The 57671-nt window shown below is 64.7% G+C and carries 50 protein-coding genes (2 of these 50 cut by a window edge); 32 read left to right on the top strand and 18 right to left on the bottom strand.

Annotated elements, in window-relative coordinates:
- From IVA81_RS29630 to IVA81_RS29605, 6 genes are all read left to right on the top strand, one after another.
- Positions 1-163, top strand: partial view of a sigma-70 family RNA polymerase sigma factor gene (locus IVA81_RS29630; RefSeq protein ID WP_247324523.1) — the final stretch only. It extends 449 nt beyond the left edge of the window; the window shows 163 of its 612 coding nt (coding positions 450-612); the start codon falls outside the window, past its left edge; its stop codon occupies positions 161-163.
- A 489-nt stretch (positions 164-652) separates the two neighbouring features.
- Positions 653-1351: a cytochrome c biogenesis CcdA family protein gene (locus tag IVA81_RS29625; RefSeq protein ID WP_247324522.1), complete on the top strand. Its 699-nt coding sequence runs from the start codon at positions 653-655 to the stop codon at positions 1349-1351.
- A gap of 31 nt (positions 1352-1382) precedes the next feature.
- A complete protein-coding gene (locus IVA81_RS29620) occupies positions 1383-1946 on the top strand; it encodes a thioredoxin family protein (protein WP_247324519.1) in 564 nt (187 codons plus the stop codon).
- Between the two features lie 101 nt (positions 1947-2047).
- Entirely contained in the window at positions 2048-3022 is a 975-nt protein-coding gene (locus IVA81_RS29615; RefSeq protein ID WP_247324518.1) for a hypothetical protein, read from the top strand.
- 366 nt (positions 3023-3388) lie between these two features.
- Positions 3389-3982 carry a L,D-transpeptidase gene (locus IVA81_RS29610; protein ID WP_247324517.1) on the top strand — a complete coding sequence of 198 codons (594 nt, stop codon included), beginning with the start codon at positions 3389-3391 and terminating at the stop codon, positions 3980-3982.
- 53 nt (positions 3983-4035) lie between these two features.
- The gene (locus IVA81_RS29605) at positions 4036-5073 is read left to right on the top strand and encodes an amino acid ABC transporter substrate-binding protein (protein ID WP_247324669.1); all 1038 of its coding nucleotides are present in this window, start codon (positions 4036-4038) and stop codon (positions 5071-5073) included.
- Between the two features lie 256 nt (positions 5074-5329).
- Here the strand turns inward: IVA81_RS29605 and IVA81_RS29600 are convergent, their stop codons facing one another.
- Positions 5330-6469: an acyl-CoA dehydrogenase family protein gene (locus tag IVA81_RS29600; RefSeq protein WP_247324516.1), complete on the bottom strand. Its 1140-nt coding sequence runs from the start codon at positions 6467-6469 to the stop codon at positions 5330-5332.
- Positions 6470-6621: 152 nt separating this feature from the next.
- Positions 6622-7836 (bottom strand): acyl-CoA dehydrogenase family protein, encoded by a 1215-nt coding sequence (locus IVA81_RS29595; RefSeq protein WP_247324515.1) that lies wholly within the window; start codon positions 7834-7836, stop codon positions 6622-6624.
- A gap of 138 nt (positions 7837-7974) precedes the next feature.
- Here IVA81_RS29595 and IVA81_RS29590 point away from each other — a divergent pair, with 138 nt between their 5' ends.
- Together IVA81_RS29590 and IVA81_RS29585 are read left to right on the top strand one after the other, a co-directional pair.
- A complete protein-coding gene (locus tag IVA81_RS29590) occupies positions 7975-8520 on the top strand; it encodes a carboxymuconolactone decarboxylase family protein (RefSeq protein WP_247324514.1) in 546 nt (181 codons plus the stop codon).
- Positions 8521-8629: 109 nt separating this feature from the next.
- On the top strand, positions 8630-9124 hold the full coding sequence (locus IVA81_RS29585) for a VOC family protein (RefSeq protein WP_247324512.1): 495 nt from the start codon (positions 8630-8632) through the stop codon (positions 9122-9124).
- A gap of 229 nt (positions 9125-9353) precedes the next feature.
- Here the strand turns inward: IVA81_RS29585 and IVA81_RS29580 are convergent, their stop codons facing one another.
- Positions 9354-10580: an MFS transporter gene (locus tag IVA81_RS29580; RefSeq protein WP_247324510.1), complete on the bottom strand. Its 1227-nt coding sequence runs from the start codon at positions 10578-10580 to the stop codon at positions 9354-9356.
- 173 nt (positions 10581-10753) lie between these two features.
- Positions 10754-12001: an MFS transporter gene (locus IVA81_RS29575; RefSeq protein WP_247324508.1), complete on the bottom strand. Its 1248-nt coding sequence runs from the start codon at positions 11999-12001 to the stop codon at positions 10754-10756.
- Between the two features lie 206 nt (positions 12002-12207).
- Between IVA81_RS29575 and IVA81_RS29570 the strand changes: the two genes are divergently transcribed.
- Complete coding sequence (locus IVA81_RS29570; RefSeq protein ID WP_247324506.1) at positions 12208-14277, top strand: prolyl oligopeptidase family serine peptidase; 2070 nt, start codon at positions 12208-12210, stop codon at positions 14275-14277.
- Positions 14278-14447: 170 nt separating this feature from the next.
- On the opposite strand, the gene IVA81_RS29565 is transcribed toward IVA81_RS29570, so the two are convergent.
- Positions 14448-15119, bottom strand: a complete 672-nt coding sequence (locus IVA81_RS29565; protein ID WP_247324504.1) for a DUF938 domain-containing protein — start codon at positions 15117-15119, stop codon at positions 14448-14450.
- Between the two features lie 262 nt (positions 15120-15381).
- Between IVA81_RS29565 and soxX the strand changes: the two genes are divergently transcribed.
- The 10 genes from soxX to IVA81_RS29515 all read left to right on the top strand — a co-directional run bounded on the left by soxX (position 15382) and on the right by IVA81_RS29515 (position 23052).
- On the top strand, positions 15382-15735 hold the full coding sequence (gene soxX, locus IVA81_RS29560; protein WP_247324502.1) for a sulfur oxidation c-type cytochrome SoxX: 354 nt from the start codon (positions 15382-15384) through the stop codon (positions 15733-15735).
- Positions 15736-15760: 25 nt separating this feature from the next.
- Positions 15761-16252 carry a thiosulfate oxidation carrier protein SoxY gene (soxY, locus tag IVA81_RS29555; RefSeq protein WP_247324495.1) on the top strand — a complete coding sequence of 164 codons (492 nt, stop codon included), beginning with the start codon at positions 15761-15763 and terminating at the stop codon, positions 16250-16252.
- A gap of 15 nt (positions 16253-16267) precedes the next feature.
- Entirely contained in the window at positions 16268-16579 is a 312-nt protein-coding gene (gene soxZ / locus IVA81_RS29550; RefSeq protein WP_247324490.1) for a thiosulfate oxidation carrier complex protein SoxZ, read from the top strand.
- Positions 16579-17442: a sulfur oxidation c-type cytochrome SoxA gene (gene soxA, locus IVA81_RS29545; protein WP_247324488.1), complete on the top strand. Its 864-nt coding sequence runs from the start codon at positions 16579-16581 to the stop codon at positions 17440-17442. Before soxZ ends, soxA begins: the two co-directional genes overlap by 1 nt.
- Entirely contained in the window at positions 17439-17744 is a 306-nt protein-coding gene (locus tag IVA81_RS29540; RefSeq protein WP_247324487.1) for a hypothetical protein, read from the top strand. The genes soxA and IVA81_RS29540 overlap by 4 nt, the downstream gene beginning before the upstream one ends.
- A gap of 54 nt (positions 17745-17798) precedes the next feature.
- Entirely contained in the window at positions 17799-19550 is a 1752-nt protein-coding gene (gene soxB / locus IVA81_RS29535; RefSeq protein ID WP_247324486.1) for a thiosulfohydrolase SoxB, read from the top strand.
- Complete coding sequence (locus IVA81_RS29530) at positions 19547-20005, top strand: hypothetical protein (protein ID WP_247324485.1); 459 nt, start codon at positions 19547-19549, stop codon at positions 20003-20005. Before soxB ends, IVA81_RS29530 begins: the two co-directional genes overlap by 4 nt.
- A 379-nt stretch (positions 20006-20384) precedes the next feature.
- Complete coding sequence (locus IVA81_RS29525; protein ID WP_247324484.1) at positions 20385-21422, top strand: MBL fold metallo-hydrolase; 1038 nt, start codon at positions 20385-20387, stop codon at positions 21420-21422.
- Between the two features lie 87 nt (positions 21423-21509).
- Positions 21510-21677, top strand: coding sequence for a hypothetical protein (locus IVA81_RS29520; RefSeq protein ID WP_247324483.1), 168 nt, complete (start codon positions 21510-21512; stop codon positions 21675-21677).
- Between the two features lie 163 nt (positions 21678-21840).
- A complete protein-coding gene (locus IVA81_RS29515; protein WP_247324482.1) occupies positions 21841-23052 on the top strand; it encodes an MFS transporter in 1212 nt (403 codons plus the stop codon).
- A 67-nt stretch (positions 23053-23119) separates the two neighbouring features.
- Here IVA81_RS29515 and IVA81_RS29510 read toward each other — a convergent pair whose 3' ends face one another.
- A complete protein-coding gene (locus IVA81_RS29510) occupies positions 23120-24457 on the bottom strand; it encodes an MFS transporter (protein WP_247324481.1) in 1338 nt (445 codons plus the stop codon).
- Positions 24458-24603: 146 nt separating this feature from the next.
- On the opposite strand from IVA81_RS29510, the gene IVA81_RS29505 reads away from it, so the two are divergent.
- The 4 genes from IVA81_RS29505 to IVA81_RS29490 are packed head-to-tail and all read left to right on the top strand — an operon-like array spanning position 24604 to position 29203.
- Positions 24604-25257 (top strand): ABC transporter ATP-binding protein, encoded by a 654-nt coding sequence (locus IVA81_RS29505; RefSeq protein WP_247324480.1) that lies wholly within the window; start codon positions 24604-24606, stop codon positions 25255-25257.
- Positions 25254-27716 carry an ABC transporter permease gene (locus tag IVA81_RS29500; protein ID WP_247324479.1) on the top strand — a complete coding sequence of 821 codons (2463 nt, stop codon included), beginning with the start codon at positions 25254-25256 and terminating at the stop codon, positions 27714-27716. Before IVA81_RS29505 ends, IVA81_RS29500 begins: the two co-directional genes overlap by 4 nt.
- Positions 27706-28788 carry a lipocalin-like domain-containing protein gene (locus tag IVA81_RS29495; protein WP_247324478.1) on the top strand — a complete coding sequence of 361 codons (1083 nt, stop codon included), beginning with the start codon at positions 27706-27708 and terminating at the stop codon, positions 28786-28788. The genes IVA81_RS29500 and IVA81_RS29495 overlap by 11 nt, the downstream gene beginning before the upstream one ends.
- Positions 28789-28816: 28 nt before the next feature.
- On the top strand, positions 28817-29203 hold the full coding sequence (locus tag IVA81_RS29490) for an MAPEG family protein (protein ID WP_247324477.1): 387 nt from the start codon (positions 28817-28819) through the stop codon (positions 29201-29203).
- A 159-nt stretch (positions 29204-29362) separates the two neighbouring features.
- On the opposite strand, the gene IVA81_RS29485 is transcribed toward IVA81_RS29490, so the two are convergent.
- From IVA81_RS29485 to IVA81_RS29475, 3 genes are all read right to left on the bottom strand, one after another.
- Positions 29363-30556 (bottom strand): ABC transporter substrate-binding protein, encoded by a 1194-nt coding sequence (locus IVA81_RS29485; protein WP_247324476.1) that lies wholly within the window; start codon positions 30554-30556, stop codon positions 29363-29365.
- Between the two features lie 290 nt (positions 30557-30846).
- On the bottom strand, positions 30847-34014 hold the full coding sequence (locus IVA81_RS29480) for a multidrug efflux RND transporter permease subunit (RefSeq protein ID WP_247324474.1): 3168 nt from the start codon (positions 34012-34014) through the stop codon (positions 30847-30849).
- Positions 34011-35213 (bottom strand): efflux RND transporter periplasmic adaptor subunit, encoded by a 1203-nt coding sequence (locus tag IVA81_RS29475; RefSeq protein ID WP_247324472.1) that lies wholly within the window; start codon positions 35211-35213, stop codon positions 34011-34013. The genes IVA81_RS29480 and IVA81_RS29475 overlap by 4 nt, the downstream gene beginning before the upstream one ends.
- A gap of 291 nt (positions 35214-35504) precedes the next feature.
- Here IVA81_RS29475 and IVA81_RS29470 point away from each other — a divergent pair, with 291 nt between their 5' ends.
- From IVA81_RS29470 to IVA81_RS29440, 7 genes are all read left to right on the top strand, one after another.
- Complete coding sequence (locus IVA81_RS29470; RefSeq protein WP_247324469.1) at positions 35505-36659, top strand: iron-containing alcohol dehydrogenase; 1155 nt, start codon at positions 35505-35507, stop codon at positions 36657-36659.
- 18 nt (positions 36660-36677) lie between these two features.
- Complete coding sequence (locus IVA81_RS29465) at positions 36678-38228, top strand: AMP-binding protein (protein WP_247324467.1); 1551 nt, start codon at positions 36678-36680, stop codon at positions 38226-38228.
- A gap of 227 nt (positions 38229-38455) precedes the next feature.
- A complete protein-coding gene (locus IVA81_RS29460; RefSeq protein WP_247324465.1) occupies positions 38456-40054 on the top strand; it encodes an ABC transporter substrate-binding protein in 1599 nt (532 codons plus the stop codon).
- Between the two features lie 99 nt (positions 40055-40153).
- Positions 40154-41101: an ABC transporter permease gene (locus IVA81_RS29455; protein WP_247324463.1), complete on the top strand. Its 948-nt coding sequence runs from the start codon at positions 40154-40156 to the stop codon at positions 41099-41101.
- 9 nt (positions 41102-41110) lie between these two features.
- Positions 41111-42004 carry an ABC transporter permease gene (locus tag IVA81_RS29450; RefSeq protein WP_247324461.1) on the top strand — a complete coding sequence of 298 codons (894 nt, stop codon included), beginning with the start codon at positions 41111-41113 and terminating at the stop codon, positions 42002-42004.
- Positions 42004-43011, top strand: a complete 1008-nt coding sequence (locus IVA81_RS29445) for an ABC transporter ATP-binding protein (protein ID WP_247324459.1) — start codon at positions 42004-42006, stop codon at positions 43009-43011. Before IVA81_RS29450 ends, IVA81_RS29445 begins: the two co-directional genes overlap by 1 nt.
- Complete coding sequence (locus IVA81_RS29440) at positions 43008-43994, top strand: dipeptide ABC transporter ATP-binding protein (protein ID WP_247324458.1); 987 nt, start codon at positions 43008-43010, stop codon at positions 43992-43994. Before IVA81_RS29445 ends, IVA81_RS29440 begins: the two co-directional genes overlap by 4 nt.
- Here the strand turns inward: IVA81_RS29440 and IVA81_RS29435 are convergent.
- The 8 genes from IVA81_RS29435 to IVA81_RS29400 form a co-directional block, all read right to left on the bottom strand.
- On the bottom strand, positions 43966-44778 hold the full coding sequence (locus tag IVA81_RS29435) for a hypothetical protein (protein ID WP_247324456.1): 813 nt from the start codon (positions 44776-44778) through the stop codon (positions 43966-43968). The two genes, IVA81_RS29440 and IVA81_RS29435, sit on opposite strands and share 29 nt — an antisense overlap.
- 236 nt (positions 44779-45014) lie before the next feature.
- Positions 45015-46991, bottom strand: a complete 1977-nt coding sequence (locus IVA81_RS29430; protein ID WP_247324454.1) for an acetyl-CoA carboxylase biotin carboxylase subunit — start codon at positions 46989-46991, stop codon at positions 45015-45017.
- Positions 46988-48604, bottom strand: coding sequence for an acyl-CoA carboxylase subunit beta (locus tag IVA81_RS29425; protein ID WP_247324452.1), 1617 nt, complete (start codon positions 48602-48604; stop codon positions 46988-46990). Before IVA81_RS29425 ends, IVA81_RS29430 begins: the two co-directional genes overlap by 4 nt.
- Positions 48605-48715: 111 nt before the next feature.
- Positions 48716-49582, bottom strand: a complete 867-nt coding sequence (locus IVA81_RS29420) for a 3-keto-5-aminohexanoate cleavage protein (RefSeq protein WP_247324450.1) — start codon at positions 49580-49582, stop codon at positions 48716-48718.
- Positions 49583-49782: 200 nt separating this feature from the next.
- On the bottom strand, positions 49783-50583 hold the full coding sequence (locus IVA81_RS29415) for an AraC family transcriptional regulator (RefSeq protein WP_247324448.1): 801 nt from the start codon (positions 50581-50583) through the stop codon (positions 49783-49785).
- 169 nt (positions 50584-50752) lie between these two features.
- Positions 50753-51409 carry a glutathione S-transferase family protein gene (locus tag IVA81_RS29410; RefSeq protein WP_247324441.1) on the bottom strand — a complete coding sequence of 219 codons (657 nt, stop codon included), beginning with the start codon at positions 51407-51409 and terminating at the stop codon, positions 50753-50755.
- Positions 51409-52572, bottom strand: coding sequence for an acyl-CoA dehydrogenase family protein (locus tag IVA81_RS29405; protein ID WP_247324440.1), 1164 nt, complete (start codon positions 52570-52572; stop codon positions 51409-51411). Before IVA81_RS29405 ends, IVA81_RS29410 begins: the two co-directional genes overlap by 1 nt.
- A gap of 131 nt (positions 52573-52703) precedes the next feature.
- The gene (locus IVA81_RS29400; protein WP_247324439.1) at positions 52704-53840 is read right to left on the bottom strand and encodes an acyl-CoA dehydrogenase family protein; all 1137 of its coding nucleotides are present in this window, start codon (positions 53838-53840) and stop codon (positions 52704-52706) included.
- Positions 53841-54106: 266 nt separating this feature from the next.
- Here IVA81_RS29400 and IVA81_RS29395 point away from each other — a divergent pair, with 266 nt between their 5' ends.
- Complete coding sequence (locus IVA81_RS29395) at positions 54107-55657, top strand: long-chain fatty acid--CoA ligase (RefSeq protein WP_247324438.1); 1551 nt, start codon at positions 54107-54109, stop codon at positions 55655-55657.
- A gap of 76 nt (positions 55658-55733) precedes the next feature.
- Positions 55734-56957: an ABC transporter substrate-binding protein gene (locus IVA81_RS29390; protein ID WP_247324437.1), complete on the top strand. Its 1224-nt coding sequence runs from the start codon at positions 55734-55736 to the stop codon at positions 56955-56957.
- Positions 56958-57012: 55 nt separating this feature from the next.
- On the opposite strand, the gene IVA81_RS29385 is transcribed toward IVA81_RS29390, so the two are convergent.
- Positions 57013-57671: the 3' end of a hypothetical protein gene (locus IVA81_RS29385; RefSeq protein ID WP_247324435.1), read on the bottom strand. Its footprint extends 826 nt past the window's final position; only the last 659 of its 1485 coding nucleotides appear in the window; its start codon lies beyond the right edge, outside the window; its stop codon occupies positions 57013-57015.

Raw genomic sequence — 57671 nt, 5'->3', positions numbered from 1 at the left:
TCGCGAGATCATCAACCTCGTCTACTATCACGAGAAGTCGGTGGAGGAGGTCGGCCAGATCATCGGCATCCCCCAGAGCACCGTGAAGACGCGAATGTTCTATGCCCGCAAGCAGCTGGCCGAATTGCTTAAGGGCTGTGGCGTCGAGCGTTTCGCCGCCTGAGCTAACGATTTCAAAGGGATAGGGCCCGATGTCGGGCCCTTCCTGGGGACACGGAAGTGTTACCGCCCACGAAACAATTGAAACAAAGCACAACATCAGGCGGAAAAACTTCCCCCCTATAAAGCGGACATACGGTTTAGTTAAACCTCCCAAGACTTCCAGCGACCCGGACGGGATGCCCCCCTCCGGGTCGTTTTGTGTTTGGGCCTGCGTGGTTGCCGCGGGCTCCCGCCTCTCCCGCGCGCGGGAGAGGCCGACGCGCCCAGGGCGATGCGAAGCATCGGCCCGCGCGCGGCGGGTGAGGGTTCTTTCCTCTGGGGCAGTGTCCCGTTGTGGAGATACCCTCTCCCCAACCCTCCTCCGCAGGCGGGGGGGAGCGTACCTCCCGTGCCGCTCGCAACTACCGCACCCGTCACGAAGGCGTGACGCCGTGTAACGCGCCCTGCATCCGTTCCGAACTGCCCTCGTGACCTCCTTCACGAGTGCGCCATGCTCGAACTTGTCTTCGCTCTCCTCGCCGGCATTCTCACCATCGCCGCGCCCTGCACGCTGCCGATGCTGCCGATCCTGCTTGGCGCCTCGATCGGGCGCGCGGGGCATCTGCGCCCTGCGATGATCGCGCTCGGCTTCGTCATCTCGTTCTCGGCGACCGCGCTGCTGCTCGGAGCGATCGCGCGGCTGTTCGATTTCGATCCGAACGTGCTGCGCGAGGCGGCCTCGATCCTGCTGCTCGGCTTCGGCCTGTTGATGCTGTGGCCGGCGCCGTTCGAATGGCTGTCGATCCGGCTCAATGGCTGGGTCGATCTCGGCAATTCCAGCGCCTCCCAACGCGAGGGCGCGCTTGGCGGGCTCATCCTCGGTACCACGCTCGGCCTGGTCTGGACGCCCTGCGCCGGCCCGGTGCTCGGCTCGATCCTGACGCTGGTTGCGACCTCGAAGAACCTGACCTGGGCCGGCACGCTGCTGATCGCTTATGCGATCGGCGCGGCGATCCCGATGCTGGCGATCGCCTATGGCGGCCAGGCCGCGACCACGCGGGTGCGCAGCCTTTCGCGGATCTCGCCGCGGCTGCAGCAGGGCTTTGGCATCGTCGTGATCGGCTTCGCGCTCGCCGCGTATTTCCAATACGACACGCTGATCGTGGCGTGGCTCACCGGCTTCTACCCCACCGGCCAGATCGGCCTGTGATCATCCCTCATCTTCACCGGAGGACGCTTCCATGACTCTCAAATTGCTCGCCGTTTCGGCTGCCCTGATCTGCTTCACCATCACCGGCGCCGTCATCCCCGGCATCTGCGACGAGGCCGCCCGCGCGGCGCCCGTCGTCACCGCTGCCGCGAGCCAGCAGACCGCACCTGATTTCACCGGCATCAACAATTGGTTCAATTCGAAGCCGCTTGGTATCGCCGACCTCCGCGGCAAGGTCGTGCTGGTCGATTTCTGGACCTATGGCTGCGTCAACTGCGTCAACACGCTGCCGCACGTCACCGACCTCTACGCCAAATACAAAGACAAGGGCCTCGTCGTGGTCGGCGTGCACACCCCGGAATTCCCGTTCGAGCGCTCGGCCTCCAACGTCCAGGCCGCGCTGAAGCGTCACGGCATCACCTATCCGGTGGCACAGGACAATGAGTCCAAGACCTGGAACGCCTACCGCAACCAGTATTGGCCGGCGCAGTACATCATCGACCAGACCGGCAAGATCGTGTTCCAGCACGCCGGCGAAGGCAGCTACGACGAGATCGACCGCACCGTGGCGAAGCTGTTGAACGTCAACAGCTGACGCCGCACCGGCATCGCGCGGCTTGTTCAGTTGTCGCCCTTGTTGCTTGACTCCACGGACCCGTCCGTGGACTTTCGCGCTGACGCAATCAGCCGCCCGCAATGGACGACACGACCATCAATAACGACATCCGCCTTCGTGAAGGCTCCTCGATCGCGCAGCGGCTGATCGTGGCCAGCTGCGCGGCCGCGGTTGCGCTGTGCTTTACGCCGGGCCTGTTCACGCATGACACCCTGGAAATCATCATCTCGGTGGTGGCGCTGCTCGTGGGGGCAGGATTCGTCGTCGGCATCATGGTGGCGCCGGCGGTGGTATGGATCATCACACCGAACGAGATCCTGATCGGGCGGCAAAGTCCATTCGGGAAGCTCCGTACGCGGATCGTCGTAAGAGACGACATCACGGCGTTGCAGGTTCCCGGCAGCAAGCGGGTGAAGGCGCGCTTTCAGCTTGTCTTCACGCTGGCCTCGGGGGAGCGCCTGACGTCGCCGCCGATCTCCGATGTCACCCATGTTCGCGACACCGTGGCCCGGATCGCCGCGCAGTTCGACGTTCCCAATGTCGAGGATCCCGCCAATCCGCTCGATGCCAGCAATCCCGAGATGCATCTCGGCGATCCCCTCGAGCCGTTTCCCGCTCGCGACATCCGGATCGTGTCGCTGATCGCGGTCGCGCTGTGCGCCGTGCCTTACGCCTACAAGCTCTGGCGTGGGCTGTCGCCGAGCCATGTCGACATCATGCTGCTGCCGGTCGGCGCGCTCGCCGCGTTTGCCGTACACCGATACGCCAACCTCGTGACCGGCGCCTTCTGGATCATCCGCGAGAGCGATATCCGCGTCGAACGCCTGTGGGGCGACGGCAGCCTGCGCGCCGACCACATCGCGGGACCTGACGTGAAGACGATCACGGTCGAGCGCCGCGGCCGGTCCGAGGACGAGCACTGCATCGTCGTGATCCGATTGCACTCGGGGCGGAGGTTTCGCAGCCCGCGCATCGGCTCAAGGCTCGAGGCCCGCGCCGTGGGGACGGAGATCTTCCGGCGGCTGGGGATCGCGGCGGAGAGCAACAAGATCTGACTGGCATCTATTGCCCGTTGTCGAGGTTGATCTCACCACGAACTCGATCTGCGCCTCTCCCGCTTGCGGGAGAGGTCGCGCCGGAGGCGCGGGTGAGGGTTTTTCCTCTGGGGGAGTATCCCAATGCGGAGACACCCTCTCCCCGACCCTCCCCCGCAGGCGGGGGAGGGAGCGCACCTAGCCCAGCCGCCACAGCCCTATGCTTTTCGCGCCATCCCCTGTTTGTGGCATTGCCCGGCTCCGTCAAAAAACCATAGGCATTCTCGTGACATACCAGGGCGGCGCGCCATCAACTTGCCATGAACATGCCCCTCAGGTTTGATGCCTTTGGAATGATTTGCGCTGTGGCAGCGGGGAGAACTTGAGATGACGGATTTTCGTCGCCTGACCGGGATGTTCATGGCTGCCGTGGGGCTTATTCTGTCCGCTCCGCAAGCATCCGCCCAGCAGCCCGACCGCGGCGACGAGCCGGGCCTGGTCGCCGACGAGGCCTACCAGCTCGAGCCGGAATGGCAGAAGCAGGTCGTCTATTTCCGCACCACCGAACCGCCGGGCACGATTATCGTCTCGACCGCCGAGCGGCACCTCTATCTGGTTCAGCCGGGCGGGCGCGCAATCCGCTACGGCATCGGCGTCGGCCGCGACGGCTTCCAGTGGCAGGGGCTGGTGACCATCACCAACAAGAAGGAATGGCCGGACTGGACGCCGCCGTCGGAGATGATCCAGCGCCAGCCCTATCTGCCGCGCTTCATGGCCGGCGGCCCCGGCAATCCGCTCGGCGCCCGGGCCATGTATCTCGGCACCACGGTCTACCGCATCCACGGCACCAACCGTCCCGACACGATCGGCACCAAGGTGTCTTCGGGCTGCTTCCGTCTCGTCAACAATGACGTCGCCGACCTCTACGACCGCGTCCCTGTTGGCACCAAGGTGGTCATCCGGCAGAAGCCTGAACTCTAAATATCCCCTTTCTTCGTCCCCACTCCTTTTCCCGATTTTTCGAGAGCAACATGATGCGCAGTTTTCGAGGCGGCCTGCTGATCGGGCTCGCGGTCGCCGTGCTGGTCGCCGTTCTGGCCATCATCTACGAATTCTACGACACCCGTACGCTGAAGCGCACCGTGCGCCGCGGCGAGGTGCTGTGCGGCGTCAACAAGGGCCTGCCGGGCTTCTCCTACTCCGAAGACAACAAGAACTGGGCCGGCTTCGACGTCGATTTCTGCCGCGCGGTGGCCGCGGCGATCTTCAACGACCCGGGCAAGGCGAAGTTCATCCCGCTCGATGCCAGCGAGCGCTTCAAGGAATTGCAGAGCCGCAAGGTGGACATCCTCTCGCGCAACTCGACCTGGAGCATGGCGCGCGAGCTCGACTACGACCTCTATTTCCCCGCGGTCGCCTATTACGACGGCGCAGGCTTCATGCTGCCGCGTTCGCGCAACAAGGAGACCTCGCTGGACCTGACCGGCAGCAAGGTCTGCGTGCAGGCCGGCACCACCACGGCGCTCAACGTCGCCGACTACTTCCGCGCCAACAACATGAAGTATGACGAGGTGAAGTTCGAAAACCTCAACGACGTCGTGAAGGCCTACGACACCGGCAAGTGCGACACGCTAAGCGCCGACGTCTCGCAGCTCTACGCGCTGCGGATAAACCTGTCGAAGCCCGGCGACAACATGATCCTGCCGGACATGATCTCCAAGGAGCCGCTCGCCCCGGTGGTGCGCCAGCGCGACGACGACTGGATGATGATCGTGAAGTGGACGTTGTACGCGATGATCAACGCCGAAGAGCTCGGCGTCACCTCGGAGAACATCGACGAGGCCCTGAAGTCGAAGAAGCCCGAAGTGATGCGCCTCGTCGGCACCGAAGGCAGTTACGGCGAGCAGCTCGGCCTCACCAAGGACTGGGCGGCCCGCATCATCCGCCACGTCGGCAATTACGGCGAGATGTACGAGCGCAACATCGGTGAGAAGTCGAAGCTGAAGATCCCGCGCGGCATGAACCAGCTGTGGAACGCCGGTGGCGTGCAGTATGCACCACCGATGAGGTAGATGGCGGTCTATCAGCCGTCATTGCGAGTTTGGTTCAAGGCTCGCACATCGCTCTCAATCGTCATGCCCGGGCTTGTCCCGGGCATCCACGTTTTAGGGACGCGTTAAGAACGTGGATGGCCGGGACAAGCCCGGCCATGACGAACGAACTGATTGTGCGGCCGTAGCCCGGATGGAGCGAAGCGCAATCCGGGACGGTGCCGCCGCGGAGCGACCCCGGATTACGCTACGCTCCATCCGGGCTACAGGTCCCCGTTCAATACCCCCGCGCGCGCGCCAGCTGCTCGGTGTGGTAGTTGGCGTCGCCGAACAATTCCTCGCACACCCGTGCGCGCTTCATGAAGAAGCCGATGTCGAACTGGTCGGTCATGCCCATGCCGCCATGCATCTGCACGCCCTCCTGCACCGCGCGCGTCGCGGTGGTGCCGGCGCGGGCCTTTGCCACGGCGACGGCTGAGGCGGCCTTGGCGACATCGGCATCCAGTGCCTGCAGCGCCTTCATGGTGGCGGCGCGGGTGATCTCGATGTCGACATAGAGCTCGGCGGCGCGGTGCTGCAGCGCCTGGAATTCGCCGATCAGCTTGCCGAATTGCTTTCTGTTCTTGAGGTACTCGACGGTGCGGCCAAAGACTTCTTCGCTGAGACCGACCATTTCAGCGGCGACCGCGCCGCGGCCGATGTCGAGCACGCCGTCGAGCAGAGCGGCACCCTGATCGACTTCTCCGAGCACGCTGTCCGCATTGACTTCCACATTGGCGAGCTCGATCCGCGCCGCATTGTGCGCGTCGACCATGATGGTGCGTTCGATCGCGACGCCCTTGGCCTTGGGGTTGACCAGGAACAGCGTCAGGCCGTCACGCTCTCCCGCGGAGCCTGCGGTGCGCGCGGCAACGATCAGGAGATCGGCGACGTGGCCGTCGACCACCAGGGCCTTGGCGCCCGAGAGCTTGAAGCCGTTGCCGGCGCGCACAGCCTGCAAGCTTGTCTGCAGCGGGCGATGTTTCGCGCCCTCGTCGATCGCCAGCGTCGCGAGCAGCGAGCCGCTCGCGATCTTCGGCAGATAGTCCGACTTCTGCGCGGCATTGCCGCCACGGTTCAGCGCTGAGGCTGCAACCACGCTGGTGGCGAGGAACGGCGACGGCATCAAGGTGCGGCCGATCTCCTCCATCACGATTCCGGCCTCAACATAGCCGAGCCCGCTGCCGCCGAATTCTTCCGGCACGAGCAGGCCGGCAAAGCCCATCTCGGCGAAGGAGTGCCAAAACTCCTTGGAGAAGCCGGTGGGGTCTTTGCTGTCGCGCAAATGGCGCAGGTGCGACACCGGCGCCTTGTCGCTGACCAGCCCGCGCGCGCTATCGCGGAGCATCGATTGTTCTTCGGTGAGGACGAGGGCCATGTGCGTGTTTCCGATTCGAAATCTATCTTGGTTCGTCGTTCCGGGATGCGCCGCAGGCGCAGGCCCGGAATCCATACTCCCGACTGGTGGTTATGGATTCCGGGCTCGCCGCTATCGCGACGCCCCGGAATGACGGGTGGTGAGAGCGTGGCTCACGCCCCCGGCAGATTCAGGATGCGCTTGGCGACGATGCCGAGCATCACCTCCGTGGTGCCGCCCTCGATCGAGTTGGCCTTGGTGCGCAGCCAGGCGCGCGGGCGGGCGCCCTGCCTGGAGCGCTCGCTTTCCCATTCCAGCGCATCGACGCCGCCCGCGGACATCAGGATCTCGTAGCGACGCTTGTTGAGCTCGGTGCCGTAATATTTCATCGCGGACGAAAACGCCGGATGCGCCTGCCCGGCCTTGGCGAGATCGACCGCACGCTCGGCGCAGGCCGCGAGCGCGGCCTCATCGACGTCGAAGCTGGCGATCTTGCCGCGGAGCATCGCATCGTCCAGCCGCCCCAGCGCGTCGGTGCCGACGGAATCGGCAGCGATCTGGCCGAGCGGACGGCCGACGCCGCGCTCGCCCATGCCCGAGATCATTGCCCGCTCGTGCTGGAGCAGATATTTCGCGACGTCCCAGCCGCGGTTGACGGTGCCGACCACGTGCGATTTCGGCACGCGGACGCCGTCGAAGAAGGTCTCGCAGAATGGCGAATAGCCGGAGATCAAGAGGATCGGCTTGGTCGTCACGCCCTTCGAGGTCATGTCGAACAGGATGAAGCTGATGCCGTCGTGCTTCTTCGCCGCGGGATCGGTGCGCACCAGGCAGAAGATCCAGTCGGCGTAATTGGCATAGGACGTCCAGATCTTCTGGCCGGTGATGACGAAGTCGTCGCCATCGCTTTCGGCCCGGGTCTGGAGCGAGGCGAGATCGGAGCCGGCATTCGGCTCCGAATAGCCCTGGCACCAGCGGATCTCGCCCGCGGCGATTTTTGGCAGATGCTCCTTCTTCTGCGCATCGTTGCCGTATTTCAGCAGCGCCGGTCCGAGCATCCAGATGCCGAAGCTCGACAGCGGCGGACGCGCGCCGATTCTTCCCATCTCGGCGCGCAGCACCTTGTGCTCGGCCGCGCTCAATCCGCCGCCGCCATATTCCTTCGGCCAATCAGGCACGGTCCAGCCCTTGTCGCGCATGCGCTCGAACCAGGTGCGCTGAGGCTCGGACGAGAATTTGGCGTTGCGCCCGCCCCAGAACACGTCGGCATCCGACGTCGCGGGCTTGCGCATCTCCGGCGGGCAGTTGGCTTCCAGCCAGGCGCGCATCTCGTTGCGGAATTGTTCGAGATCGGCGGTTTCAGTGTCGCTGGTTTTGGATTCAGACATTGGTCGTTTCCATCAATCAAAATCGACTTGTTGGGCGCGACTCTGAGCCATTGCCCCGTGGAATTCAACCACTTCCGCGAGCCCGCATTCGGCTATAGTCGGCGCCATGGCGAGCTTGAAAACAAAGAGGAAACGACAATGCGCCTGAAACTTCTTTCGCCTGGCGAAATGAACGAGAGCCAGCGCCAGACCTATGACGAGTCGATTGCCGGCAAGCGCGGCAAGCCGCCGGCGCCGATGATGGCCTGGCTCAATAGCCCCGACATGGCCCGTCACGCCACGCGGCTCGGCGAGGTGCTGCGCTACGACACGATATTCCCAGCAAAGCTTTCGGAGATCGCGATCCTGGTGACCGCGCGGCACTGGACCGCGCATTACGAATGGTACGCGCATAAGCGCCTCGCGCTTGCCGGCGGCATGGACCCGAAAATCATCGACGCGATCCGCGACCGCCGCACGCCTGAGTTCGACGATCCCAAGGGCAAGATGATTTACGATCTCGCCAAGTCGCTGCATGAGGGCCACGGCGTCGAGAAGGGCCTCTATGACGAAGCGGTGATGCTGCTCGGCGAGCGCGGCGTCGTCGAGGTGATCGGGCTCTGCGGCTATTACACGATGGTATCGATGACGCTGAACACGTTTGAGTTCGAGCTGCCCGACGGCGAGGTGCGGGAGCTGGCTTAGTTTCCCATCCTGATGCGCAATTGCGCATCAGGAAACGCTGGGTTTCGGAATGGGCAATAGCACTGTCCCGAGGCCCGCCCTAGGTGGAGTTCATCAACGGAGCAGCCACATGTCGCAAAGCCCAGCCGTCGCCGCCGGCACCCGGATCGGCCACGTTCACCTCAAGGTCGCCGATCTCGATCGCGCGCTCGGCTTTTATTGCGGCGTGCTCGGCTTCGAGCTGATGCAGAAGATGGGCTCGGGGGCGGCCTTCATCTCGGCCGGCGGCTATCATCACCACATCGGGCTCAACACCTGGGAAAGCAAGGGCGGCTCACCGCCGCCGCCTGATGCGACCGGGCTCTATCACACCGCGATCCTCTATCCGACGCGCGCGGCGCTGGCCGATGCGCTGCACCGCGTGCTCACGGCCGGCATTACGCTGGATGGCGCCAGCGATCACGGTGTCAGCGAGGCGCTGTATTTGCGCGATCCGGACCAGAATGGCGTGGAGCTGTATTGGGACAAGCCGCGGGAGCAATGGCCATTCGGGCCGGACGGCAAGCTGGCGATGTTCACCAAGCGGCTGGACGTGGAAGCGTTGTTGAAGCAGCGCGAGGCGTGAACTCCGCTCTTACCCCTCGTCATTGCGAGCACAGCGAAGCAATCCAGACTCTTTCCGTGGAGGCAGCCTGGATTGCTTCGTCGCAAGGGCTCCTCGCAATGACGGAGTTTGTGGAGGCGTTGTCGCGCCTTCGCACAGGTGCCGTAGGGTGGGCAAAGCGAAGCGTGCCCACGAACTCCTGTTGACTCATCGAGAAATCGTGGGCACGGCGCTGCGCGCCTTTGCCCACCTACGAAACCTTTTTCCCCCGCACCATGATCAGTGCTGCCGCGATCACCTCCAGCGCGATGCAGAGATAGAACGGCAGCGAATAGCCGCCGGACCAATCGCGCAAGGCCCCGACGACGCCGGGACCGAAGGCGTAGGTGACCTGGTTGATCGCGGTGTTGAGGCTGATCAGCACGCCGAACGAGGCGCTGTCGAACTCCTGCTGCACGATCAGCGAGGGCAGCGTGATGAGATTGCCGACAGAGAAGCCGAACACTGCGCAGGCCGCGATCAGCACATGGTCGTTGTGCAGATTGATGACCACCAGAAGCGCCGCGGCCTGGCTCAGGAACGACAGCGCCGAGGCGAGCCGCTGGTTGAGGCGGTCGATCACCAGCGAGAACAGCACGCGGCCGACCACAGCCATCGCGGTCAGCACCGCGACCGCAACCGCGGCGCGCTCGCGGCCGATCACGGGATCGAGGAACGAGATCAGATGCACGATGAAGCCGACCTGCGCGAACAGCACCAGCGCAAAGGCGATCGTCACCGTGAGGAAGCCGACATCGCGCAGCGCAGCTGTTCGGATCTCCGCCGATGATTGCGGCTTCGCCTTCGTCGCCACGTGCCAGCCGTGGTGATCCGGCGGCCGGCCGACGAGAAGCAGGATCACGGGCAGGAGCAGCACCAGCATGGCACCGGCAGCGGCGTACATCGCGCTGGCAAAGCCGACATGATCGATCAGCGTGACCAGCAGCGGGACGCCGACGATGCCGCCAAAGCTGGCGCCGTTGAGCGCCAGGCTGATCGCCATGCCGCGCTTGTGGTCGAACCACAGGCTGATCGTGTTGGTGATCATGGCGAGGCTGGTGCCGGCCCAGCCGAAGGCCAGCACGGCATTGGCGAGATAAAGCTGCCAAGGCTCGCGCACCGCGCCGATCGCGACCGCCGCGGCTGCCATCGCCAGCGTGCCCGCGATCAGGCAGAGCCGCGGACCATACTTGCGGACGGCTTCGCCGACGAAGACGACGAGCAGTGCGCCGAACAGATAGAAGAACGTGGTCCCTGCGGAGATCAGCCAGGCCGGCCAGCCCCGCGCGCGCTGGAGCTCGGCGACATAGACGCTCTGGCCGTAGAAGCCGAGCCCCCAGCCGAAGGTCGCAAGCAGGAAGCAGACCGCGACGATGCGCCAGCCTTCGTAGCGGAGGGAGGATTCGTCGATCGGAGCATGTTGAGGATTGTCGAGCATCGCCGCTTACTCCGTCATGCCCGGGCTTGTCCCGGCATCCACGTTCTTTCTTCAGCGTCCTAAGACGTGGATGGCCGGGACAAGCCCGGCCATGACGACATCTAACTAGCCCTCATCAGAAAATCACTTCGACAGCGATCGAAGCATCAACGTTGCTGACAGCCTCCTGCCAGTCAGATGGCGTCCGGGAACTCGCCCATCGCCGCCTCCAGCCGCGCCTTGCGGCGGCGGGCCCAGGAGACCAGCGAGAGCACGGCAAGGCCCAGCACCACCGGCGGGAACACCACCAGGTTCACCGCCGACCAGCCGTAATTGGCGAGCAACTGGCCCGAGGAGAACGAGCCGATCGCCATCATGCCGAACACCAGGAAATCGTTGAAGGCCTGAACCTTGTTGCGCTCCTGCGGCCGGTGCGTCTCCAGCACCAGCGCGGAGGCGCCGATGAAGGAGAAATTCCAGCCGATACCCAGCACGACTAGCGTGGCCCAGAAATGCATCGCCGTGAGGCCGGAGAGGCCGATGCCGGCGGCCCCGGCTTCCAGCAGCAGGCCGGCCGCCACGATCTTCGGCGCACCGAAGCGGGCGATCAGCGCGCCCGTGAAGAAGCTCGGCCCGTACATCGCGACGATGTGCCATTGAATGCCGAAATTGGAATCGGACACGCTGAGACCGCACATCTTCATGGCGAGCGGCGCCGAGGTCATCACCAGATTCATCATGGGATAGGAGATGATGCCGCACAGCGCCGCGGCGATGAAGCGCGGCTGCGTCACGATGGTGAGCAACGGCCGGCCGCCGTGGAGATCGGCCGGCGCGGGCTTCGGCATATCGACGCCGGCAATGATGCCCATGGCGACCAGCGCCACTGCGGCCTGGACCAGGAAGCTGAAGGCGAACAGATAGGGCTGCCAGACGTCCATGGTCCATTGCACGAGCTGCGGACCGAGCACGCCGGCGAACACGCCGCCCGCCATCACCCAGGACACCGCCTTGGGCCGGTAGGAAGCGCTGGCGCCGTCGGCGGCAGCGAAGCGATAGGACTGCGCCACGGAGCCGTAGAGGCCGCCGAGGAAGGTCGCGATGCAGAACAGCGCGAACGAGGCGTGCAGGATCGCGAACGAGCCGAGCACGCCGGTGAGGACACCGCAGCCGGTGCCGATGACGAAAGCCCAGCGGCGGCCGAACCGACGCGAGATCGCGCCGGTCGGCAGCGTGCCGGCGGCGAGCCCGACGACGTACATCGACAGCGGCACCGTCGCGAGCGACATGTCGGGCGCGAGCGTCGCGCCGACGATCGAGCCGGTGGCGAAAATCACCGCGGAGTTGGCGCCGGTCAGCGCCTGCGCCGCCGCAAGGCGCACCACATTGGCACGCGCGCGCGCGTCGTCGGCGATCTCATGGGCTGAAGTCACGTCAAGCATCGGCATTTCCGTCCCCAAGGGACTTAAGGGGCCCACGAGGGTTTGTTGATTCCCGGCACTATGGAGAGGTGCGGGAGGGCGGGCAACCGGCGCAAACGGGCGCGGGCCATGCCCCTGACGCAATCGGAGGGATGATAGCGGACCGCGCTCTTGACGGCTTGCGCTCGATCAAATCCTATCCGCCGCGATTTGAAGGAGTTTCGTTCATGACCGTCGACGACAGGCCCACGCTGAGCGCTCCCGACGACGATCCCTGGCTGTGGCTGGAGGAGATCGAGGGCACGCAAGCGCTCGATTTCGTCGAGCGGCAGAATGAACTGACGCTGCAAGCGTTCGGCGGGAAAGCCTTCGTGCACGACCGCGACATCCTAGCTGCGATCTACGACCGCCCGGACAACATTCCCTATGTCAGCCGGCGCGGCACCGATCTGCATAATCTCTGGAAGGATGCCACCAACCCGCGCGGCCTGTGGCGGCGGACCACACTGGCGGAGTTTCGCAAAGCGAGGCCCGCGTGGGAGACCCTGCTGGATATCGACAAGCTGGCAGCGAGCGAAGGCGAGGATTGGCTGCTCAGCGGGATTGCCACGATGCCGGGAAGCTCGCGCGCCATGCTGAGCCTGTCGCGCGGCGGCAGCGACGCCGTCACCTTGCGCGAGTTCGACCTCGCTACGAAGAGTTTTGTGGCGGATGGTTTTACGCTGCCGGAGGCCAAGGGCGGCGCGGACTGGATCGATGCTGACACGTTGCTGCTGTCGAGCGCCCATGGCGAGGGCATGGCGACCACGTCAGGCTACGCACGGACGGTTCGGCTGTGGCGGCGCGGCCAACCTGTCGGTCAGACCGAGGTCATCGCCGAGACCAAGGCCGATCACATGGTGATCTATGGCGGCACCGACGACACCGGCGCGGAGCCGCGGATCTGGATCGTCGACCAGATCGACTTCTTCAATCACGCCATCTGGCTGCGCGATGCAGCCGGCACGACGACGAAGCTCGATCTGCCGACCGGCATCTGGATGCAGGCCCATGGCGACTGGTTCGCGATGAAGCTGCGCAAGGACTGGCCCGTGCAGGGGCGGACCTACGTCACCGACACCGTGCTCGGCATCTCGCTGTCGGCGTTCCTTGGCGGCGGCCGCGATTTCACCGTCCTGTTCGAGCCGGCGCCGCGGCGCGCGCTGCAAGGCCTGTTCTGGGCCGCCGGCAAGCTCGTGCTGTCGATCCTCGACGAGCTCAGGCCGCGCTTTGAGGTCTGCACGCCATCCGCCGCGGGCTGGAGCCGCGAGACTCTTCCCGGCCTGCCTGAGATCGGCGTCGTCGACGTCTGGCCGCTCGATCGTCATCCTTCGGAGAGCAATGGCGATCTGCTCGCCAATGTGCAGGACCCGCTCACGCCGCCCTCGATGCTGCTGCTCGAACGCGGCGTCGCAAGCCCGGTCGTGCTGAAGCAGGCACCGAAGACGTTCACCGCCGACGGCCTGGTGGTGACGCAGCACGAGGCGGTCTCGATCGACGGCGAACGCATTCCCTATGTCCAGACCGGCCCCGCGAACGAGACCGGCGACGCGCCGGTCTATATGAGCGCCTATGGCGGCTTCGCTCTTGCGATGAAGCCGTATTACAATTCCTCGCTCGGCAAGCTCTGGCTGGAGCGCGGCGGCACCACGGTGCAGGCGAATTTGCGCGGCGGCGGCGAGTTCGGCACGCGCTGGCACGACGCCGGACGGCTCGCCGGCAAGAAGCTCTCGCATGACGACTTCGCCGCGGTCGCGGCCGATCTCGTGCGCCGCGGCGTGACGAGCGCAAAACGGATCGCGGCCCAGGGCGGATCGAACGGCGGCATCCTCATCACCAACATGCTGGTGCGCTACCCCGAGCGCTTCGGCGCGCTGTTCTGCACCATCCCGCTGATCGACATGCGCCGCTACACCAAGCTGCTGGCGGGCGCGAGCTGGATTGCCGAATATGGCGACCCCGACAAGCCCGATGAATGGGAATGGCTGAAGACCTACTCGGCCTATCACAACGTAAAGGCTGGCCAGACCTATCCGCCGATCCTGATCGCCACCACGCGGCGCGACGACCGCGTCCATCCCGGCCACGCACGCAAGATGGCGGCCAAGCTGCAGGCGATGGGCCATGAGGCCTGGTTCTACGAGCCGGCCGCCGGCGGTCACGGCTACGGCAAGGACAACAAGGAACGCGCCGGCTTCGAGGTGCTCGGCTTCCGGTTCTTGAAGGAGAAGATCGGGTGGCGGGATGAAGGGGCGTGACGGCCTCTTGATCCAACGCGAGCCCTGCACCTCTCCCGCTTGCGGGAGAGGTCGACGTGCGAAGCACGGCGGGTGAGGGTTCTCTCCCCTAGGGGAGTATCCCGTTGTGGAAACACCCTCTCCCCGACCCTCCCCCGCAGGCGGGGGAGGGAGCGCACCGCCATCGCGGCTTAGCGCGCAAACACCAGCGTCAGGTTGTTCGCGGGCATGTCGATCGTATCGACCAACCGAAGACCCGCAGCCTTCGCAAGTGTCTCGACGTCGCCGATATCGCGCACGCCCCAATCGGGATTGCCTTCGCGCAAGGAGGTGTCGAACACGGCGTTGCTGAGCGCGGTGTGCTTGCCGCCGCGCTTGAACGGGCCGTAGAGGAACAGCTTGCCGTCGGGGCGCAAATATCGGCCGGCGCCGGCGAACAGACCCTCGGCCACGGCCCACGGCGCGATGTGAATGACATTGGCGCAGAACACGGCTGCAAGACTCGTCGGCCCCTGCCCGCTTTTCATCTCCGGACACCAGTCGGGATCGGTGAGGTCGATCCGCAATGGGGAGCGGATGTTTGGCAGGCCCGCATGCACGCGCCAGGCCTCGATGCTCCTGAGGTGGCGTTGATTGAGGTCGCTCGGCCACCAGATCAGGCCGGGCGTGTGGCGGGCGAAATGGACCACGTGCTGGCCGGTTCCGCTGCCGAGCTCGACCACGTTGCCGGTCAGCCCAGCGAGATGCTTTTCCAGCGCCGCCCAGAGCGGCGCGTGATTGCGATGGAAGGCCGGTGCATCGAGCCGCCCGTCCGGCTCGACCCGTCCGCCGTCCCTGCCAAATTCGACGACATATTCAGCCAAATGAGGTCCCCTTGAAAAAACGAGAACACGATGAAAACAGGATGAGCGCCCAAACGCCCTGGAAACAGCCGGCCCGCGCCAAACGGCCCTTACTCATCGGGCCAAATCAGCCGAATAAATAGTCTCATGCGTTGCAATGCGGAAGATATTAACTCCATTTTGGCGCGTACATAGTCCTGATTGTCAGGCGATGCCCTTTGTGCTTTGGAACGCTCCTATTTCCGCGATCGCGACCATCGCCACAACGCCTCGGAATGACGCCTTGACCGCCTTGTTTCGGATACCCGTCCTGTTCCTGCTGCTGGCCATCGCCGCCGGCCTCGCCAGCCCGGCACGGGCGCAATCTGCCGTCGCCGACGGCCAAAAGCTCGCTTTCGACCGCGGCAAGGGCAATTGCCTGACCTGCCACGTCATCAAAGGCGGCGACCTGCCGGGAACGATCGGGCCGGAACTGAAGGATCTCAAGGCCAAATACCCCGATCGCAATGAGCTCACCGCGATCATCTTCGACGAGACCAAGCGCAATCCGCAGACCATGATGCCGCCGTTCGGCCGGAACCGGATTTTGACCGAACAGGAGATCAGCGCGATCGTTGATTTCCTGCAAACGCTGTAACGGCCGGCACGCCAGGAGACTCGAGATGACCACGACCACCGGCCCCCTTGCGACAAGGCGCCTGATCCTTCAGGGCGCGGCCTCGGTCGCGCTGATCGGCCTTGGCAATTTGCCGTTCGCAGCCAGCCCAGCGCGTGCGGCGGCCAACGACAAATATCCGGAAGATGCCTTCAAGCAGAAGAGCGAGGCCGACGCGATCAAGGCGCTCTATGGCAAGTCCGCCGAGCCCTCCGACAAGGTCAAGCTGGATGCGCCGGAGATTGCCGAGAACGGCGGCGTCGTGCCGGTTTCGGTGACGACGACGCTCGACAAGGTGACCTCGATCTCGTTCCTCGTGGCCGAGAACCCGTTCGCGCTCGCGGCGTCCTACAAGTTCGCCGACGGCACCATTCCGGGCGTCGCCAACCGGCTGAAGATGGCCAAGACCACCAAATTGGTCGCCATCGTCGAAGCCGACGGCAAGCTCTACAGCGCGACCAAGGAAGTGAAGGTCACCGTCGGCGGCTGCGGCGGTTAAGCGAGGAAGATCGACATGGCATCCAGCATTCGCGTCCGCGCCAACGCCAACGGCGACATCACCGAGGTGCAAGCGCTGATCCAGCACCCCATGGATACGGGCCTCGTCAAGGATTCCAAGGGCGAGCTGATCCCGGCGCATTTCATCCAGGAGCTGAAGTTCGAATGTAACGGCAAGGACGTCTTCGTCGCCAATTGGGGCACCGCGGTCTCCAAGGATCCCTACGTGAAGTTCAGCTTCAAGGGCGCCAAGAAGGGCGACGAGCTCAAGATCTCCTGGACCGACAACAAGGGTGCGTCGGATACCACCACGGCGAAGATCGCGTGATGAAGGCCCGCTTCTCCCTCCTGCTCGGCGCAGTGAGCGCCGCACTCGTCGCGTTCGCCCTCACCTCTCCGCACGTCGTCGCGGCCGACAAGGCCGATCCTGTTGCCGACGCCAAGGCATTCCAGAACTTCTTCTTCCAGAAGTTTCCGAACGTGAAGCACGAGGACTTCGTCAACGGTCCCTATTCCATGAATGACGACATGAAGCGGCAATGGCAGGAGAAGGAAGAATTCCCGCCTTATGAGTTCGCGCTCGATGCCGGCAAGGAGATGTTTGCGACCCCGTTCAAGAACGGCAAGACCTATGCCGACTGCTTCCCGAACGGCGGCATCGGGATCCGCCAGAACTATCCCTATTTCGACGAGAAGGAAGGCAAGGTCGTCACGCTGGAGCTCGCGCTCAACCGCTGCCGCGAGGCCAATGGCGAGGCGCCCTATTCCTACGTCAAGGACGAGATGGCCTCGCTCACCGCCTACATGGCGTTCACCTCGCGCGGCAAACCGATGGACATCAAGATTCCCGATGATCCGCGTGCACTCGCGGCGTTCGAAAACGGCAAGCGCTATTTCTACACCCGGCGCGGCCAGATGAACTTCTCCTGCGCCGGCTGTCATGTGCAGAGCCCGGGCGAGCGCATCCGCGCCGAAACCCTGGCGCCGGCGCTCGGTATCCTGAACGCGATGCCGATCTACCGCTCCGAATGGAGCGGCATGGGCACGACCAGCCGCCGCTTCGTCACCTGCAACAGCCAGACCCGCGCGGTTCCGCTGGAGCCGCAGGCGGACGAATATCGCGACGTCGAATATTTCCTGTCCTACGTTGCCAACGGCCTGCCGATATCAGGCCCGGGAGCGCGGCCATGAAGCGGACACTTCCTCTCGCCATGCTGCTCGCACTCGGCCTCGCGCCCACGGCGCGCGCGGCAAATGAAGCGGACTACAAGGCGGCCTACGCTGCCGCGGAAGCCGCGGCCAAGGAGGCGGCCAGCCTGCGTCATCAATGGACCACCACCGTCTCCACGCTGGCAACGGCGAAGAAGGCGGCGGATGGCGGCGATTTCGACCGCGCCACCGCCGCAGCCAAGGAGGCCGAGGCGTTGGCGAAGGCGTCGATCTTCCAGGCAACGTCTGAAAAAGAAGCCTGGAAGGCGATGGAAATCCGCTAGACTGTTTCTGGGTGGATCAGTTTTGCGATCATGAGAGGGCGCGGAGAATCTAGGATGGCTATCCGCCGCCGCGATTTCCTGAAGTCTGCAAGCCTTGCCGCCGCATCGCTGAGCCTGCCGCGGCTTGCGCGGGGCACTGACACCGCGAGCATTTACGACCTCGAGCGGTTCGGCAACGCGCGAATCCTGCACATCACCGACACCCATGCGCAGCTTAACCCGGTTTATTTCCGCGAGCCCAGCATCAACATCGGCATCGGCGAGATGGCAGGACGGCCGCCGCACCTGGTCGGCCGCGCCTTCCTCGAACACTTCGGGATCCGTTCCGACAGCGCCGATGCCTATGCCTTCACCTGCGTCGAGTTCGAGAAGTCCGCCGGACGCTTCGGCAAGCTCGGCGGGTTTGCCCATCTGAAGACGCTAGTCGACCGCTTGCGTGGCGATGTCGGCGAGAAACGTTCGCTGCTCCTCGACGGCGGCGATCTCTGGCAGGGCACCGGGCTTGCCCATGTCATGCAGGGCCGCGACATGGTCGAGGTCGCCAATCTGCTCGGCATCGAGGCGATGACCGGGCATTGGGAATTCACCTATGGCGAGCAGACGCTGCGCGACAATCTCGAGCGCTTCAAGGGCGAGTTCCTGGCGCAGAACGTTTTCCTGACCGAGGAAGCCGCGTTCAACGATGCACTCGCATTCGACAAGGCCACGGGACGCGTGTTCAAGCCCTCGATGATCAAGGAGATCGGCGGCCATCGGGTCGCGATCATCGGCCAGGCCTTCCCTTACGTGCCGATCGCGCATCCCAAGCGGTTCACGCCGAACTGGACCTTCGGTATCCGCGAGGAGGAATTGCAGAAGCATGTCGATGCCTTGCGCGGCACCGACAAGGTCGATGCGGTCATCCTGCTGTCGCACAACGGCATGGATGTCGACCTCAAGCTCGCAAGCCGCGTCACCGGCATCGACGTCATTCTCGGCGGGCATACCCATGACGCCGTGCCGCAGCCGATTCCCGTGAAGAACGCCGGCGGGACCACGCTGGTCACCAATGCGGGCTCCAACGGAAAATTCCTTGCCGTGCTCGATCTCGCGATCGACAAGGGCAAGGTCAGCGACGTTCATTATCATCTGCTACCTGTTTATTCCGAGCTGCTGAAACCCGACCCTGCTATGGCCGAGCTGATCGGCCGGCTGCGCGCGCCGCATGTGACCGACTGGTCGGCGAAGATCGCAACGCCCGACCGCCTGCTCTATCGCCGCGGCAATTTCTCCGGGCCCGTCGACGAGCTGATCTGCACCGCGCTCCGCACCGAGCTCAATGCCGAGATCGCGCTGTCGCCGGGCTTCCGCTGGGGCGTCACCGCGCTGTCGGGCCAGGCGCTGACCATGGAGGATCTGCTCGCGGAGACCGCGATCACCTATCCCGAGACCTATGTCCAGGAGATGTCGGGAGCCCAGATCAAGGACGTGCTGGAAGACATCTGCGACAACCTCTTCAACGCGGATCCCTATTACCAGCAGGGCGGCGACATGGTGCGCGCCGGCGGGCTCAGCTACACCTGCACGCCGACCGCCGCGATCGGCAGCCGCATTTCGGAGCTGAAGCTCAACAGCGGCAAGGCGCTCAACGCCAGCCATCGCTACAAGGTCGCGGGCTGGGCTTCGATCAACGGCCAGCAAGGCGCGCCGGTGTGGGACGTCGTCGGCAAATATCTGCGCTCGGGCCGGATGTTTGAGGAGCGGCTCGGCTCCGGCGTCACGCTGAAGGGCGTCGACGGCAATCCAGGCATTGCGGGGCAAGGATGACGCGGGCGCAGATCTTATCCGGGATGATGCTGGCGCTGCTCGCCTTCGCCGCGATCCTGCCGGCCTCGGCGCAACAGGTGCCGCTCCAGGACAAGCCGTTTGCCGAGCACAAGGTCGTCCTGCAGCTCTCCGACGGCGATGCCAGGAAGCAGGCGCTGGTGCTGAGCGTCGCCAACAACCTTTTGAAGGCTTATGATCCCGACAAGATCGCGATCGAAGTGGTGGCGTTCGGTCCCGGCATCGACTTGCTGCTGTCAGGCAGCGAGCGTCGCAAGCAGGTCGAAAGCCTGATCGCGCAAGGCGTGCGTTTCGACATCTGCCTCAACACGGTGGACACGATCGAGCGCGAGACGGGCAAGCGACCGGAGTTCATCCCGGCGGCGACGCCGGTGCAGGTCGGGGTCGGGCAGATTCTGTTCCTGACGGAGAACGGGTACACGCTGGTGCGGCCCTAGGGGTCGGGCGACGTGACACGCCGCCGCGACACGCTCGGTGTCATTCCCCGCGACCCGGCTACGCCAAGGCTTCGCCGAGGTTTTGGTCTTGGGCGCGCCGAAGCTTTAGCGTAGGCCGCAAGCGGGGAATCCAGTACGCCGAGGCCCCTCCGTATCCCTCCGCCGCCTCCGGAATACTGGATCGCCCGCTCCTGTGCGCAATTGCGCACTAGGCGGGCGATGACAGTGTGGGGGGAACGGCATGGGGCCAACCACCTCCCACACCCGCACCGCAATAAAAATCTTCCAAACCTTATCGCCAATGTAGTGAATTGCTTCTCTTTAGGACCGCTGCCGTAGTAGAATCCTCGAAACGAGTTCCACTGCCGGACTTCTTGCCATGATCTTCCGCCAGCTCTTCGACAGTGTTTCAGGCACCTACAGTTACGTCCTTGCCAGCCGCCCCGGCGGCGAGGCGCTGATCCTCGATCCCGTGCTGGAGAAGGTCGACCGCTACTGCCAATTGCTGCGCGAGCTCGACCTCAAGCTGGTCAAGGCGGTCGACACCCATCTGCATGCCGACCATGTCACCGGCCTCGGTGAGCTGCGCGACCGCACCCATTGCATGACCGTGATGGGCGACCAGACCAAGGCCGACGTGGTGGCGATGCGGGTCGCCGATGGCGACAAGGTGACGATCGAGGGCCTGTCGCTCGACGTGATGTACACGCCCGGCCACACCGACGATTCCTATTCTTATCTGATGGGCGATCGCGTCTTCACCGGCGACACGCTGCTGATCCGTGGCACCGGCCGCACCGATTTCCAGAACGGTTCATCGCGCGCACAGTATGAGTCGATCTTCAACCGGCTGTTGAAGTTGCCGGACGAGACGATGGTATTCCCCGCGCACGACTACAAGGGCGATACCGTCTCCACCATCGGCGAGGAGAAGCGCTACAATCCGCGGCTCCAGGTGCGCTCGGTCGACGAATATATCGAGCTGATGGCGAACCTGAAGCTGCCCAATCCGAAGATGATGGACGTGGCGGTGCCCGCCAACATGCATGTCGGCCTGCATCAGGAGGAGCTGGAGAAGGAGGGCCGCGCGCTCAGCGCGGCGGAGGCGATCCGCAGCCTCGGCCGGCCCGACATCCTGCTGGTCGATCTGCGCGAGAGCAGCGAGCGCCTCAAGCACGGCATGCTCGAAGGTGCGCTGCATACGCCCTATCCCTCAGTCGAGGAGAGCCTCAAGCCCGGCGGCATGCTGCGCGAGGTCGCCGCTGCGAGCGGCCGCCGCGTCGTGTTCTTCTGCGCCTTCGGCGAGCGCTCGGCGATGGCGGTGGCCGCCGCCAAGGAGGCCGGCCTCTCCAACACCGCCCATATCGCCGGCGGCATCGACGCCTGGAAGAAGGCGGGCGGGCCGGTGCTGCATTGACGGCCTCGTCGTCGTTCTTGAGATAGATCAGGAAGGGCCCATATATTCCGGCTAGGACGGATGCAGCATCACCATCCGGGAACACCAATGACCAAGACCGGCAAGCCGAGCGAACCGCCGAGAATTGCGGACAACAAGCCAGCGGAAGGTAAGGCGAAAAAGCCTCCGCCTCCGCTCGACGACGACGATTACGAGGACGGCGATATCGCGACGCCAAAACGCGACCGCTACGGCCTGGATGACGAGCCGTTGTGAGAGCGTAGCCTCAAACTCTCCTGTCGTCCCCGAGAACGCCGCAATGACGACGGGAGGTGCGCTGTCGCCCCGCTCGCACTACCTGCCATGCGCCTGCGTTCATGGACAAATAACCGCTCTCCCCGATAGTTTCCGCGCCTCCAGGGAGTGAAACGGAACTGCAATGGTCGACGTTCTCGCCGCACCGCAGCAAGGCAAGGCGGACAGCGCGCTGCGCACGCTGACGGGAATCTCGATCGCGCATTGGGTCAGCCATTTCCATCTGCTGGTGCTGCCGATGCTATTCCCGTTCCTCAAGGGCCAGCTCGGCGTCGGCTATATCGAGCTCGGCTTCGCGCTCACCGTGTTCGCGGTAGTGTCGGGATTGACCCAGGCGCCGACCGGCTATCTCGTCGACCACTTTGGCGCACGGCGAATTCTGCTGGCCGGGCTCATGCTCGGCGGCTTTGCGCTGATCCTGCTTGGCCTGCACCTCAGCTACGCCTCCCTGATCGCCTGCGCTGTGCTGCTGGGCCTCGCCAACAGTGTCTATCATCCCGCCGACTATGCGATCCTGGCCGAGCACATGGACGAGGCGCGGATGGGCCGCGCCTTCTCGATCCACACCTTTGCCGGTTTTCTTGGCGGAGCGGTGGCGCCGGCGATCGTGGCTGCGCTCGTCACCTTGTCCGGTGGCGCCGGCGCGCTGATCGCATCAGGTGCGATCGGCGTTGCGGTGGCGTTGCTGCTGCTCGTCATGAACATTCCCGACGCCGGCGCCAGCAAGAAGAAGCCGGGCGCGGAGAACGCGCCGAAGCAGGCTGTCATCACGCCGGCGCTGATCGTGCTGACGGCGCTGTTCATGCTGCTCAGCCTGTCGGTCGCCGGTATCAACAATTTCGGCGTCGTCGCGCTGATGAGCGGCTATGGGACGTCCTACTCGGCCGCCAACGTCATGCTGACGGCATTCCTTGGCGCCAGCGCCGCCGGCGTGCTGGCAGGCGGTTTCCTCGCCGATCACACCGAACGCCACGGCTATGTCGCCGCGGCCTGCTTTGCCGCGAACGCGGGAATCGTGCTGCTGATCGCGCTCGTGACGCTGCCGGGTTGGGCGCTGACCGCCGCGATGACGCTCGCAGGCTTCCTCTCCGGCGTGATCGCACCCTCGCGCGACATGCTGGTGCGCAACGCCGCGCCCGCAGGGGCAGCCGGCCGCGCCTTCGGCATCGTCTCAACCGGCTTCAATCTCGGCGGCATCGTCTCACCGCTGCTGTTCGGCTGGATCATGGACCAAAACGCGCCGCACTGGGTGTTCGGCGCGTCCGTGATCTTCATGGTCGCCACCGTGGTGCTGTCGCCGTTCACGGAGAGGAAGCGGGAAGCTTCCGCGAATTGAGCGGTCGGATCACGCGGTATGGGTCCCTGCGTTCGCAAGGGACGACAGCGGAGTGAGGCAAGCCCCCTTACGTCGGCGACACCGCGCCCTTCAGCGCAGCCGCCTGCGCGGCGGCACCACGTGTCAGCCTGGCCTTTTCCGTGTTCGGCCACAGCAGCAGCAGGCCGAGCAGGCCGGAGCCGACCATGATCGCGGCGTTGATGGTGAAGCCGGTCATGTAGCCATCGATCATGCTGCCGGCACGCTGAATCATCGCTCCCATCACGGCCGGCGCGATGATGCCGGCCAGCGTGTAGAGCGCACCGTAGATCGCGAGGATGGCGCCGCGCTGCGAGGTTGGCGTGAACTCGCCGAGCATGGGCGGGCAGACGACGTAGATCGCCCCGCACAGGCCCGAGCCGACCACGAGCAGCGCGATCTGCAGGCCCGCGCCGTTAGCATGCGGCATCGTCGCCAGGATCAGCCCACCGATCACCAGCGGCACCGAGCCGAGAACCCCGCGAGCCGCACGAGTGTTGTAGCCGCGCGCCATCATCACCTGCGAGATCCATCCCGTGAGAATGACGATGGTGGCGCCGAACACCCAGGGCAGGATGGAGACGAAGCCGGCCTGGCTCTGCGAGAATCCGAGCCCCTTGACGATGAACGGCGTGAACCAGGTCAGGCCGAGCGACAGCGCCCAATAGGCACCGAAGGTCGCGGCGACGCAGCCGATGAAGGTGCGCGAGGTGAGCAACTGCAAGTAAGGGATCTTCTGCTCGGTTCCGGCGAGGGCCTGCGTGTCCTCCAGCGGCCCTTCCTTGCCGAGCGCGAGCCAGGCACAGACCCAGATCAAGCCGACGACGCCAAGCGCGCCGAAGGCGTAGTGCCAGGAATGATTGACGATGATCCAGTTCAGCGCCGGCACCGCGAGGATGACGCCGAAAGCCGAGCCCTGTGACAGGATCGCGGTCGGCAGCGTGCGCTTCTCGTCGGGGAACCATTTGTAGATGGCGTGCGCGGCGACCGAGAAAGCCGGGCCTTCGCCGGCACCCAGCACGATGCGGCAGATCAGGAGCGTGGTGAAGGAGACGGTGCCGACCATCGGAAACTGCGCCAGCGCCCAGACCACCGCGAGCGCCAGCAGCACCCAGCGCGTCGGCACCTTGTTGACGATGAAGCCGACCACGATGGCCGTGATCGAGAACAGGAAGAAGAACGAGGAGCCGAGCAGGCCGAATTGCTCCGGGCTGAGCTTCAGCTCGGTCATGATCGGCACGCCAGCAAGACCCACGACGATCTTGTCGGCGAAGTTCACCAGCATGAAGAGAAACAGGAGAAAGGTGATGGTCCAGGCGCCCTTCGGCGTTGCTTTGGTCGTTCCGACCGTCTTGCCCGCCACCTCCGACGTTCCCTCGGCGCTCATGATTCTCCCCCGTCGATGTCTTTTGGCACTTTTTTGATTTGACCGTCTTGGGAGCTAACAACGGCTTCGAGACCAACGCAACCCGGCATTTCCCCGGCAGGTGTGCTACGCAGCAATTCCGTTAATTGCGTCCGGCGCCATTGATCGTGCTGAGCATCCGAAACCTTTCCAAGACCTTCTCCTCGGCCGGCGAACCGGTCCATGTGCTGCGCGGCGTCGATCTCGACCTCAGGGACGGCGAACGCATCGCGCTGACCGGCGAATCCGGCAGCGGCAAGAGCACGCTGCTGCATCTGATCGCAGGGCTCGATGCCGCCGATAGCGGCACGATTCGGCTGGCGGATATCGAGATCACCAAACTGTCCGATGCGGGGCGCGCCAGCCTGCGGCGCGACCGGATCGGCCTGGTTTTTCAGCAATTCAACCTGATCCCGAGCCTGTCGGTCGCGGACAATCTGGCTTTTCAGGCGCGGATCGCCGACCGTCACGATGCGGCCTGGACGAAAGAGCTGGTCGAGCGGCTCGGGCTCGGCGCTCTTCTGAAGCGCTATCCCGAGCAATTATCGGGAGGGCAGCAGCAACGCGTCGCGATCGGCCGTGCCCTGGCGACGAAGCCGTCGCTGCTTCTGGCGGACGAGCCGACCGGCAATCTGGACGAAACCACCGCCGAGAACGTGCTGGCGCTGACGCGCGATCTCGTCGCGCGCACCGGCTGCGGTTTCCTGATGGTGACGCACAGCCTGCATCTGGCCGCGACGCTCGACCGCCATGTGACCCTGCATGCAGGGCGAATCGCATGAGGCGCGCGCTGTGGGTCCTTGCCGTGCTGCTCAGCCATTGGCGGCGTCACAAGATGCAGTTCGCGACGCTGCTGGTCGGGCTGATCGCGGCGACCGCGCTGTGGAGCGGCGTGCAGGCCATCAACCAGCAGGCCCGCAACGCCTATGACCGCGCCGCGGCGACATTCGGCGGCGCCCGCACGGCGATGCTGGTTGCGCCTGCGAGCGCGACCTTTCCCCAGGAGTTGTTCGTAAAACTCCGCCGTGCCGGCTGGCCGGTGTCGCCGGCGCTGGAGGGCCGGGTCCAGATCAACGGGCGTTCGCTACGCCTGCTCGGGATCGAGCCGGTGACGCTGCCGGTCGACGTCGGCAACGCACCGCGCCTTGGTGCTGCGGATTTGAGCAGTTTCGTTGCGCCGCCGGGCCAGACATTGGTGGCGCGGGAGACGCTGAGCGATCTGCAGGAGCAGGAGGGCGCGGCGCCTCCGACCAGCGACGGCGCAACATTGCCGCCGCTGCGCGTGCTGCCGCAGCTCGTGCCCGACGTGCTCGTGGTCGATATCGGCGTGGCGCAGCGTCTGCTGAACAAGCCGGATCAGCTGTCGCGACTTCTGGTCGGCAAGCCGAAGAGCAAGCCTGCGCCACTGGCAAGCGTCGTCGGCGATCAATTGCAGCTGATCGAGCCGACTGCGGAGACGGAGCTGGAGCGCCTCACCGACAGCTTCCATCTCAACCTCACGGCGTTCGGTCTGTTGTCGTTCTTCGTCGGTCTCTTCATCGTCAATTCGGCCGTCGGCCTCGCCTTCGAGCAGCGGCTGCCGATGCTGCGGACGCTGCGCGCCTGCGGCGCCTCGGCCCGGCTGGTCAACACAGTTCTGGTGGTCGAGCTCGTGGCACTGGCCCTCGTCGCCGGACTGATCGGGCTCTCTTGCGGCTATTTCATCGCCGCCGCGCTCCTGCCCGACGTCGCGGCGTCACTGCGCGGACTCTATGGCGCACAAATTCCGGGGCAGCTCACCTTACGGCCTGAATGGTGGCTCGCCGGCATCGGCATCAGCATTGCCGGCGCGCTTGTTGCGGCGGCGACCAGCCTGATCAAGGCGATCAGGATGCCGGTGCTGGCGACGGCGCAGCCACGCGCCTGGCAGCAGCGGCAGCGCCGCTGGCTGATCCTGCAGAGCCTGGCCGCCTCCGCGGTGTTCGCGGTCGCACTCCTGCTGCTTCGCTATGGCGAATCGCTGATCGCGGGCTTTGGCCTGCTGGCGGCGCTGATGCTCGGTGCGGCGCTGATCCTGCCGGCGTTGCTCGAACTGATCCTGCTCGCAGGCCAACGTACCGCGCGAAGACCGCTCGCGCTGTGGTTCTGGGCGGACAGCCGGCAGCAGCTCTCCGGGCTGTCACTCGCGCTGATGGCGCTGCTGCTCGCCCTCGCCGTCAATGTCGGCGTGTCAACCATGGTGGAGACGTTCAGCCGCACCTTCATCGGCTGGCTGAACGGACGACTCGCAGCCGATGTCTACATCAGCACCTCCGACAATGCGCAGGCCCTCGCCATTCGAAACTGGCTGCGCGAGCGCAGCGACGTGCAGGCGATCCTGTCGGGTGGCCGCGCCGAGGCGCAGGTTCAAGGGCAGCCGGTGGAGCTGCTCGGTCTACCCGACCACACGCTCTATCGCGAGCGCTGGCCGTTGCTGGACGCCGCGCCGCGCGCCTGGACCCGGCTCGCGCCGGGTAATGCCGCCTTCATCAGCGAGCAGTTGAGCCGCCGTCTCAACGTAGGGATCGGCGACGTCGTCGCGGTGCCGGCGCCGGGCGGGACGTGGGAGCTCGACATCGTCGGCGTCTATGCCGATTACGGCAATCCCAAGGGCCAGCTCGCCGTGAACGTCGCGGCGCTGATGCGGCAGTTTCCGCAGACGCCGCAGACGCGGATCGGCCTGATCGTCGCCAAGGAGAATATCTCCGGCCTGATCGAGGCGTTGCAGAAGCGGTTTGCGCTCGGCGACCGCAGTGTCGCAGATCAGGCGACCGTGAAGGCGGAATCGATCCGCATCTTCAACCGCACCTTTGCGGTGACATCCGCGCTGAACGCGTTCACCCTCGGTGTCGCCGGAATCGCGCTGTTCACGAGCCTGCTGACGCTGGCAAATTCCCGTCTGCCGCAACTCGCACCGCTGTGGGCGATCGGCATCACGCGGCCCCGTCTTGCCGCGATCGAATTGACCAAGACGCTGTCGGTGGCGCTGTTCACGGCGCTGCTGGCCGTGCCGCTGGGGCTGCTGGTGGCGTGGTGCCTGATCGCGATCGTGAATGTGAAGGCGTTCGGCTGGCGGCTACCGTTCCACGTGTTTCCGCTGCAGCTGGTCGAGTTGGTCGCGGTGGCGCTGTTTGCGTCGCTGCTTGCAGCTCTGTTGCCAGTGGCAAGGCTGGCGCGGATGCAACCGGCAAATCTCGTCAAGGTATTTGCCAATGAGCGCTGATGGGATCTCTCGCCGCGCCTTCGCCGGCGGCATCGCTGCGCTGGCGATCGCGCGCCGCGCCGGTGCGCAAGGCTATGCCGGGCTCGGTGAGACGGCGGATGGCTTTGCGAAGGTCACGCCGGGAAAGCCGTTCGTCTTTCCGGCCGATCACGGGCCGCATCCAGAGTTTCGTATCGAGTGGTGGTATCTCACGGCAAACCTCGTCGACGGCAGCGGTGCGGCTTGCGGCCTGCAATGGACGCTGTTCCGACAGGCGGCGCAGCCGGGCCCGCAGGGCGAAGGCTGGGCCAATCAGCAGGTGTGGATGGCCCACGCCGCGGTGACACGCGCCGACACCCACCGCTTCAACGAAGTCTTTTCACGCGGTGGCATCGGGCAGGCCGGCGTCACCGCGACGGCGTTTGCGGCCTGGATCGACGACTGGGAGATGAAGGGTCTCGAGCGCACCGACGATCGCACTTTGGCGCCTCTCACGCTGAAGGCGGCCAGCACCGATTTCAGCTACGCACTGACGTTAGAGGCCGATCGCGCCGTGGTGCTGCAAGGCGATGGCGGCTACAGCCGCAAGTCGGAGCGTGGGCAGGCGTCCTATTATTACAGCCAGCCGTTCTACCGCGCCCGCGGCACCCTCACCATCGACGGCAAGCCGGTCGATGTCTCGGGTCAGGCCTGGATGGACCGCGAGTGGAGCAGCCAGCCGCTCGATGCCGATCAGACCGGCTGGGATTGGCTGTCGCTGCATCTTGCGTCCGGCGACAAGCTGATGCTGTACCGACTGCGGCAGAAGGACGGCAGGGATTATCCGTTCGGCAATTGGATCAGCGCTACCGGCGAGACGCAGATGATTGCGGGTGGCGATATCCAGATGATTCCGAAAGCGACGACGGAGGTTGCGGGACGCAAGCTGCCGGTGGAATGGCAGATTGCGATCCCATCACGTTCGTTCGCGATTGCTTGCAAGCCCCTCAATCCCAGGGCCTGGATGGGGACCGGCTTCTCCTATTGGGAAGGGCCGATCAGCTTTACCGGCACGCATGATGGCGTTGGCTATCTCGAGCTGACCGGGTATTGAAGCGCGACCTCCTCAAAGGAATTCCGCGATGTATCACCTCACCGCCCTCGTCACGATGCTGGCGATTGCATTTTATTTCTTCACCAGCATCAACGTCTCGCGCTCGCGCAGCAAGACCGGCGTCAAGGTGCCCGCGATGTCGGGCCATCCGGATTTCGAACGCGCCTTCCGCATCCAGATGAACACGCTGGAATGGATGCCGATCTTTCTGCCGGCACTCTGGCTGTTCGCGATCTATATCAGCGATGGCATCGCGGCAGGAATCGGCGCGGTCTGGATCATCGGCCGCATCGTCTACTTCATCGGCTATTCGAAAGCGGCGGCCAAGCGCGGCCCGGGCTTCATGATCCAGGGCATCGCCGCCATCGCGCTGTGGGCAGGGGCGCTGGGAGCGGTGGTGTTGCGGATAGTGTGAGAGGGCGGCATCACGCGCGCTCGTGTCCCGGGCGCGGTGCAGCGTGTAACGCTGCGCCGCTGAACCGGGACCCAATCTGGCCTCAATCCATGGAGAAACGTGGGTCCCGGCTCTGCGCAGCAGCGTTTCACGCTGCAGCGCGTCCGGGACACAAGAGCCCTACTTCGTCAGCGGGCAGCCACTGTCCTTTGCGGCGAAGAAGGCCTTGTCGCCCGGGACGGTGGCGAGCAGCTTGTAATAGTCCCAGGGCTTCTTCGATTCCGACGGCTTCTTGACCTCGAACAGATACATGTCGTGGATCATGCGGCCGTTCTCGAGCACCTTGCCGCCTTGGGCGAAGTCGTCGTCGACCGGCAGCTCCTTCAGCTTCTTGGCGACCGCATCGGGATCCTTGGTGCCGGCGGCCTTGACCGCCTTGAGATAGCTCAGCGTCGCCGAATAGGTGCCGGCCTGGATCATGTTCGGCATCCGGCCGGTCCGCTTAAGGAAGCGTTCGCCGAGATTGCGCGACTTGTCGTTGACGTCCCAGTAATAGCCCTCGGTCAGCACCAGGCCTTGCGCGGCCTGGAGGCCGAGGCCGTTCACTTCGGCAAGCGTCATCAAGAGGCCGGCGAGCTTCTGGCCACTGGCGACGATGCCGAACTCGGATGCCTGCTTGATCGAGTTGGTGGTGTCGAGGCCGGCATTGGCGAGGCCGACGATCTTGGCCTTGGAGCTCTGAGCCTGCAGCAGGAAGGAGGAGAAGTCCGAGGAGTTGAGCGGCACGCGCACCGAGCCAACCACCTTGCCGCCATTGGCGGTGACGATCTCGCTGGTGTCCTTCTCCAGCGCATAGCCGAAGGCGTAGTCGGCGGTGAGGAAGAACCAGGTGTTGCCACCGGCCTTGGTCAGCGCACCGCCGGTGCCGACGCCGAGCGCGCGGGTGTCGTAGGCCCAGTGGAAGCCATAGGGCTGGCACGCATCGCCTGTCAGCCGCGAGGTCGCGGCGCCAACGACGATGTCGATCTTCTTCTTTTCCTTGGACAGCTCGTGGATCGCGAGTGCGACCGAGGAGGTCGTCAGCTCCGTGATCATGTCGACGTTCTCGACGTCGTACCAGCGCCGCGCGATCGAGGTCGCGAGGTCGGCCTTGTTCTGGTGATCCGCGGTGACGAGCTCGATCTTCTGGCCCAGCACCTCGCCGCCAAATTCCTCGATCGCCATCCTGGCCGCCTCGACCGACCATTTGCCGCCGTAATCGGCATAGACGCCGGACTGGTCGTTGAGGATGCCGATCTTGACGCCTTGCGCGGACGCCGGCGCCGCCAGCACCAAAGCAGAGGTTGCGACGGCGGCCAAAAGTGCTGATTTCATATGTTGTCTCCCAGCAGTTTTCTGTTTTGAAATCGCGCGGATAGTAGTGAAGAACCCCGCGCCTGCCCATCCATTTCACGTTGGTCGTTAGTATGGGATTCTGCGCGCCAAATAGCCGCTGTCGTCCCGGACGAGCGAAGCGAAGATCCGGGATCCATAACCACAGGGAGCGGTTTGGCGAAGACTCGGAGTTACCTGAATTGCCCCGCACTTCTCTCTGGGGTTATGGGTCCCCGCGTGCGCGGGGACGACACCGAATGTGCGGATACGCCGGTGGCAACCACCGACACTCAGGCAGCCACCTCCGGCTTCTTCCCCTCGTTACGCCCCTCCGCCAGGTTCCGCACCACCACGTAGAAGATCGGCGTGAACAACAGGCCGAACAGGGTGACGCCGATCATGCCGAAGAAGACGGCGACGCCGACCGCCTGCCGCATCTCCGAGCCGGAGCCGGTCGAGATCACCAGCGGCAGCACGCCGAGGATGAAGGCGAAGGAGGTCATCAGGATTGGCCGCAGCCGCAGGCGGCAGGCCTCGATCACAGCCTCCAGCCGCGGTCTGCCTTCATTCTCGATGTCGCGCGCGAATTCGACGATCAGGATCGCGTTCTTGGCCGCCAGCCCCACCAGCACGACGAAACCGATTTGCGTGAGGATGTTGACGTCCTGGCCCATGATGCGCACGCCGATGGTGGCGGCAAGCAGGCACATCGGCACGATCAGGATCACCGCGAACGGCAAGGTCCAGCTGCCATATTGCGCGGCGAGCACGAGGTAGACGAACAGCACGCAGATCGGGAATACGTAGAGCCCGGCATTGCCGCCGGTGACCTGCTGATAGGACAGATCCGTCCATTCGAAGGTGAAGCCGCTCGGCAAGGTATCGTCCGCCAGCTTCTTGATGGTGTCCAGCGCGGTGGTCGAGCTGGTGCCGGGTGCCGGCTCACCCTGTAGCTCGGACGCGGCATAGAGATTGTAGCGCGCCACGCGGTCGGGACCCGAGACGTCCTTGAATTCGACCACGCTGCCGAGCATCACCATGTCGCCGGTGGCGTTGCGCGTGCGCAGGCGCGCGAGATCGCTGGGTTCTTTCCGGAACGGGAAGTCGGCCTGTGCGGTGACGTGATAGGTGCGGCCGAACAGGTTGAAGTCGTTGACATAGGTCGACCCGAAATAGCTCTGGATCGTTTCGTTGATGTTGGCGATGGGCACACCGAGCTTCTGCGCCTTGGTGCGGTCGATGTCGACGAAGAGCTGCGGCGTGTTGGCGGTGAACGGCGAGAACACCGAGGGGCCGAGCAGCAAGGGCGATTTGCGTGCCGCGGCGACAAGCTCGTCCGTGGCCGCAGCGAGCATCTCAGGCCCGCGGCCCTGGCGGTCCTGGATGCGGATGGTGAAGCCGCCACCTGTACCGATGCCGGGCACGGCCGGCGGCGGAATCACGATGATGAAGGCGCCCTGGATCGCAGACAGGCGCTTGCGCAGATCGACCGTGATGGCGTTCGCGGACAATCCCTTCTTCATCCGCGCCTCGGGCTCGTCGAACACCGGAAACAGCGCCGCGGCATTGCCGGCCTGCGTGCGCGTGGCGCCGGAGAAGCCGGCAAAGGCGGCGACGCGGATGATACCCGGCGTATCCAGCGCGATCCGCTCGATCTCGCGCACGACCTCGGTGGTGCGTGCCAGCGAGGCCGCACCTGGCAATTGCACGGAGACGATGACGTAGCCGCGATCCTGCGCCGGGATGAAGCCTTGCGGCGTGGTCACGATCAGCCAGCCGGCGCTGCCGATCAGCGCGACGTAGATCAGGATCATCACCACCGAATGCCGGATCACGAAATCGGCGAGGCCGGCATAGCCGTGCGCCAGCCGGTCGAACACGCGGTTGAAGACCCCGGTGAAGGCACCCCAGGCCCGCGCGATGACATTCCATGCGGCCGGCGGACGTTTCTCTTCGTGCGGGGTGAGAATCTGCGAGGCCAGCGCCGGCGACAGCGTCAGCGAGCAGAAGCAGGAGATCGCGGTCGCGACCGCAATGGTCACGGCAAACTGCTGGAAGAACTGCCCGGAAATGCCGCCGATGAACGCCGTCGGGACGAAAACCGCGCACAGCACCAGCGCGATCGAGACCAGCGCGCCGCCGACCTCCTCCATGGTCTTGAGCGCGGCGTCGCGCCGGCTCATGCCGTGCTCGAGATGCCGTTCGACATTCTCGACCACGACGATGGCGTCGTCGACCACGATGCCGACGGCGAGGACGAGGCCGAACAAAGTGAGGTTGTTGATGGAGAAGCCCAGCGCCGCCATCACCGCGAAGGTGCCGACCAGCGACACCGGGATCGCGATGATCGGAATGATCGCAGGCCGCCATCCCTGCAGGAACACCAGCACCACGATGACCACGAGCAGCATGGCCTCGTAGATGGTCTTGATCAGCTCGTGGACCGACTGCGCGATGAACTCGGTCGGATTGTAGCCGATATTGTAGTCGAGGCCCTTCGGGAAGCTTTCCTTCAGCTTCGTCATGGTGTCGGTGATGTTCTTTGCCGTGGCGAGAGCGTTCGATCCCGGCCGCTGCGTCACCAGCATCGCGACCGCGGATTTGCGCAGCAGGAAGCTGTTGGTGGAGTACGCCAGCGCACCAAGCTCGATACGGGCAACGTCGCGCAACCGAACCACTCGGCCGTCGGAGCCGGCCTTGATCAGGATATCCTCGAACTGCTTCTGGTCCTTCAGGCGGCCCGTGAAGGTGAGGTTCGGCTGGAAGGCGCGGTCGGCGATCGGCGGCTCGGCAATCTGGCCGCCGGCGATCTGCACGTTCTGGGCGCGGATCGCCGCCAGCACCTCGGCCGAGGTCAGGCCGAGATTGGCGATGCGGTCAGGATCGAGCCACAGCCGCATCGAATAGTCGCGCGCGCCGAAGATCTGGATGTCGCCGACGCCGTCGAGGCGCAGCAGCTGGTCGCGGACCTGGAGCAGTGCGTAGTTCGAGATGTAGAGCTGGTCGAACGTGTCGTCGGGCGACAGCATGAACACGACCATCAGGATGTCGGGCGAGTTCTTGCGCGTGGTGACGCCGTTGCGCTGGACTTCCTCCGGCAGGCGCGGCTGCGCGATCGCGACGCGGTTCTGCACCAGCACCTGGGCCTTGTCGAGATCGGTGCCGAGCTTGAAGGTGACGGTGATGGTGAGCTGGCCGTTCGAAGTCGCCTGGCTGTAGAGATACAGCATGTCCTCGACGCCGTTGATCTCCTGCTCGATGGGAGCTGCCACCGTGTCGGACACGGTCTGCGCGGAGGCGCCGGGATATTGCGTGGTGACGACCACGGTCGGCGGCACCACTTGCGGATATTCGGAGACCGGCAGCGTGGTGTAGGCGAGCGCACCGACGATCAGGAGCACGATCGACAGCACCATCGCCAGGATGGGCTGGTTGATGGAGAGACGGCCGAGATTCATGACTTGCCACCGGCCGGGGCTTGCGCGGTCTGCGGGGCGACCTTGGCGCCGACACGGGCACGCTGGATGCCGTTGACGATGACGCGGTCCTCCGCCTTCAATCCTTCGCGGATCACGCGCAGGCCGTCGTCCAGCGGACCGAGCACGACGGGACGTGCCTCGACCGTGTCGTCGGGTTTGACCACGAACACGATCTTGCGGGACTGGTCGGTCGCAACAGCGACGTCCGGAATCAGCAGCGCCTCGTAGGGCGCGCTGCCGATCAGGCGGACGCGGCCGAACTGGCCGGGCAGGATCGACAGATCGGTGTTCTTGACCACGGCGCGGCTGCGCAGCGTGCCGGTGGAGACGTCGAGACGGTTGTCGAGGAAGTTGATGGTGCCTTCATGCGACGGCTTGGTCTCGCCGGCGAGCGTTACCTGCACCGGGTTCGCCGTATCGCGCGAGCTCGGGCGCCGGCCCTCGAACCACAGCTTGCTGTATTTGATGAAGGTCGCCTCATCCATGTCGAAATAGACGTAGATCGGGTCGAGCGTGACGATCGAGGTCAGCAGGGTCGAAGAGCCATTGTCGCTGCCCTGCACGAGATTGCCGGGGCTGACGAGATGGCGGCTGACGCGGCCCGTCAACGGCGCCGTCACATGCGTGAATTCAATGTTGAGCCTGGCGGCCTTGAGCGCGCCTTCGGCCTGCACCTCGGCGGCGTGCGCGGCCTGCAAGGCCTGACGGCGCTGATCTACGACCTGCTCGGAGACCGCGCTGGTCTGCACCAGGCTGAGGCCGCGATCGAGCTCGCGCTTGGCAAGCTCCACCTTGGCGCGGGCATCCGAGAGTTGTCCCTCCGCCTGCGCGGCCACCGCCTCGAACGGACGCGGGTCGATCACGTAAAGCAAATCGCCCTGATGCACGATGGCGCCGTCCTGGAATTCGACCGAGTTGACGAAGCCGCCGACGCGCGGGCGCACCTGCACCTCCTCCACCGCTTCGAAGCGGCCGGTGAACTCGTCCCAATCGGTGACGGTGCGCTTGACCGGCTGGGCGACCGTCACAGGGGCCGGCGGCGGGGCGGCTGCTTGCGAGGCCGGCTGGCCGCAACCGGTGAGCGCGAATGCGCCGACAAGCGCGGCGATTGCGCCCAGTCGAGCCAGAACGAAATCGTGCTTTTTGACAAACTGCTCGCTTCCGTCCGGTCCGCTCATCCCAGGTCCTCGCCTCAAAGCCGCAGAAAAGGCAGGGTACGCCTCTACCTGCGGGCGGCACAAGATGGGCGGCAAAGATGAACTCTTCAAGACCAACGCGCGCGCAATGCTGAGGAAGAGGCCCTGGCCGGATGGCGGGTTGACAAGGAGGGAGACGGTCCTCCTTCGCCTCTCCGCGCAAGCGGGGAGAGGGAGGAGGCAAAACGCCAGCGTCTTCACACATGACGAGGGGCGTCCACACGGCTAGACTACATCCACAAAAACAAAGACGAATTGTCCGGGAGGACAGGCGTGCACCAGGGACGTGTCGTTTTCGGCGCGATCGAGGAGGTCGTGTTCGGGCATCCTGCGGCCGGCGCCATCGTCGCGCAGATGGACCGGCTGGGAGCAAATCGTGCCTTCCTGATGGTTTCGGGCACGCTCAGCCGGCAGACCGACGAAATCGAGAAGATCAAGCAGGCTTTGGGCTCCCGCTGCGCCGGCCTGTTCGACGCCATGCCGGCGCATACGCCGCGCGAGGCGGTGATCGCCGCCACCCATGCGGCACGGAAAGCCAGTGCCGACCTGATCGTCACCGTGGGCGGCGGCTCGATCACCGACGGCGCCAAGGCGGTGCAGCTTTGCCTCGCCAACGGCATCGAGGATATCGACGGCATCGAGCGCATCCGCGTCCACAAGGGGGTCGCGCCGGAGATGACCGCGCCGACGGTGCGGCAGATCAGCGTGCCGACCACGATCGCCGGCGGCGAGTTCAGCTCGATCGCCGGCGTGACCGACCGGGCGACGCATGTGAAGCAGATGCTGCGGCATCCGCTCACGGTGCCGCGCGCGACCATCCTCGACCCTGCAATCACCGTGCACACGCCGGAATGGCTGTTCCTGTCGACCGGCATCCGCGCTGTCGACCATTGCGTCGAGGCGATCTGCTCGCGCGAGACGCACCCCTACGCCGATGCGCAATCGGTGAAGGGCCTCGCCATGCTCGCCGACGCGCTGCCGCGGGTGAAAGCCGATCCGTCCGATCTCGACGCGCGGATGGACGCGCAGATCGGCACCTGGCTGTCGATGGGCGCACTCGCCGCCGGCGTGCCCATGGGCGCGAGCCACGGCATCGGCTATGTGCTGGGCGCGGCCTTTGACGTCCCGCACGGCTACACCTCCTGCATCATGCTGCCGGCGGTGCTGCGCTGGAATGCGCGCGACAATGCCGAGCGGCAGATGATCGTCGCGGCCGCCATGGGCTTCCCCGGCCACAACGCCGCCGACGTGCTCGATGCCTTCATCCGCTCGCTCGGCATGCCACGCAGCCTCACCGAAGTGCACGTGTCGCCCGAGCATTTCGACGCCATCGCCGAACAGGCGATGCGCACGCCCTGGGTGCCGCGCAATCCGCGCAAGATCGAGGGCCCGGCGCAGGTGCGCGAAATCCTGCTTCTCGCCGCATGACCCAACGCCGGAGGATAGATGTACCCAGGTCAGCATGCCCGCCTACGCCCGCTGCAGCCCGCCTTCATCATGGCGGCCACGGGCGAGGCCGTCACCTATCGCGAGCTCGATGCGCGCAGCAACCGCTTGGCGCACCTGTTCCGCAAGCACGGCTTGAAACGGCTCGACCACTATTCGATCTTCATGGAGAACAATTCGCGCTATCTTGAGGCCTGCGGCGCCGGCGAACGCTCCGGGCTGTACTACACCTGCATCAACTCCTTCCTGACGCCGGGTGAGCTGGCCTATCTGCTCGTCAACAGCCAGTCCCAGATCCTGATCACGTCGGTGGCGAAACTCGACATCGCCCGTGAGGCGATCCAAGCCTGCCCCGACGTCAGACTCTGCATCGTCGCCGACGGCCCTGGCGAGAGCGATCGCATCGTCGGCCTTGCGGAGGTGACCGCGGATATGCCCGCGACGCCGATCGACGACGAGTGGCTCGGCACCGCCATGCTCTATTCATCGGGCACCACCGGACGACCGAAGGGCATCCTGCGGCCGCTGCCGGAGGAGCCGCCGAAGCACAATCTGCCGCTATTCGATTTCTTGACCAAGCTCTGGCACTACCGCGAGGGCATGGTCTACCTCTCGCCGGCCCCGCTCTATCATTCCGCGCCGCAAGCTGCCGTGAACCTCACGATCCGCATGGGCGGAACCGTGATCATCATGGAGAGCTTCGATCCCGAGCGTTACCTCGAGCTCGTCAAGCGGTGGGGTATCACCCACACCCAGCTGGTGCCGACGATGTTCTCGCGCATGCTGAAGCTGCCGGAGGAGGTGCGCAGCCGCTACGACCTGTCCTCACTGGAGATCGCGATCCATGCCGCCGCGCCCTGCCCGGCCCTGGTCAAGGACGACATGATCAAATGGTGGGGGCCGATCATCCACGAATATTACGGTGCGACCGAAGGCCTCGGCTTCACCGCCTGCAACAGCGAGGAATGGCTCGCCCATCGCGGCACCGTCGGCAAGGTGCTATTCGGCGACCTCCACATTCTCGACGAGAACATGCGGGCGTGCCCGACCGGCACGCCGGGCCAGGTCTGGTTCAAGACCGCCTCGCCGTTCGAATATTTCAACGACCCGGAGAAGACCAGCGAGGCGCGTTCGGCCGACGGGAGCATGAGCACGGTCGGCGATGTCGGCTATGTCGACGCCGACCGCTTCCTGTACCTGACCGACCGCGCGACCTTCATGATCATCTCCGGCGGGGTGAACATCTACCCGCAGGAATGCGAAAATCTCTTGATCACCCATCCGAAGGTCGCCGATGCCGCCGTGTTCGGCGTGCCCAATCCCGATCTCGGCGAAGAGGTCAAGGCGGTGGTGCAGCCGATGCCGGGCATCGTGCCAGGCGAGGCGCTCGCCGAAGAGCTGATCGCATTCTGCGCAAAATCGCTGTCGCGGCAGAAGGTGCCGCGCTCGGTCGATTTCGAGAAGGAATTGCCGCGGCTGCCGACCGGGAAGCTGTACAAGCGGCTGCTGCGGGATCGGTATTGGGGGAACAAGGCGTCACGGATCGTGTAATTCTGTTCACTCGCGCGCAAGAGGCGCAAGACGTAACTAGACAAAAGGTGTCGTCCCTGCATCTCTTCGCACCTGCACTCTCACATTGCGAGGCCATGAAACCCTGCGGCCTTGCGTCATCCGAATTGTCGAGGCGGCATGCGGCCTTACCGGGTTGCCTCCCTCAACTTGCGTGCTATCGTCAGCTCAAACAGCCTGCAAAAGGCCGATGTCCAGGGAGGATGAGCATGCGGAGCGTGTGGGCGCTCGCCGCAATGGCGGCGCTATCTGTGCTGACGACCTCAACCACCACGCTCGCGGGCGAGCCCAAGCAGGGCGGGACCTTGCGGATGTATCACCGCGACAGTCCGGCCAACGCGTCCATTCTCGAAGGCGCGACCTATTCGGTCAACGTGCCGTTCATGGGGGTTTTCAATAACCTCGTCATTTACGACCAGCACATCGCGCAGAACAGTCCTGATACGCTCAGGCCTGAGCTGGCCGAAAGCTGGTCCTGGAGCAGCGACAACAAGAAACTGACGTTCAAGCTGCGCCAGGGCGTCAAATGGCACGACGGCAAGCCGTTCACATCGGCCGACGTCAAATGCAGCTTCGATCTGCTGATGGGCAAATCGCAGCAGAAGCTGCGGCAGAATCCGCGCAAGGCCTGGTACAGCGAAGTTAACGAGATCACGACGAGCGGCGATTTCGAGGTCTCCTTCGATCTGAAACGGCCGCAACCTTCGCTGCTGGCGATGCTCGCGTCCGGCTATACGCCGGTCTATCCCTGCCACGTCTCGCCTGCGGATATGCGCACCCATCCGATCGGGACCGGACCGTTCAAATTCGTCGAGTTCAAGGCCAATGAATCGATCAAGCTGACGCGAAATCCGGACTACTGGAAGAAGGGCCTGCCCCATCTCGACGGCATCGAGTACACGATCATCCCGAACCGCTCGACCGCGATTCTCGCTTTCGTCGCCGGCAAGTTCGACATGACCTTCCCGACGCACATCACGATCCCGCTCCTGAAGGACATCAAGTCGCAGGCGCCGAACGCGGTCTGTGCCGTCGAGCCGACCAACGTTTCGACCAACATCATCGTCAATTCGACCTCGGCGCCGTTCGACAATGTCGATATTCGCCGGGCGGTGGCGCTTGCACTCGACCGCAAGGCCTTCGTCGACATCCTGTTCGAAGGCCAGGCCGACATCGGCGGCACCATGCTGCCGCCGCCTCAGGGCATCTGGGGCATGCCCAAGGACAGGCTGGAGGCCATTCCGGGCTACGGCCGGAACGTGAACGCGAACCGGGAGGAAGCGAAGAAGCTGATGCAGAAGGCGGGCTACGGCCCCGACAAGCACCTCCCGGTGAAGGTCTCGACGCGCAATATCGCGGAATATCGCGATCCCGCCGTGATCCTGATCGACCAGCTCAAGAGCATCTATATCGACGGCGAGCTCGACGTCGTCGAGACCGCGAACTGGTTCCCGAAGGTCGCGCGCAAGGACTACATGCTCGGCCTCAATCTGACCGGCAATTCGGTCGACGATCCCGACCAGTCCTTTTATGAAAACTATTCTTGCGGCTCGGAACGGAACTACACCAATTACTGCAACAAGGAGATCGAGAAGCTGTTCGACGTGCAGTCGCAGGAGACCGACGTCAGCAAGCGCAAGCCGCTGGTCTGGGATATCGACAAGAAGCTGCAGGAGGATGTCGCCCGACCGATCATCTTCCATGCACGGGCCGGCACGTGCTGGCAGCCCTATGTCAAGGGCGTCAAGATCATGTCGAACAGCTCGTATAACGGCTTTCGCTACGAGGATTTGTGGCTCGACAAGTAGCCGGCCTGGCTGAAGACTTTTGGTTTTGAGCATGATCTTCTCGGAAAACCGCTACGCACTTTTCCGGATCATGCTCTAGCGGCTCGCGGAGGGCGAAGGATGTTTGCCTATCTGGTGCGACGCCTGTTCCTGATGCTCGTGACCCTGTTCGGGATCTCGATCGTCATCTTCCTCCTGCTGCGTATCGTGCCCGGCAATATCGTCGACATCCTGTTCGCCGCCGCCGGCTATGTCGATCCCGCCGACAAGGCCAACCTGGAGAAGGAGCTCGGCATCGACCAGCCGCTGATCGTGCAATATTGGCACTGGATCAGCGGCTTCCTGCGCGGTGATTTCGGTTACTCCTACGTGTCCGAGAAGCCGGCGCTGCAGGAGATATTGCCGCGGATCCCGATCACGGCGCGGCTTGCCGGCCTGGCGCTGTTGTTCTCCGCCTCGATCGGCATTCCCCTCGGTGTCATCAGCGCCGTGAAGCAGGGTACGCGGCTGGACTACGCGCTCCGCGTCGTGAGCCTCAGCGGCTTGTCGCTGCCTTCGTTCTGGCTGGGCCTTTTGATCCTCACCGCGTCGGTGGCGATGTTCGGCCAGATGCCGATCTTCAATCCGAATCCGCAGACCTGGCTCGAGGCGTTCGCAACCTACGCCGTGCCGGCCGCAGCCGTCGGCTTCCGCAGCGCGGCGCTGACCATGCGCATCACCCGATCCTCGATGCTGGAAGTGCTGCGGCAGGACTACATCCGCACCGCGCGTGCCAAGGGTGCCTCCGATACCGCGGTGAACTATCACCACGCGCTGAAGAACGCGATCCTGCCCGTCATCACCGTGATCGGCATCGAGGCGGCGTTCCTGATCGGCGGCCTGATCGTCACCGAAACCGTGTTCAACATCCCCGGCGTTGCCCGCTTCCTGGTCGAGGCGATCCGCTGGCGCGACTATCCGATCGTGCAGAATCTCGTGATGCTGATCGCCGTCGTGGTGGTGAGCGCGAATTTCATCGTCGACATGCTGTACGCGGTGTTCGACCCGCGTATCAGGTACACGGACTAGGAGACCAGCTTGGCCGCGATCGACTACGATCTCGAACTACGGCGGGCCGGCGCGCATGCGACCGGCGGCTGGCGGCGCGTGCTGTTTTTGGCGCAGCGGCACGTGCTCGGCGCGGCCGGGCTCGCCATCATGACGGTGTTCGTGCTCACCGCGATCTTTGCCGACTTCATCGCGCGCTATGATCCCCTGACGGTCGATTCCGCCCGCGCGCTGGCACGGCCGAGCCTGGCGCACTGGATGGGAACGGACTCGTTCGGACGCGACGTGTTCAGCCGCATCATCCACGGCGCGCGAATCTCGCTGGCCGTCGGCATCGGCTCGACCGCGCTCGGCGGCACCATCGGCGTCATCGTCGGGCTGACATCAGGCTATCTGTCCGGCTGGGTCGACCTCCTATTCCAGCGCGTTTCCGACGTTCTTCAGGCGCTGCCGCTGCTGGTCCTCGCCCTGATCATGACGGCAGCTCTCGGTCCGTCCTTGCCGAACGTCATCATCGCCATCGCCATTCCGTTGATCCCGACCGTGTCGCGCGTCACCCGCGCCAACACCCTGGCGCTGCGCGAGCAGCCCTTCGTTGAAGCCGCCAAGTCGATCGGCATGAGCGAGGTCCGCATCGCGCTCCGCCATGTGCTGCCGAACACGCTGGCGCCGCTGATCGTGCTCGCAACTGCCCAGCTCGGCTCGACCATCCTCACCGAAGCCTCGCTGTCCTTCCTCGGCCTTGGCATTCCCGAGCCTTATCCGTCATGGGGCCGCATGCTCTCGGAGTCCGCCGCCGAATATGTTCGCACCGCGCCCTGGCTCGTGATCTTCCCGGGCATCGCGATCAGCCTCGCCGTGTTCGGCGCCAATCTGTTCGGCGACGCCCTGCGCGACATCCTGGACCCGAGGCAACGCGGCTGATGACGCAAAACTCTGATCTCGTGCTCGAGGTGAAGAACCTGAAGACGGTGTTCTTCACCAATTCCGGCCTGTTCAAGGCCGTCGACGACCTCTCGTTCAGCGTGAAGCGGGGCGAGACGCTGGCGATTGTCGGCGAGTCCGGTTGCGGCAAGAGCGTCACCGCGCTCTCGCTGATGCGGCTCGTGCCGGATCCGCCCGGCCGCATCGTCGGCGGCTCCGTCACGCTCGAAGGCACCGATCTGCTGGCGCTGGACGAAGCGGAGATGCGCGCTGTCAGGGGCAATCGCATCTCCATGATCTTCCAGGAGCCAATGACATCGCTCAACCCGGTGATGCGGATCGGCGACCAGATCGTCGAGGCCGTGCGGCTGCACCGGAACATCTCGGCCAAAGAGGCCCAGAATATCGCCGTCGAGATGCTGCGCGTGGTGCGTATCCCTGAGCCGGCGCGACGTGCGCGCGAGTATCCGCATCAGCTGTCCGGCGGCATGCGCCAGCGCGCGATGATCGCCATGGCGCTGGCCTGCCGGCCGGCGCTGCTGATCGCGGACGAGCCGACCACCGCGCTCGACGTCACCATCCAGGCGCAGATCCTGGCGCTGATCCTCGACCTGCAGAAGGAGCTCGGCACCGGGCTCGTGCTGATCACGCATGATCTCGGCGTCGTCGCGCAAACGGCGCAGCGCGTGATCGTGATGTATGCGGGGCGGAAGGTCGAGGAGGCCAGCGTCGAGGCGCTGTTCGCCGCGCCAAAGCATCCCTATACGCGCGGGCTGATGGCCTCGATCCCCGCGGTCCCCGCACCCGGCGTCGCCGCACCGGCACGACTGAACGAGATTCCCGGCACCGTGCCGTCGCTGGTCCGGTTGCCGAAGGGTTGCGCCTTCGCGCCGCGCTGCAAGCTCGCAGTCAAGCGCTGCGAGGCCGAATACCCGCCGCTTGCGGATTGGGGTGGCGGCCATCTCGCCGCGTGCTGGCGTGCGGCCGAAGTCGCGGAGGTGGCATGACCAAGGCACTGCTCGAGGTCACCGATCTCAAGAAGCATTACCCGGTGCGCGCCGGCGTGCTGCGGCGACAGGTCGGCACCGTGCATTCGGTCGACGGCGTCTCGTTCTCCCTTGGTGCCGGCGAGACGCTAGGGCTCGTGGGCGAGTCCGGCTGCGGCAAGTCGACGGTGGCGCGCAGCGTGCTGCGGCTGGTTGAGCCGACCTCGGGCCAGATTCGCCTGGATGGTGAGGACATCACCCATCTGTCCAAGTCGGCACTGCGCCCTCACCGCCGCTCGATGCAGATCGTGTTTCAGGACCCGTTTGCCTCGCTCAATCCACGCATGACCGCCGGCGACATCGTCGGCGAGCCGCTCGCCGTGCACGGGCTTGCGACTGGGAAGGCGCTGGAGGCGCGGGTCGCAAAGCTGTTCGAGCAGGTGGGCTTGCGGCCCGACCAGATGGGCAATTTCCCGCATCAATTCTCCGGCGGCCAGCGCCAACGTATCTGCATCGCGCGTGCGCTGGCGCTCGGGCCGCGCCTGATCGTCTGCGACGAGCCGGTCTCCGCGCTCGACGTCTCGATCCAGGCGCAGGTGATCAATCTGCTGATCGACCTGCAACGGCAGCACGGCTTCTCCTATCTCTTCATCGCGCACGACCTCGCCGTGGTCGCGCATATCAGCCACCGCGTCGCCGTGATGTATCTTGGCCGCATCGTCGAGATCGCCGGCAAGGACGAATTGTTCCGCAATCCCCGGCATCCCTATACGCAGGCGCTGCTCGCCTCGGTGCCGGTCGCTGATCCGCTCGCGAAGAAGCTTGTGCCGCTGGTCGATGGCGACGTGCCGAGCCCGGTCAACCCGCCCTCGGGCTGCGCGTTTCACACCCGCTGCCGGTTTGCGATGGAGCGGTGCAAGACGGAGCGGCCAGCGCTGTTGGATGCGGGCGACGGGCATGAGGTGGCGTGTTTGCTCAACGAGGGCACGGGACGGAGTCAATAGGCCGCAGCGTCCAGATCACCGGCCAGGCGGCCAGCGCGGCAGCCAGATGCTTGAGGGTGTGGCCCGAGACGATGTGTCCGGTCGCTTCGAAGATGGTCGCGTCACCGAGCTCGAAAAGCTTGGCGAGCACATAGAAGACAATTACGCCGCCGAGCGGCACGCCGAGCGCACCAGGCCGAGGCCGCGTCAACGCGAGCGCCACGGCGAGCGCGATGCCGCCGAACTGCACCACCACCCATGGCGTGAGATTTTCTCGTGCCACCCAGGCCGCGAGCAGGCCCGCAACCATTGTCAGGACCAGCACCGCTTCGCCTGCGCGCACGCTGATGCGCTCGCTGGCCGCGATGCCCAGAAAGCCCGCGAACGCCACCGCCATGCCGAGACGGTCGGCCACGAGCCGCTGCGGCAGGTCTGGATCCAGATGATAGAAACCAGAGCCCAGGCAAGTGAGGATCAGTCCCACGAAGAACCAGGTTACACCGACGGGTGCATGATGGCGGGCGCGCAGCCGCTCCAAGCCCCAGACGCCCATCGCGAGGAAGGCAAGATTGCTCAGCACGTCGCCGGCGTTGGGTATGCCAAGCCAGGCGCGGCTGTCGACAAAGTGCGGGATGTGCCAGGCGGCGGCAGGCAGCGCAGGCGCCAAAAGCGCTGCGAGCGCCAGGACGAGTAGCGCACCGATCAGATATTTTTCGCGGGCTTGCGGGGCACCAAACGAGAGCTGGCGGGGCTCTGAGGAGAGTATGGAAGAGGTCGCTTGGCTCGGATCATTTGCGCGCAACATGAACGGGCTCCAAGGCATTGAACATAGTTCAATATTTGTAGCGGGAAATTGAACAATGTTCAATGGAAATAAGCGCGGCGCTCTATAGTCAATTAATCAATTGAAATTACTTGTGTTTTTTAGCAGTCCGTGCGGTGCCGTAGGGCGGGCAAAGCGAAGCGTGCCCACCATCCCGCAAACGATTGGGCATTCGTGGGCACGGCGCTATGCGCCTTTGCCCACCCCACGATACCGCCCTAGCCTGCCCCGATCTCCGCCACGATCCTGCCGGTCGTGACCTGCTCGCCCTCGGCGACGTCGACCGCGGCAATGACGCCGTCGATGCCGGCCTTGTGGACGTGCTCCATCTTCATCGCTTCCAGCGTCAGCACCGGCTGGCCGGCGGAGACGCGATCGCCCGGCTTGACCAGGACGGCGACGACACGGCCGTTCATGGCGGCGCGGACCTTGCCGTCACCGCCGTTGGCTGTGGCGGCCTTCGGCGCGGCGAGGGTGAGATCTGTGACCGCGAGCGGGATACCGCGATGCTGGAGATAGAGCCGATCGCCGTCGCGCAGGAATTTTGCGCTGTCCATCACGCCGTCGTGGCGGAAGCGGATGGCATCGGCATCAAGCTGGTCGATCTCAAATCTGTCCCGCCTGCCATCGATGGCGACGGCGTAGCTGCCGTCGCGCTCGCGGGTGACTTCGAGCTCCAGCGTCTGGCCGGCAATCTCGATTTTCGCCGGCAGAGGGAACGTTGCCGACAGGCTCCGGCCCCTCCGCCAGGAAGGCGCGCGCGGATTTGTCACGTAGAGCAGCAAGCCAGCCAGCGCCGTATCGAATGCAGCGTCCGCCCGTGGCGCCAGCAGCTCGTCGCGATGCGCGCCGATGAACGCCGTCGTCGCCTCGCCCCTGGCAAAGCCGGAATGACGCAGACACGACAGCAGGAACGACTGGTTGGTGGTCACGCCGAAAGCGGTGAGCTGCTCCAGGCCGACGATCAGCCGCCCCCTCGCCTCCTCGCGCGTGGCGCCATGGCTGATCACCTTGGCGATCATGGAATCGTAGAACGGCGGGATCTCCGAACCCGATTGCAGCGCGTGCTCGACACGGATGCTTGCAGGCACCTGCCAGCGCGCCATGCGGCCCGATTGCGGCATGAAGTCGTGCTCGGCATCTTCCGAGCAGAGCCGCACCTCGATGGCATGGCCTGAGAACTTGATGTCCTGCTGCTTCACCGGCAACGCCTCGCCGCGCGCGACACGCAGCTGCAGCTCGACCAGATCGAGCCCGGTGATCGCCTCGGTCACGGGATGCTCGACCTGGAGGCGCGTGTTCATCTCCATGAAGTAGAATTCGCCGCTCGCATCGAGCAGGAATTCCAGCGTGCCGGCGCCCTCATAGCGCAGTGTCTTGACGGCAGCGACGGCAACCTCGCCCATCTTCGCACGTAGCTCCGGCGTCACGGCCGGCGACGGCGCCTCCTCGATCAGCTTCTGGTGCCGCCGCTGCACCGAGCAATCGCGCTCGCCGAGATGGATGGCATTGCCCTGGCTGTCGCCGAATACCTGAATCTCGATGTGGCGCGGGTTCTGGATGGCGCGTTCGAGGATCACCGTGGGATCGCCGAACGCCGCCTTGGCCTCCGACCGCGCGCTGCGCAGCGCATCCGGGAAGGATGCCGCGTCCGTCACCAGCCGCATGCCGCGGCCGCCGCCACCGGCGACCGCCTTGATCATCACGGGAAAGCCGATCGTCTTGGCCTCGGCCAGCATGACTTCGTCACCCTGATCGGCGCCCTGATAGCCCGGCACGACGGGAACGCCGGCCTTCTTCATGATCTCCTTGGCGCCGGCCTTGTTGCCCATCGCCTCGATCGCCTGCGGCGACGGGCCGATGAAGACGAGGCCGGCAGCCCTGCAGGCTTGCGCGAAGTCTTCGTTCTCGGCGAGGAAACCGTAGCCGGGATGGACGGCATCTGCGCCGCTTGCCTTGGCGGCGGCGATGATCGCGGGAATGTTGAGATAGGATTGCGCCGGCAAGGCTTCGCCGATGCGCACGGCCTGGTCGGCCTGTTGCATGTGGAGCGCGTCGCGATCGGCATCCGAATAGACCGCGACAACGCCGAGGCCGAGCTGCCGCGCGCTGCGCATCACGCGCAAGGCGATCTCGCCGCGATTGGCGACCAGAACCTTGAAGAACGGCCGGTGCTGCACTGATCCGTTCCTCATGGGCGGGCCACCGAGAATTGCATGCGCTGGGGCGTGCGCGCATCGCCCTCACGGCAGATCGCGAGCACTTCGGACAGCACGGCACGGGTATCGCGCGGATCGATCACGCCGTCGTCGAGCACGCGCGCACTGGTGGAGAACACGTCCATCTGGCCGTCGAACACGCCGATGATCTCAGCCTTCATGGCGTCCAGTCTGTCCTTCTCGATCGGCTTGCCGCGGCGCGCGGCAGCGGCTTCGGTCACGATCGCCATGGTTTCGGCGGCCTGCTCGCCGCCCATCACCGCGGTCTTGGCGTTGGGCCAGGAGAAGCAGAAACGTGGATGGAAGCCGCGGCCGCACATGCCGTAATTGCCGGCCCCGAAGGAGGCGCCGCAATAGATGGTGATCTGAGGCACGGTGGCCGACGTCACCGCCTGGATCATCTTCGAGCCGTGCTTGATCATCCCGGCTTCTTCGTAGGCTTTGCCGACCATGTAGCCTGTGGTGTTGTTGAGATAGAGCAGCGGCGTGCGGGTCTGGCAGCAGGCCTGGATGAAATGCGTCGCCTTGTTGGCGCCGGCGGGATCGAGCGGGCCGTTATTGGTGACGATGCCGATGGCCTGGCCCTCGATGCGGGCATGGCCGCAGACGGTGGCCGGGCCGTAATTCGGTGCCATCTCGGTGAAATCGGAATCGTCGACGATGCGCGCGATCACTTGGCGCATGTCCACGGTGCGCTTGTGGTCCATCGGCATGATGCCGAGCAGCTCGTCCTGGTCGTAGCGCGGCGGCTTGAATTGCGGAGCCGCCTTGCCCGGCCGTCCCCATTCCAGCGCCGCCATGATCTCGCGCGCGATGCGAAGCGCATCGCGATCGTCTTCGGCGAGGTAGTCGCCGAGGCCGGACACTTGCGTGTGCATCTCGGCGCCGCCCAGCTCTTCCTCGGTCGCGATCTCGCCGGTCGCCGCTTTCAGCAGCGGCGGACCCGCAAGGAAAGCACGCGTGCGGCCGCGTACCATGACGATGTAGTCGGACAGACCCGTTTGATAAGCGCCGCCGGCGGTGGACGAGCCGTGCGTGACCGTGACCACCGGCAGGCCGGCTGCCGAGAGCCGGGCGAGGTTGCGGAAGATGTTGCCGCCGCGGACAAAGTCCTCGACGCGGTAGCGCAGCAGATTGGCGCCGGCGCTTTCCACGAGCTGGACATAAGGCAGCTTGTTCTCCAGCGCGAGCTCCTGCACACGCAGCGTCTTGTCGAGGCCGTAAGGTTGCAGCGCGCCGGCATCGATGCCGGCGTCGTTAGCGCTGACCATGCAGCGGATGCCCGAGACGAAGCCGATGCCGGCGATGACGCCGCCGCCGGGCACGCTCTTGTTCGCATCGGGCATGTCGAACATGTAGCCGGCGAGCGTGGACAGCTCGATGAAGGGCGCGCCGGGATCGAGCACCAACGCGACGCGCTCGCGCGGCAGCAACTGCCCGCGCTTGTGGAAGCGGTCCTTTGCCGCGGCCGACGCGGCACGCGTGCGCTCTTCCAGAGCGCGCATGCGGTCGATCAGGCCGAGCATGCCGTCGCGGTTGGCCTGGTAGGCGGCGCTGCCGGGGGAGATGGTGTTTTCAAGAATGGACACAGTTTACTCCGTCATTCCGGGGCGATGCGCAGCATCGAACCCGGAATCTCGAGGTTCCCAGGTGCGCAATTGCGCACCATAGTTCACGCTTCGCGTGCCCCGGAACGACGTTCAGCGATTCGTCCCGAAGATCTTCCTTGCCTCGGCGGGGCTCGCGATCTCGCGGCCGGCGCGGCGGGCGCAGGCGGCGATGGCCTCGATCAGCTGGCCGTTCGATGTCACCTTTTTGCCGTCGGCGAGATAGAAGGCGTCTTCGAGACCGGTGCGCAAATGGCCGCCGAGCTCAGCGCAGCGCTGGTGCAGCGGCCAGATCTCCTCGCGGCCAATGGCGGTGACCTGGAAATGCGCCTCGGGACGCTTCAGCTTGATCAGGATCGGGAGCAACTCCGGATCCGACGGCATTCCCGAAGCGACGCCCATCACAAAATTATATTCGAGCGGGCCCTTGTACATGCCAACCTGGCGGTACATGCCGACGCAGCGGACGATACCGACGTCGAAACACTCGAACTCGGGGATGGTGCCGACCGCGTTCATGACGTCGAGATAGTCCTTCACCTTCTCGACCGCGTTGTCGAACATCATCGGCGGCCAGGCCCAGGTATTGTCGGCCTTCACCTTCAAATAATTTAGCGAGCCGGCGTTGCAGGCGGCGATCTCGGGCTTGGTCTCGCGGATGCAGTCCAGCGCGCCTGAGTAGTTGGGCCCCGACACGCCCGACGTATGATTGATGATCACGCCCGGGCAGGCTTCGCGGATCGCCTGCTGGATCTCCTTGCTGACAGCGACCTCCCAGGACGGCAGATGCCCCTTGTTCGGCGCCTGCTGGCGCAGATGGATGTGCATGATGGACGCGCCGGCATCGAACGCAGCCTTGGCCTCGCGCGCCATCTCTTCGGGCGTCACGGGCACGTTGTGCTGCTTCGGGTCGGTGAGCACGCCGTTCAGCGCGCAGGTGATGACGGCCTTGTCGCTCATGCCAAAAATGTCTCGCACGTTGAGAATTCAACGGTTGCGATCATGTGATGGCTGGCATGCGGCTTCTTGCGCGGAGAAGCTGAAGAAAGGACAAGCTTTCGTAGGTTGGGCAAAGCGAAGCGTGCCCACGTCTCTATCGCGATTCGGGAAAGATGGTGGGCACGGCGCTTTGCGCCTTTGCCCACCCTACGAGAGCGGTGCTAACCCGCCTCCGCGAGCCGCACCGTCTCGGTGCTGCGGTAGATCGCAAGGTCGCGTGAGCCGACGAAGATCGCGCGCGGCTTCAATCCGTAGAAGCGGCGGATCGAGTGGCTGAAATGCGTGGAATCGGGATAACCGATGTCCTGCGCGAGATGGGCGAGGTTGAGGTCCTGGTTAGCGAAGTGCAGCAAGTGGCGCGCACGCTTCCAGGCGCGGAAGGAGCGGAAGGAGATGCCGGTCTCTTCCTTGAACAGATGCAGGAAGCGCGAAGCCGAGAGCCCTGCTTCCGCCGCGCAGGTGTCGGCCGTCACCGGCTCGCCGGAGAACCGCCCGATGCGGGCGACGGCGCGGGTCACACGCGGATCGAGCACGCGGCGCGGAAGCGCCTCGCCAAAGCACATCTGGTCGAACTCGGCGGTCGTGATGTCGCCATAGCGACGCTGGCGCAGCAACGCGTAAGCGGCCAGGATCTTGCGGGCATAGGCGGCCTTGTCCGGCCCTCGCAGCCGCTCGGCCAGGACCTCGATCATGCCATCCGGCATGCTTTCCGGCTCCAGCGTCACGCTGATGACGCTGCGATAGTCACTGGCGATGGTGTGCCGCTGGTTCGGCAGGGTCACGATCAATTCGTCCGACGTGTGAACGTCGTCGATCGTCAGATGCAGGCTGCCCTTCACCGCGACATAGACATGGCAGCAGCCGGGGGTCCGCTTGCGAGGGCGGCCGAGCAGGCCGGCATAGAATACCCGCTCCGGCGTGATCAGCATCAGATGGTCGGATTCGCGACCTTTATCTTCCATGGGGATCCTCCTCGCGCGGCTCTGAGGCCGCTGCGGACGGAGGTCACCTTAGCGGAAATTTAGGCGCTGTCACGACGGGATAGCGCTGTCATGACGCGCAGAGCGTTGGCATTCCAGGATGCGACGCCTGCCTGGAACCGTAATGAGACCGTAGTCCCATTTCGCGGGCCTACGCCCTCACCCTTGGCGCAACATTCTGCTCGACGCCGGCCTTTTGCTCCGCAGCAACGGCACGCTTGAAACCGTCGCGCTGCTGCAGCCGCGCCCAATAAGCTGCGACATTTGGCCCGAAATCCTTGGCGAGGCCGATATTGTCGGCCAAGCGAAGGGCGTAACCGATGACAATGTCAGCGGCGGTGAAGCGGCCCGCGCACAAGGTTTCGGCATTGGCCGTCGCTGCCTCGACGGCGCGCAGCCGCCCCAGGAACCATTTGTGGTAATCGCCGGCAACTTGCGGGTTGCGCCGCTCCTCCGGCTCGAGCTGGCTATACCGGAGCACCAGCGTCTGCGGGAAGGTTAACGTGGCGTCGCTGAAATACATCCAGTTCAGGAAGGCCCCATAAGCGGGATCCTCCGGCCCCACTATCAGCGGTGTCGGGCCGTGCTTGATGCCGAGATAGTAGCAGATGCCGGAGGATTCGGTCATCTTGGTCTCGCCGTCGACCATGAAGGGGATCGTTCCCAGCGGATTGAGGGCTAGGTATTCCTTGGCGAAGACCCGCGGCGGGAACGGCAGCATCTTCAATTCATAGGACAGCCCCATCTCCTCCAGCATCCAGAGCGGGCGAAACGAGCGCGCGGCGTCGCAGTGATAGAGCGTGATCATCAGGAGCTTCCTTTGCTGCCGGGCAGCGTGCCCATCATCTTGCACAGGACCATCAGCATGACCTCGTCGGCGCCGCCGCCGATCGAGGTCAGGCGGCTGTCGCGATAGGCGCGGCTGACCGGCGTCTCGTTGGTAAAGCCCATTCCACCCCAATATTGCAAGCAGGCGTCGGTGAGCTCGCGGCCAAGCCGGCCGGCCTTGAGCTTGGCCATGGTCGCGAGCCTGGTCACGTCCTCGCCGGCGACCAGCGCCTCGCCGGCACGATAGATCAGCGCGCGCAGCAGCTCGACCTCGGTCTGCATCTCCGCCAGCTTGAAGTGCACGACCTGGTTGTCGAGGATGCTTTGGCCAAAGGCCTTTCGATTGCGGGTGTATTCGATGGTCTGGTCGATGATGTATTCATGCGCCTTCAGGCAGGCCGCCGCGCCCCAGAGCCGCTCCTCCTGGAACTGGATCATCTGGTAGGTGAAGCCCTTGCCCTCCTCGCCGATCCGGTTGCGCTTGGGTACGCGGACATTGTCGAAGAAGATCTGCGCTGTGTCCGAGGAGCGCATGCCCATCTTGTCGAGCTTTCGCGCCACGGTCACGCCCTGGCTCTTCATAGGCACGCAAATCAACGACTTGTTGCGGTGAACCGGCCCCTCTCCGGTGTTGGCGAGCAGGCAGATCCAGTCGGCCTGCGTCCCGTTGGTGATCCACATCTTGCCGCCGTTGATGACGTAGTCGTCGCCGTCGGAGCGCGCCTGTGTCTTGATCGAGGCGACGTCGGAGCCCGCGCCCGGCTCCGAGACGCCGATGCAGGCGACGAAATCGCCTGAGATCGATGGCGCCAGAAATTCGCGGCGCACCTCATCCGAGCCGAACCGGGCTAGCGCCGGTGTCGCCATGTCGGTCTGGACCCCGATCGCCATCGGCACGCCGCCACAGGTGATGGCGCCGAGCTCCTCCGCCATCATCAGCGCATAGGAGTAGTCGAGGCCCGAGCCGCCGAACTCGACCGGCTTGTTCAGGCCGAGGAAGCCGAGGCTGCCCATCTTCTTGAACAGCTCGTGCGCCGGGAAGATGTCGGCTTTCTCCCATTCGTCGACATGGGGGTTGATCTCGTTCGCTATGAACTTTTGTAAGCTGCGGCGGATATCGTCGTGGTCGGCAGTGAACAGCATTTTGTCAGCTCAGCTCTCGTATCTCTGATGTGCTCGTCATGGCCGGGCTTGTCCCGGCCATCCACGGCTTGGTCACCCGGCAGAAAGAACGTGGATGCCCGGGACGAGCCCGGGCATGACGGAGAATGCGGCTACAACCCCATCTGCCGCGACGCCAGATCCTTCATGATTTCCTCGGTGCCGCCACCGATGGCGTTGACCTTGACCTCGCGGTAGATGCGCTCGGCCTTGATGCCGCGCATGAAGCCGGCGCCGCCGAAGATCTGCACTGCCTCGGAGGCGCAGAAGGCCATGGTCTGCGTCGCCTGGTTCTTCATCATGCAGATTTCGGCGACCGGGCTTTCGCCCTCCTCGAGCCGCCAGGCCAGCATCTCCAGCATCGACTGGGACGCTGCGACCTTCTGCGCCATGTCGACGATCTTGTGGCGGATCACCTGGTGCTGCGCGAGCGGCTTGCCGAAGGTCTGGCGCTCCCTGGCATAGGCGACCGCCTCGTCGAGGCAGACGCGGGCGAAGGCGGTGCAGCTTGCCGCCATGCCCATGCGCTCGCTGTTGAAGTTCTGCATGATGATCTTGAAGCCCTGCCCCTCCTCGCCGATCAGGTTTCCGGCCGGCACGCGGCATTCGTCGAAATGCAGCGTCGCGGTGTCGGAGGCCCACCAGCCCATCTTCTTCAGCTTGGTGCGCGACAGGCCGGGCGTGTCACCTTCGATCAGGAGGAGGCTGACGCCGCCGGCACCTTCGCCGCCCGTGCGCACTGCAACGGTCAGATAGTCAGCGCGCATGCCTGAGGTAATGAAGGTCTTCTCACCGCTCACGACGTAGTGATCGGCGTCGCGCCGCGCCCTTGTACTGAGATTCGCGACATCGGAGCCGCCGCCCGGCTCGGTGATCGCGAGCGCGGAAATTTTGTCGCCTGCGAGCACTTGCGGCAGCACGCGTGCCCTCACCTCGGGCCGCGCCGCACGCGCGATGGGCGGCGAGCCGATGGTGTGGCTCATCAAGCTCGCGCTGATACCGCCGGCGCCGGCCCGCGCCAGCTCCTGACTGGCCACGATCTTCATGAACTGGTCGGCGGCGATACCGCCATATTCCTCGGGGAATCCCAGTCCCAACAGGCCGATCTCGGCCGCCTTGCGATAAAGCGGGCGCGGAAATTCACCGGACTCGTCCCACTCATGAGCGAACGGCGCGATCTCCTTCTCGACGAAGCGGCGCATCATTTCGCGGAAGGCATCATGCTCGGCGGTATAGAACGGGCTCTTCATCGCGCTTTCGCCTCGCGGCCGGATTCGTCTCAGCCACCATGACCGGAACATTGTTGGCTCACTTGCGCGGAGTGGCTGACCCGGGACGGGCCGCGCCGGCGCAGACATGGTCCAGCAACTCAACGCAAGACGATTTTCGTCTTGCGCAGGCCAACTCCGGGGAAAAAGCGCGATGCACAAACTCCGGCTGGCCCCAAGGCTACGCCGGGCATTGGTGCACGGATAACAAGGACACGGGCGGCACAAGACCGCCGAGGGAGGATTGTTTGGCCGTTCGTTACTATGACTGGATCGCTCATCATGGCCGCCGCACGCCTGATAAGGTCGCGGTGATCGACCTCGCGAGCGAGCGCCGCTTCACCTATGCGCAGCTCGATGCCCGCGTCTCGCGCCTCGCCTCCTTCCTGCGCCACACGCTGAACGTCTCGCGCGGCGACCGCGTCGCGGTGCTGGCGCTGAATACGACCGATACGCTGGAGGTTCAGTTCGCCTGCGGCCGCCTTGGCGCGATCTTCGTGCCGCTGAATACCCGCCTGACCGTTCCCGAGCTTCAGTTCATCACCGCTGACTGCGCGCCGAAGGTGATGATCCACGACACTGATCTGGCCGAGACCGCACTGAACGTTGCAAAGCTCTGCGGCATCGCGACGAGCCTGCTGCTTGGCCGCGGCGGGTCCTATGAGGCCGGCATCGCCGCCGCAAGGCCACTCGAGACAATCGAGCAGGTCACGCTCGATGATTTCTCGACCATCATGTACACATCAGGCACGACGGGACATCCCAAGGGCGCGACCATCACCCATGGCATGACCTTCTGGAATTGCGTCAATCTCGGCGGCCCCGCCTGCATCGGGCCGTCCTCCGTGCTGCTCACCGTGCTGCCGCTGTTCCACACCGGCGGGCTCAACTGCTACACCAATCCCGTGCTGCATGCCGGCGGCACCGTGATGATCATGCGCACCTTCGATCCCGGCACCGCGCTCGGCCTGATCAACGATCCCGCACAGGGCATCAACGTCTTCTTCGGCGTGCCCGCGATCTACCAGTTCATGGCGCAGCATCCGGCTTTCGCGACGACCGATCTTACCCGGCTGATCATCGGCGGCGTCGGCGGCGCGCCGATGCCGGTGCCCCTGCTCAAGGTGTGGGAGGCGCGCGGCGTCGCGCTCCAACAGGGCTACGGCATGACCGAGACCTCGCCGGCCGTGCTGGTGCTCGACCGCGAGGATGCGGCGCGGAAAGCCGGCTCCGCCGGCAAGCCGGTGCTGCATACTGAGGTCCGCATCGTGCGCCCCGACGGCAGCGATGCCGATATCGGCGAACTCGGCGAGCTCTGGGTCAAGGGCCCCAACATCACGCCGGGCTACTGGAACAGGCCGGAGGCGAACAAGACCTCCTTCACCGACGGCTGGCTGCACACGGGCGATGCGACGCGCGTCGACGAGGAAGGCTTCTACTACATCGTCGACCGCTGGAAGGACATGTACATCTCCGGCGGCGAGAACGTCTATCCGGCCGAGGTCGAAAACGTCCTGCATCAACTCGATGCCATCGCCGAAGCTGCAGTGATCGGCATTCCCGATCCGCAATGGGGCGAGGTGGGCCTTGCCATCGTCGCGGCCAAGCCGGGCCGGAAGCTGACCGAGGCCGATGTCTTGGCGCATTGCGCGGCCAATCTCGCGCGCTTCAAATGCCCGCGCCAAATCCGCTTCGTCGAAGCACTACCGCGCAACGCCACGGGCAAGATCCACAAGCCGACCTTGCGCAAGGAGTTCTCGGTGACCTCCGAAGTCGACAAGAAAGCCGCCAACGCCTGATCAAAGCGCCCCTCTAGCGGGCGCTTTTCTTTTTGAAGTGCCTGCCCCACCCCACGAGAAACCCCAAGGAATTTCCATGAAGAACAAGAAACTCGTCCTGCTCGCCGCGGCAACGGCCCTGACATTGCTCTCGGTTCAAGGCGCTTCCGCGCAGAAAAAATACGACACCGGCGCCAGCGATACCGAGATCAGGATCGGCAATGTCGAGGCCTATTCCGGTCCCGCTTCCGCCTACGGCATCATCGGTAAGACCGAGGAAGCCTATTTCAAGATGATCAATGATCAGGGCGGCATCAACGGCCGCAAGATCAACTGGATTTCCTATGACGACGGCTACTCGCCGCCCAAGACCGTGGAGCAGGTCCGCAAGCTGATCGAGAGCGACGAGGTGTTCCTGGTCTTCAACGCGCTGGGCACGCCGACCCAGACCGCCGTGCAGAAATATCACAACGCCAAGAAGGTGCCGCAGCTCTTCCTCGCCACCGGCGCCAGCAAGTGGAACGACCCGAAAGGCTTTCCCTGGACCATGGGCTTCCAGCCGAGCTACCGGGTCGAGGCGCGGATCTTCGCCAAGTACATCTTGCAGGCCAAACCCGATGCCAAGGTCGCGATTTTCTATGCCAATGACGATTTCGGCAAGGATTACGTCGCCGGCATCAAGGAGATTTTTGGCGACAAGGCGTCCTCGCTGATCGTTGCCGAAGAGAGCTACGAGACCACCGAGCCGTCGATCGATTCCCACATCGTCAAGCTGAAGGGCACTGGCGCCAACGTCTTCGTCAACATCTCGACACCGAAATTCGCAGCCCAGGCGATCAAGAAAATCGCCGAGCTCGAATGGAAGCCGATGCATGTCATGACCGACGTCTCGATCTCGATCGGCGCGGTGATGAAGCCTGCCGGGCTCGATGCTTCGGAAGGCGTGCTGTCAGCGACCTATCTGAAGGACGCGTCCGATCCGCAATGGAAGGATGACGAAGGCATGAAGAAGTTTCTGGCTTTCATCGACAAATACATGCCGGGCGCCAATGTCTCCGACACCAACCTCGTCTACGGCTACGCCGCCGCGCAGACCCTGGTTCAAACCTTGAAACAGTGTGGCGACGACCTGACGCGGGAGAACGTGATGAAACAGGCCGCCAGCCTGAAGGACTTTGCGCCCGATACGCTGATCCCCGGCATCAAGATCAACACCGGCACCAACGACTTCGCGCCGATCGAGCAGCTCAAGATGATCCGGTTCAAGGCTGGCCAGTGGGAGCTGTTTGGCGATATCATCAGCGCGGAAACCGGAGGCTAGTTCTTCGCGCATGTCCTAGACCCATCATGCAGAGCCGCCCCCCGATGGGGACGGCTCAGTGCTGAATTGAAGCTCCGGTCTCCTGGCTCACCTCGATGGACACCACGGACAGACCAAGGCGGCGGGGATCGCCAATGCCCCTGAACACGGGGCATGACCATGCGAGGATCGCGATGCCGGAGGACGGCAGGTCGAGGCGCATCGTATAGCTGTCGGGGCCGATCGCGATCGCAGAGCTGTCCACGCGCACACCCTCGAGATAGAAATACGCGCCGATTTTCTCCAGTGGCGCGCGCAGCGCCGGACTTCGGATACGGACCGTGTTGCGGCCTGGGATTCCCTTGATGCGGACGGCCGCCTGCGGCTCGCTCCAGCGGAAAGTGTGCCCGGCCGATGCCTCCACCGCATGGAATCCGACTTGTGCGAGAACATCTTCGCCAAGGAGGCCGGCAACGGGCCTTATATCCCATCCAGCGCGATGAATGCAGTCGAGCCTCTGCAGCCGGATCAGCGAGGCGATGTAGTGCCTCATCCATCGCGCGATCGCTTCGCTCGAACCGGCCACCGTCAGTGCAGTCAAGACCGCATACGCGTGCGCGACGGTCAGGCGTGCGGCTACACGCGCGCCAAGACCGCCAAGCAGCGATGGCACCGCCCAGCGGCAGAAGGCGCGCAGCTTGTCGCCAGGCTGCCTCCAGCCTCGACCCGATAGGC

This window comes from Bradyrhizobium sp. 141, assembly GCF_023074055.1.
Classification (GTDB): domain Bacteria; phylum Pseudomonadota; class Alphaproteobacteria; order Rhizobiales; family Xanthobacteraceae; genus Bradyrhizobium.
Note: the sequence above shows the minus strand (reverse complement) of the source record. Positions and strands in the feature narration are given on the sequence as shown.

Excerpts from the sequence above, each read along its gene's own strand:
- IVA81_RS29420 (WP_247324450.1), bottom strand. The coding sequence starts at position 49,582 with ATGAGCGACAAGGCCGTCATCACCTGCGCGCTGAACGGCGTGCTCACC.
- IVA81_RS29410 (WP_247324441.1), bottom strand. The coding sequence starts at position 51,409 with ATGATCACGCTCTATCACTGCGACGCCGCGCGCTCGTTTCGCCCGCTC.
- soxB (WP_247324486.1), top strand. The coding sequence starts at position 17,799 with ATGGCTATCCGCCGCCGCGATTTCCTGAAGTCTGCAAGCCTTGCCGCC.
- soxY (WP_247324495.1), top strand. The coding sequence starts at position 15,761 with ATGACCACGACCACCGGCCCCCTTGCGACAAGGCGCCTGATCCTTCAG.
- IVA81_RS29575 (WP_247324508.1), bottom strand. The coding sequence starts at position 12,001 with ATGCTTGACGTGACTTCAGCCCATGAGATCGCCGACGACGCGCGCGCG.
- IVA81_RS29615 (WP_247324518.1), top strand. The coding sequence starts at position 2,048 with ATGGACGACACGACCATCAATAACGACATCCGCCTTCGTGAAGGCTCC.
- IVA81_RS29580 (WP_247324510.1), bottom strand. The coding sequence starts at position 10,580 with ATGCTCGACAATCCTCAACATGCTCCGATCGACGAATCCTCCCTCCGC.
- IVA81_RS29405 (WP_247324440.1), bottom strand. The coding sequence starts at position 52,572 with ATGCTGTTCACTGCCGACCACGACGATATCCGCCGCAGCTTACAAAAG.
- IVA81_RS29500 (WP_247324479.1), top strand. The coding sequence starts at position 25,254 with ATGAGGCGCGCGCTGTGGGTCCTTGCCGTGCTGCTCAGCCATTGGCGG.
- IVA81_RS29440 (WP_247324458.1), top strand. The coding sequence starts at position 43,008 with ATGACCAAGGCACTGCTCGAGGTCACCGATCTCAAGAAGCATTACCCG.
- IVA81_RS29570 (WP_247324506.1), top strand. The coding sequence starts at position 12,208 with ATGACCGTCGACGACAGGCCCACGCTGAGCGCTCCCGACGACGATCCC.
- IVA81_RS29400 (WP_247324439.1), bottom strand. The coding sequence starts at position 53,840 with ATGAAGAGCCCGTTCTATACCGCCGAGCATGATGCCTTCCGCGAAATG.
- IVA81_RS29430 (WP_247324454.1), bottom strand. The coding sequence starts at position 46,991 with ATGAGGAACGGATCAGTGCAGCACCGGCCGTTCTTCAAGGTTCTGGTC.
- IVA81_RS29475 (WP_247324472.1), bottom strand. The coding sequence starts at position 35,213 with ATGAGCGGACCGGACGGAAGCGAGCAGTTTGTCAAAAAGCACGATTTC.
- IVA81_RS29445 (WP_247324459.1), top strand. The coding sequence starts at position 42,004 with ATGACGCAAAACTCTGATCTCGTGCTCGAGGTGAAGAACCTGAAGACG.
- IVA81_RS29485 (WP_247324476.1), bottom strand. The coding sequence starts at position 30,556 with ATGAAATCAGCACTTTTGGCCGCCGTCGCAACCTCTGCTTTGGTGCTG.
- IVA81_RS29515 (WP_247324482.1), top strand. The coding sequence starts at position 21,841 with ATGGTCGACGTTCTCGCCGCACCGCAGCAAGGCAAGGCGGACAGCGCG.
- IVA81_RS29415 (WP_247324448.1), bottom strand. The coding sequence starts at position 50,583 with ATGGAAGATAAAGGTCGCGAATCCGACCATCTGATGCTGATCACGCCG.
- IVA81_RS29620 (WP_247324519.1), top strand. The coding sequence starts at position 1,383 with ATGACTCTCAAATTGCTCGCCGTTTCGGCTGCCCTGATCTGCTTCACC.
- IVA81_RS29460 (WP_247324465.1), top strand. The coding sequence starts at position 38,456 with ATGCGGAGCGTGTGGGCGCTCGCCGCAATGGCGGCGCTATCTGTGCTG.
- IVA81_RS29610 (WP_247324517.1), top strand. The coding sequence starts at position 3,389 with ATGACGGATTTTCGTCGCCTGACCGGGATGTTCATGGCTGCCGTGGGG.
- IVA81_RS29530 (WP_247324485.1), top strand. The coding sequence starts at position 19,547 with ATGACGCGGGCGCAGATCTTATCCGGGATGATGCTGGCGCTGCTCGCC.
- IVA81_RS29540 (WP_247324487.1), top strand. The coding sequence starts at position 17,439 with ATGAAGCGGACACTTCCTCTCGCCATGCTGCTCGCACTCGGCCTCGCG.
- IVA81_RS29490 (WP_247324477.1), top strand. The coding sequence starts at position 28,817 with ATGTATCACCTCACCGCCCTCGTCACGATGCTGGCGATTGCATTTTAT.
- IVA81_RS29600 (WP_247324516.1), bottom strand. The coding sequence starts at position 6,469 with ATGGCCCTCGTCCTCACCGAAGAACAATCGATGCTCCGCGATAGCGCG.
- IVA81_RS29495 (WP_247324478.1), top strand. The coding sequence starts at position 27,706 with ATGAGCGCTGATGGGATCTCTCGCCGCGCCTTCGCCGGCGGCATCGCT.
- IVA81_RS29465 (WP_247324467.1), top strand. The coding sequence starts at position 36,678 with ATGTACCCAGGTCAGCATGCCCGCCTACGCCCGCTGCAGCCCGCCTTC.
- IVA81_RS29585 (WP_247324512.1), top strand. The coding sequence starts at position 8,630 with ATGTCGCAAAGCCCAGCCGTCGCCGCCGGCACCCGGATCGGCCACGTT.
- soxA (WP_247324488.1), top strand. The coding sequence starts at position 16,579 with ATGAAGGCCCGCTTCTCCCTCCTGCTCGGCGCAGTGAGCGCCGCACTC.
- IVA81_RS29455 (WP_247324463.1), top strand. The coding sequence starts at position 40,154 with ATGTTTGCCTATCTGGTGCGACGCCTGTTCCTGATGCTCGTGACCCTG.
- IVA81_RS29605 (WP_247324669.1), top strand. The coding sequence starts at position 4,036 with ATGCGCAGTTTTCGAGGCGGCCTGCTGATCGGGCTCGCGGTCGCCGTG.
- IVA81_RS29525 (WP_247324484.1), top strand. The coding sequence starts at position 20,385 with ATGATCTTCCGCCAGCTCTTCGACAGTGTTTCAGGCACCTACAGTTAC.
- IVA81_RS29435 (WP_247324456.1), bottom strand. The coding sequence starts at position 44,778 with ATGTTGCGCGCAAATGATCCGAGCCAAGCGACCTCTTCCATACTCTCC.
- IVA81_RS29520 (WP_247324483.1), top strand. The coding sequence starts at position 21,510 with ATGACCAAGACCGGCAAGCCGAGCGAACCGCCGAGAATTGCGGACAAC.
- IVA81_RS29595 (WP_247324515.1), bottom strand. The coding sequence starts at position 7,836 with ATGTCTGAATCCAAAACCAGCGACACTGAAACCGCCGATCTCGAACAA.
- IVA81_RS29510 (WP_247324481.1), bottom strand. The coding sequence starts at position 24,457 with ATGAGCGCCGAGGGAACGTCGGAGGTGGCGGGCAAGACGGTCGGAACG.
- soxZ (WP_247324490.1), top strand. The coding sequence starts at position 16,268 with ATGGCATCCAGCATTCGCGTCCGCGCCAACGCCAACGGCGACATCACC.
- IVA81_RS29625 (WP_247324522.1), top strand. The coding sequence starts at position 653 with ATGCTCGAACTTGTCTTCGCTCTCCTCGCCGGCATTCTCACCATCGCC.
- IVA81_RS29590 (WP_247324514.1), top strand. The coding sequence starts at position 7,975 with ATGCGCCTGAAACTTCTTTCGCCTGGCGAAATGAACGAGAGCCAGCGC.
- IVA81_RS29390 (WP_247324437.1), top strand. The coding sequence starts at position 55,734 with ATGAAGAACAAGAAACTCGTCCTGCTCGCCGCGGCAACGGCCCTGACA.
- IVA81_RS29480 (WP_247324474.1), bottom strand. The coding sequence starts at position 34,014 with ATGAATCTCGGCCGTCTCTCCATCAACCAGCCCATCCTGGCGATGGTG.